This window comes from Labrys sp. HAY1-8F, from assembly GCF_056754975.1.
The window spans coordinates 2,944,624-2,999,823 of sequence record NZ_JBPGWZ010000002.1 but is presented as its reverse complement, the minus strand read 5'-3'; the positions used below and the strand labels follow the sequence as shown (position 1 = coordinate 2,999,823).

General features: G+C 64.6%; 55 protein-coding genes (1 of these 55 only partly in view). 27 read left to right on the top strand and 28 right to left on the bottom strand.

Annotated features, from left to right (window positions below; all coding sequences use genetic code 11):
- Window positions 1-342: the start of an aldo/keto reductase gene (locus ACR9ZN_RS22970; protein ID WP_441770879.1), read on the bottom strand. 678 nt of this gene lie to the left of the window's left edge; the window shows 342 of its 1,020 coding nt (coding positions 1-342); its start codon is at window positions 340-342; its stop codon lies off the left edge, out of view.
- A gap of 352 nt (window positions 343-694) precedes the next feature.
- Here ACR9ZN_RS22970 and ACR9ZN_RS22965 point away from each other — a divergent pair, with 352 nt between their 5' ends.
- The 3 genes from ACR9ZN_RS22965 (at window position 695) to rhaM (ending at window position 2,916) form a co-directional block, all read left to right on the top strand.
- A complete protein-coding gene (locus ACR9ZN_RS22965; RefSeq protein WP_481273257.1) occupies window positions 695-1,564 on the top strand; it encodes an amidohydrolase family protein in 870 nt (289 codons plus the stop codon).
- A gap of 124 nt (window positions 1,565-1,688) precedes the next feature.
- On the top strand, window positions 1,689-2,513 hold the full coding sequence (locus tag ACR9ZN_RS22960; RefSeq protein WP_441770881.1) for a FadR/GntR family transcriptional regulator: 825 nt from the start codon (window positions 1,689-1,691) through the stop codon (window positions 2,511-2,513).
- An 85-nt stretch (window positions 2,514-2,598) separates the two neighbouring features.
- Window positions 2,599-2,916, top strand: coding sequence for an L-rhamnose mutarotase (gene rhaM, locus ACR9ZN_RS22955; RefSeq protein WP_434958737.1), 318 nt, complete (start codon window positions 2,599-2,601; stop codon window positions 2,914-2,916).
- Window positions 2,917-2,939: 23 nt separating this feature from the next.
- On the opposite strand, the gene ACR9ZN_RS22950 is transcribed toward rhaM, so the two are convergent.
- Together ACR9ZN_RS22950 and ACR9ZN_RS22945 are read right to left on the bottom strand one after the other, a co-directional pair.
- Complete coding sequence (locus ACR9ZN_RS22950; RefSeq protein WP_481273256.1) at window positions 2,940-3,437, bottom strand: hypothetical protein; 498 nt, start codon at window positions 3,435-3,437, stop codon at window positions 2,940-2,942.
- Between the two features lie 6 nt (window positions 3,438-3,443).
- The gene (locus ACR9ZN_RS22945; RefSeq protein ID WP_441770883.1) at window positions 3,444-4,178 is read right to left on the bottom strand and encodes a M48 family metallopeptidase; all 735 of its coding nucleotides are present in this window, start codon (window positions 4,176-4,178) and stop codon (window positions 3,444-3,446) included.
- A 93-nt stretch (window positions 4,179-4,271) separates the two neighbouring features.
- Here ACR9ZN_RS22945 and epmA point away from each other — a divergent pair, with 93 nt between their 5' ends.
- Complete coding sequence (gene epmA, locus ACR9ZN_RS22940; protein ID WP_454811355.1) at window positions 4,272-5,315, top strand: EF-P lysine aminoacylase EpmA; 1,044 nt, start codon at window positions 4,272-4,274, stop codon at window positions 5,313-5,315.
- A gap of 253 nt (window positions 5,316-5,568) precedes the next feature.
- Here epmA and typA read toward each other — a convergent pair whose 3' ends face one another.
- From typA to ACR9ZN_RS22925, 3 genes are all read right to left on the bottom strand, one after another.
- Window positions 5,569-7,395 (bottom strand): translational GTPase TypA, encoded by a 1,827-nt coding sequence (gene typA, locus ACR9ZN_RS22935; RefSeq protein ID WP_434958733.1) that lies wholly within the window; start codon window positions 7,393-7,395, stop codon window positions 5,569-5,571.
- A 255-nt stretch (window positions 7,396-7,650) separates the two neighbouring features.
- The gene (locus ACR9ZN_RS22930) at window positions 7,651-8,061 is read right to left on the bottom strand and encodes a GFA family protein (RefSeq protein ID WP_481273255.1); all 411 of its coding nucleotides are present in this window, start codon (window positions 8,059-8,061) and stop codon (window positions 7,651-7,653) included.
- 178 nt (window positions 8,062-8,239) lie between these two features.
- Window positions 8,240-9,007 carry a class I SAM-dependent methyltransferase gene (locus ACR9ZN_RS22925; RefSeq protein WP_481273254.1) on the bottom strand — a complete coding sequence of 256 codons (768 nt, stop codon included), beginning with the start codon at window positions 9,005-9,007 and terminating at the stop codon, window positions 8,240-8,242.
- Window positions 9,008-9,184: 177 nt separating this feature from the next.
- On the opposite strand from ACR9ZN_RS22925, the gene ACR9ZN_RS22920 reads away from it, so the two are divergent.
- The 5 genes from ACR9ZN_RS22920 (at window position 9,185) to lhpI (ending at window position 13,077) form a co-directional block, all read left to right on the top strand.
- Window positions 9,185-9,967 (top strand): helix-turn-helix transcriptional regulator, encoded by a 783-nt coding sequence (locus ACR9ZN_RS22920; RefSeq protein WP_454811349.1) that lies wholly within the window; start codon window positions 9,185-9,187, stop codon window positions 9,965-9,967.
- Window positions 9,968-10,119: 152 nt separating this feature from the next.
- Window positions 10,120-11,076 carry a signal peptide peptidase SppA gene (gene sppA / locus ACR9ZN_RS22915; RefSeq protein ID WP_454811347.1) on the top strand — a complete coding sequence of 319 codons (957 nt, stop codon included), beginning with the start codon at window positions 10,120-10,122 and terminating at the stop codon, window positions 11,074-11,076.
- Window positions 11,077-11,261: 185 nt separating this feature from the next.
- Window positions 11,262-11,549, top strand: a complete 288-nt coding sequence (ihfB, locus tag ACR9ZN_RS22910) for an integration host factor subunit beta (RefSeq protein WP_434958728.1) — start codon at window positions 11,262-11,264, stop codon at window positions 11,547-11,549.
- A gap of 30 nt (window positions 11,550-11,579) precedes the next feature.
- Window positions 11,580-11,948, top strand: a complete 369-nt coding sequence (locus tag ACR9ZN_RS22905) for a LapA family protein (RefSeq protein WP_434958727.1) — start codon at window positions 11,580-11,582, stop codon at window positions 11,946-11,948.
- A 172-nt stretch (window positions 11,949-12,120) separates the two neighbouring features.
- Window positions 12,121-13,077: a bifunctional Delta(1)-pyrroline-2-carboxylate/Delta(1)-piperideine-2-carboxylate reductase gene (lhpI, locus tag ACR9ZN_RS22900; RefSeq protein ID WP_481273253.1), complete on the top strand. Its 957-nt coding sequence runs from the start codon at window positions 12,121-12,123 to the stop codon at window positions 13,075-13,077.
- A 148-nt stretch (window positions 13,078-13,225) separates the two neighbouring features.
- Here lhpI and ACR9ZN_RS22895 read toward each other — a convergent pair whose 3' ends face one another.
- A complete protein-coding gene (locus ACR9ZN_RS22895) occupies window positions 13,226-13,699 on the bottom strand; it encodes a MarR family winged helix-turn-helix transcriptional regulator (protein ID WP_434958724.1) in 474 nt (157 codons plus the stop codon).
- A gap of 224 nt (window positions 13,700-13,923) precedes the next feature.
- On the opposite strand from ACR9ZN_RS22895, the gene ACR9ZN_RS22890 reads away from it, so the two are divergent.
- Window positions 13,924-14,352, top strand: a complete 429-nt coding sequence (locus ACR9ZN_RS22890; RefSeq protein WP_454811342.1) for an organic hydroperoxide resistance protein — start codon at window positions 13,924-13,926, stop codon at window positions 14,350-14,352.
- A 127-nt stretch (window positions 14,353-14,479) separates the two neighbouring features.
- Window positions 14,480-15,181 carry a hypothetical protein gene (locus ACR9ZN_RS22885; protein ID WP_481273252.1) on the top strand — a complete coding sequence of 234 codons (702 nt, stop codon included), beginning with the start codon at window positions 14,480-14,482 and terminating at the stop codon, window positions 15,179-15,181.
- A gap of 24 nt (window positions 15,182-15,205) precedes the next feature.
- On the opposite strand, the gene ACR9ZN_RS22880 is transcribed toward ACR9ZN_RS22885, so the two are convergent.
- Both ACR9ZN_RS22880 and ACR9ZN_RS22875 read right to left on the bottom strand, forming a co-directional pair.
- Window positions 15,206-15,433 (bottom strand): alpha/beta fold hydrolase, encoded by a 228-nt coding sequence (locus tag ACR9ZN_RS22880; protein WP_481273251.1) that lies wholly within the window; start codon window positions 15,431-15,433, stop codon window positions 15,206-15,208.
- 32 nt (window positions 15,434-15,465) lie between these two features.
- Window positions 15,466-15,972 (bottom strand): alpha/beta fold hydrolase, encoded by a 507-nt coding sequence (locus ACR9ZN_RS22875; protein WP_481273250.1) that lies wholly within the window; start codon window positions 15,970-15,972, stop codon window positions 15,466-15,468.
- A gap of 141 nt (window positions 15,973-16,113) precedes the next feature.
- Here ACR9ZN_RS22875 and ACR9ZN_RS22870 point away from each other — a divergent pair, with 141 nt between their 5' ends.
- On the top strand, window positions 16,114-16,422 hold the full coding sequence (locus tag ACR9ZN_RS22870) for a putative quinol monooxygenase (protein WP_481273249.1): 309 nt from the start codon (window positions 16,114-16,116) through the stop codon (window positions 16,420-16,422).
- Window positions 16,423-16,434: 12 nt separating this feature from the next.
- Here ACR9ZN_RS22870 and ACR9ZN_RS22865 read toward each other — a convergent pair whose 3' ends face one another.
- Window positions 16,435-16,803, bottom strand: a complete 369-nt coding sequence (locus ACR9ZN_RS22865) for a GFA family protein (RefSeq protein WP_481273248.1) — start codon at window positions 16,801-16,803, stop codon at window positions 16,435-16,437.
- A 93-nt stretch (window positions 16,804-16,896) separates the two neighbouring features.
- Between ACR9ZN_RS22865 and ACR9ZN_RS22860 the strand changes: the two genes are divergently transcribed.
- Window positions 16,897-17,304 (top strand): hypothetical protein, encoded by a 408-nt coding sequence (locus ACR9ZN_RS22860; RefSeq protein ID WP_454811334.1) that lies wholly within the window; start codon window positions 16,897-16,899, stop codon window positions 17,302-17,304.
- A gap of 4 nt (window positions 17,305-17,308) precedes the next feature.
- A complete protein-coding gene (locus ACR9ZN_RS22855) occupies window positions 17,309-18,082 on the top strand; it encodes an AcvB/VirJ family lysyl-phosphatidylglycerol hydrolase (RefSeq protein ID WP_454811332.1) in 774 nt (257 codons plus the stop codon).
- On the opposite strand, the gene hemW is transcribed toward ACR9ZN_RS22855, so the two are convergent.
- The 6 genes from hemW to nadE all read right to left on the bottom strand — a co-directional run bounded on the left by hemW (window position 18,027) and on the right by nadE (window position 23,254).
- Window positions 18,027-19,187 carry a radical SAM family heme chaperone HemW gene (gene hemW, locus ACR9ZN_RS22850; RefSeq protein WP_481273247.1) on the bottom strand — a complete coding sequence of 387 codons (1,161 nt, stop codon included), beginning with the start codon at window positions 19,185-19,187 and terminating at the stop codon, window positions 18,027-18,029. The two genes, ACR9ZN_RS22855 and hemW, sit on opposite strands and share 56 nt — an antisense overlap.
- 136 nt (window positions 19,188-19,323) lie before the next feature.
- Window positions 19,324-20,484 carry an enolase C-terminal domain-like protein gene (locus tag ACR9ZN_RS22845; RefSeq protein ID WP_481273246.1) on the bottom strand — a complete coding sequence of 387 codons (1,161 nt, stop codon included), beginning with the start codon at window positions 20,482-20,484 and terminating at the stop codon, window positions 19,324-19,326.
- Between the two features lie 50 nt (window positions 20,485-20,534).
- Window positions 20,535-20,960, bottom strand: coding sequence for a DUF1284 domain-containing protein (locus ACR9ZN_RS22840; RefSeq protein ID WP_434958714.1), 426 nt, complete (start codon window positions 20,958-20,960; stop codon window positions 20,535-20,537).
- Complete coding sequence (locus tag ACR9ZN_RS22835) at window positions 20,957-21,547, bottom strand: biotin transporter BioY (protein WP_481273245.1); 591 nt, start codon at window positions 21,545-21,547, stop codon at window positions 20,957-20,959. Before ACR9ZN_RS22835 ends, ACR9ZN_RS22840 begins: the two co-directional genes overlap by 4 nt.
- Window positions 21,548-21,713: 166 nt before the next feature.
- Window positions 21,714-22,382 (bottom strand): GntR family transcriptional regulator, encoded by a 669-nt coding sequence (locus ACR9ZN_RS22830; protein ID WP_481273244.1) that lies wholly within the window; start codon window positions 22,380-22,382, stop codon window positions 21,714-21,716.
- A gap of 62 nt (window positions 22,383-22,444) precedes the next feature.
- Entirely contained in the window at window positions 22,445-23,254 is an 810-nt protein-coding gene (nadE, locus tag ACR9ZN_RS22825) for an ammonia-dependent NAD(+) synthetase (protein WP_481273243.1), read from the bottom strand.
- Window positions 23,255-23,453: 199 nt separating this feature from the next.
- Here nadE and mutS point away from each other — a divergent pair, with 199 nt between their 5' ends.
- Window positions 23,454-26,183, top strand: coding sequence for a DNA mismatch repair protein MutS (gene mutS, locus ACR9ZN_RS22820; RefSeq protein WP_481273242.1), 2,730 nt, complete (start codon window positions 23,454-23,456; stop codon window positions 26,181-26,183).
- Between the two features lie 100 nt (window positions 26,184-26,283).
- Window positions 26,284-29,055: a [protein-PII] uridylyltransferase gene (locus tag ACR9ZN_RS22815; RefSeq protein WP_434959729.1), complete on the top strand. Its 2,772-nt coding sequence runs from the start codon at window positions 26,284-26,286 to the stop codon at window positions 29,053-29,055.
- A 30-nt stretch (window positions 29,056-29,085) separates the two neighbouring features.
- On the opposite strand, the gene ACR9ZN_RS22810 is transcribed toward ACR9ZN_RS22815, so the two are convergent.
- From ACR9ZN_RS22810 to ACR9ZN_RS22780, 7 genes are all read right to left on the bottom strand, one after another.
- Window positions 29,086-30,441, bottom strand: a complete 1,356-nt coding sequence (locus ACR9ZN_RS22810) for a PspA/IM30 family protein (RefSeq protein WP_454811318.1) — start codon at window positions 30,439-30,441, stop codon at window positions 29,086-29,088.
- Window positions 30,438-31,781 (bottom strand): hypothetical protein, encoded by a 1,344-nt coding sequence (locus tag ACR9ZN_RS22805; protein ID WP_454811316.1) that lies wholly within the window; start codon window positions 31,779-31,781, stop codon window positions 30,438-30,440. The genes ACR9ZN_RS22810 and ACR9ZN_RS22805 overlap by 4 nt, the downstream gene beginning before the upstream one ends.
- Before the next feature lie 16 nt (window positions 31,782-31,797).
- A complete protein-coding gene (locus ACR9ZN_RS22800; protein WP_481273241.1) occupies window positions 31,798-32,916 on the bottom strand; it encodes a trypsin-like peptidase domain-containing protein in 1,119 nt (372 codons plus the stop codon).
- A 415-nt stretch (window positions 32,917-33,331) separates the two neighbouring features.
- On the bottom strand, window positions 33,332-34,357 hold the full coding sequence (locus ACR9ZN_RS22795) for an ABC transporter permease subunit (protein WP_434958706.1): 1,026 nt from the start codon (window positions 34,355-34,357) through the stop codon (window positions 33,332-33,334).
- Between the two features lie 79 nt (window positions 34,358-34,436).
- The gene (locus ACR9ZN_RS22790; protein ID WP_481273240.1) at window positions 34,437-35,972 is read right to left on the bottom strand and encodes a sugar ABC transporter ATP-binding protein; all 1,536 of its coding nucleotides are present in this window, start codon (window positions 35,970-35,972) and stop codon (window positions 34,437-34,439) included.
- Window positions 35,973-36,166: 194 nt separating this feature from the next.
- Complete coding sequence (locus ACR9ZN_RS22785) at window positions 36,167-37,261, bottom strand: LacI family DNA-binding transcriptional regulator (protein ID WP_454811310.1); 1,095 nt, start codon at window positions 37,259-37,261, stop codon at window positions 36,167-36,169.
- Entirely contained in the window at window positions 37,258-37,413 is a 156-nt protein-coding gene (locus ACR9ZN_RS22780) for a hypothetical protein (protein WP_454811308.1), read from the bottom strand. The genes ACR9ZN_RS22785 and ACR9ZN_RS22780 overlap by 4 nt, the downstream gene beginning before the upstream one ends.
- 205 nt (window positions 37,414-37,618) lie before the next feature.
- On the opposite strand from ACR9ZN_RS22780, the gene ACR9ZN_RS22775 reads away from it, so the two are divergent.
- The 3 genes from ACR9ZN_RS22775 to ACR9ZN_RS22765 all read left to right on the top strand — a co-directional run bounded on the left by ACR9ZN_RS22775 (window position 37,619) and on the right by ACR9ZN_RS22765 (window position 40,887).
- The gene (locus tag ACR9ZN_RS22775) at window positions 37,619-39,079 is read left to right on the top strand and encodes a DUF1800 domain-containing protein (protein ID WP_481273239.1); all 1,461 of its coding nucleotides are present in this window, start codon (window positions 37,619-37,621) and stop codon (window positions 39,077-39,079) included.
- A gap of 3 nt (window positions 39,080-39,082) precedes the next feature.
- Window positions 39,083-40,327 (top strand): DUF1501 domain-containing protein, encoded by a 1,245-nt coding sequence (locus ACR9ZN_RS22770; protein ID WP_454811304.1) that lies wholly within the window; start codon window positions 39,083-39,085, stop codon window positions 40,325-40,327.
- 191 nt (window positions 40,328-40,518) lie between these two features.
- On the top strand, window positions 40,519-40,887 hold the full coding sequence (locus ACR9ZN_RS22765; protein WP_481273238.1) for a hypothetical protein: 369 nt from the start codon (window positions 40,519-40,521) through the stop codon (window positions 40,885-40,887).
- A gap of 72 nt (window positions 40,888-40,959) precedes the next feature.
- Here the strand turns inward: ACR9ZN_RS22765 and ACR9ZN_RS22760 are convergent, their stop codons facing one another.
- From ACR9ZN_RS22760 to ACR9ZN_RS22750, 3 genes are all read right to left on the bottom strand, one after another.
- A complete protein-coding gene (locus ACR9ZN_RS22760; RefSeq protein ID WP_481273237.1) occupies window positions 40,960-41,529 on the bottom strand; it encodes a hypothetical protein in 570 nt (189 codons plus the stop codon).
- Between the two features lie 103 nt (window positions 41,530-41,632).
- A complete protein-coding gene (locus ACR9ZN_RS22755) occupies window positions 41,633-42,193 on the bottom strand; it encodes a NifU family protein (protein WP_434958699.1) in 561 nt (186 codons plus the stop codon).
- Window positions 42,194-42,354: 161 nt separating this feature from the next.
- Window positions 42,355-43,140, bottom strand: coding sequence for an alpha/beta hydrolase (locus ACR9ZN_RS22750; RefSeq protein WP_454811298.1), 786 nt, complete (start codon window positions 43,138-43,140; stop codon window positions 42,355-42,357).
- Window positions 43,141-43,432: 292 nt separating this feature from the next.
- Here ACR9ZN_RS22750 and ACR9ZN_RS22745 point away from each other — a divergent pair, with 292 nt between their 5' ends.
- The 8 genes from ACR9ZN_RS22745 (at window position 43,433) to ACR9ZN_RS22710 (ending at window position 51,065) form a co-directional block, all read left to right on the top strand.
- Entirely contained in the window at window positions 43,433-44,674 is a 1,242-nt protein-coding gene (locus ACR9ZN_RS22745; protein WP_434958697.1) for a glycosyltransferase family 4 protein, read from the top strand.
- 223 nt (window positions 44,675-44,897) lie between these two features.
- Complete coding sequence (gene infC / locus ACR9ZN_RS22740; protein ID WP_434959728.1) at window positions 44,898-45,437, top strand: translation initiation factor IF-3; 540 nt, start codon at window positions 44,898-44,900, stop codon at window positions 45,435-45,437.
- 242 nt (window positions 45,438-45,679) lie between these two features.
- A complete protein-coding gene (locus ACR9ZN_RS22735) occupies window positions 45,680-46,531 on the top strand; it encodes an AcvB/VirJ family lysyl-phosphatidylglycerol hydrolase (RefSeq protein ID WP_481273236.1) in 852 nt (283 codons plus the stop codon).
- Between the two features lie 108 nt (window positions 46,532-46,639).
- Entirely contained in the window at window positions 46,640-47,908 is a 1,269-nt protein-coding gene (gene coaBC / locus ACR9ZN_RS22730; RefSeq protein WP_481273235.1) for a bifunctional phosphopantothenoylcysteine decarboxylase/phosphopantothenate--cysteine ligase CoaBC, read from the top strand.
- A gap of 272 nt (window positions 47,909-48,180) precedes the next feature.
- Window positions 48,181-48,639 (top strand): dUTP diphosphatase, encoded by a 459-nt coding sequence (dut, locus tag ACR9ZN_RS22725; RefSeq protein WP_187829545.1) that lies wholly within the window; start codon window positions 48,181-48,183, stop codon window positions 48,637-48,639.
- Window positions 48,640-48,765: 126 nt separating this feature from the next.
- On the top strand, window positions 48,766-49,215 hold the full coding sequence (locus ACR9ZN_RS22720; RefSeq protein WP_311939813.1) for an RrF2 family transcriptional regulator: 450 nt from the start codon (window positions 48,766-48,768) through the stop codon (window positions 49,213-49,215).
- Window positions 49,216-49,335: 120 nt separating this feature from the next.
- Complete coding sequence (gene cysK, locus ACR9ZN_RS22715; protein ID WP_434958694.1) at window positions 49,336-50,298, top strand: cysteine synthase A; 963 nt, start codon at window positions 49,336-49,338, stop codon at window positions 50,296-50,298.
- A 155-nt stretch (window positions 50,299-50,453) separates the two neighbouring features.
- On the top strand, window positions 50,454-51,065 hold the full coding sequence (locus ACR9ZN_RS22710) for a hypothetical protein (protein WP_454811289.1): 612 nt from the start codon (window positions 50,454-50,456) through the stop codon (window positions 51,063-51,065).
- Between the two features lie 294 nt (window positions 51,066-51,359).
- Here the strand turns inward: ACR9ZN_RS22710 and ACR9ZN_RS22705 are convergent, their stop codons facing one another.
- Both ACR9ZN_RS22705 and polA read right to left on the bottom strand, forming a co-directional pair.
- Window positions 51,360-52,016 (bottom strand): DUF2076 domain-containing protein, encoded by a 657-nt coding sequence (locus ACR9ZN_RS22705; protein ID WP_454811287.1) that lies wholly within the window; start codon window positions 52,014-52,016, stop codon window positions 51,360-51,362.
- 131 nt (window positions 52,017-52,147) lie between these two features.
- Entirely contained in the window at window positions 52,148-55,132 is a 2,985-nt protein-coding gene (gene polA, locus ACR9ZN_RS22700; RefSeq protein WP_481273234.1) for a DNA polymerase I, read from the bottom strand.
- Between the last annotated feature and the right edge of the window lie 68 nt (window positions 55,133-55,200).

Genomic DNA, 55,200 nt, shown 5'->3' with positions numbered 1-55,200 from the left:
GCGGTGCTGGAAGGGCAGGCCGCCGAGCCACATCTCCGATTTGAAGGTGGTGGGATCGAAGGGACGTTCGAGGATGCGCCCGACCTTGGTGATCAGTTGGTATTCCTGGCGCGGCCGATGCCTGAGGCCGTAGCCGAGGCGATGTTCGGAGAGGCCGAGGCCATACCAGGGCGCGGTATCGAACAGGCGCACGCCCGCATCCCAGGCGGCGTCGATGGTGGCGATGGCATCGGCTTCGGTCACCAGGCTGTAGAGCTCGCCGAGATGTGCCGCGCCATAGCCGAAGGTTGGAACGGTCATCGCCGTCTGGCCGACGCGGCGGCGCTCGAACTCCTTGGGCATGCAGGCTCTCCCGGGCATTTCTGGTTTTGCGGTTTCGGCCGGTTCGGCCGCGTTTGCGAATAAGTTGTCAGACAAAAATTAGTTTGACAAGTTTTTACTGACTGACGGAGAATGGCTGTAAGACCCAATGCGGTTTACTTAAGCGCCTTCGAGTTTCCACGACCTTTGTCATTGCCGGGCTTGACCCGGCAATCCAGCTCCAAGCCCGTTACGGGAGCGGGCTTCTGGATGGCCGGGTCAAGCCCGGCAATGACAAATCGGGGTGTTTCTTCCTTAAGTAAGCTGTGTTTGGCCAAGGCCGGCATCGATGCAGAAATGCCGGATGCGACTTCGCGCTCACGGTGAGGATGCCATGCCCGATTTTCCCATCATCGACACGCATCTTCACGTCTGGGATCATACGAAGCTGAAATATTCGGCTTTCGAAGGCAGCCCGCTGTTTTCCAGGAACTACCATGTCGAGGACTACAGGCGCGATCTCGGCTCGGTCGAAGTCGAGGCCATGGTCTTCCTTGAATGCTATGCCGATTTCTGGGAAGGCGGCGGCCAATATCTCGACGAGATCCGCTTCGTCGAGGAGGAGGCCCGGCGCGATCCCGGCCTCAGGGCGATCGTGCCGATGGCGCCGCTGGAATGGGGCCGGCGGGCAGAGCCGATCCTGGCTGAGATGAAGGACAAGCACCCCATGGTGCGAGGCATCCGCCGCATCGTCGAGTTCGACGCCGATCCGCGTGCCCTGACCCTGTCGGACAACTTCGTCGAAGGCGTCAATCTCCTCGAAGAATTCGGTTACCATTTCGAGATCAACGTCCATCACCACCAGATGGACATCGTGCGGGACTTCGTGAAGCGCATCCCGCATGTGCCGATGATCCTGGATCATTGCGGCAAACCCGGCATCAAGGAAGGCGCCATCGCGCAGTTTCGCGACGACGTGAAGGAATTGGCGCGCTGCCCCAACCTTTTCATCAAGCTCTCCGACCTGCCGGTGGAGGCTGACCTCACGACCTGGACCGATACGGACCTCAGGCCTTACATCGACGCCACCTTCGAGAGCTTCGGCATCGACCGCACCCTCTTTGCCATGGACTGGCCGATCTGCCTGCAGGCCACCAGCATGACGCGCTGGGTCGAGACGCTCGATCGTGCCATGGCGGGTTTTTCTGAAGTCGATCTGCGCAAGTTCTACCGGGATAACGCGAATTCCTTCTACCGCCTGTAGCGTTTTGCGATTTGACGGACTCACCAAGAATCGCAAAGACGCGTGGAAACGAAGGGCCGGGGCAAAAGTGCGTTTTCGTCAAAACGCGCTTTGCTCAGGGCCTGTGAGGCAGTAAGGCAGTCCTGTGAGCAAGCTGATCAAAGACCCCGATTTCAGCGATCTGGCGGCCCTGGATGCCGGCGAGGCCGTCTCCGAACCATTCGGCGGCGGCGCGCTGGAGCGGCGTCCGATCGCCGAGCAGGTCGCCACCCGCATCATGGGCATGATCAAGTCGGGCAATCTTCGATCCGGCGACCGCCTGCCGACCGAGCAGCAGATGGGCATTGCCTTCGGCATTTCGCGCCCGCCCTTGCGAGAAGCGCTCAAGGCGCTGACCCTGATGGGCGTGCTCGAAAGCCGCCAGGGCGGACGCTATAGCGTCACCGACCTGTCGCCGAGCCGCTTGGTGGCGCCGTTCTCGACCATGCTCTCCTTCGCCGACTACGACGTGCGCGAGCATTTCGAGGCGCGGGTGGTGGTCGAACTCGAACTGGTGCGGCTCTGCGCCGAACGGGCTGATGAGGAGACGCGGGCACGCATCCTCGAATTGGCCGTCGACGGCCGCGCCTTCCACGAGGATCCGGTTGCCTTCCGCCTGCTCGACATCGAGTTGCACCGGGCCCTCTATGGCGGCGGCCACAGCCGCCTGCTCGCTGCGATGGCGGAAGGGCTCTACGATGTCGGGCTCGACGTGCGCCGCGTCGCCAGCGCCCTGCCCGGTGTGATCGAGATCAGTGTAGCCCAGCATGTCGAGATCGCCGAGGCCGTGATGGCCCGCGATGCCGCGGCGGCGGTGGCTGCCTATCGCCGGCATCTCGAACATGTACGTGACACCTCCAGCCAGGCGCAGGAGGTGATCGGCGGCGAGATGGCCGCTCGGGACGCCGCTAACCGGCCCGACAAGCGCTGATCGCGGATCTCTGGCATAACCGGAATTGCCTTCGAGAGAACACCCCAAGGAAACGTCGCAAGCAAACGTCGCAAGGAAACGCTCCATGCCGGACCGCATCGCTTTTCGCATGAACCTGAACCCCGGCCAGGCCGCCGAATATGAAAAGCGCCATGACGAGATCTTTCCCGAACTGGTGATGCTGCTGAGGCAGGTCGGCATCTCCGACTACACGATCTGGCTTGACCCGGAGGACCACCATCTCTTCGCCATCCTCACCCGCAGCGACGACCACAAGCTCGACCGCTTGCCCGACGAGGCGGTGATGAAGCGCTGGTGGGCGTTCATGGGCGACATCATGGCCACCAATCCGGACAGTTCCCCGGTGCAGGTGCCGCTGAAGCGGGTGTTCTATTTGCCATAGAGCCGGTGAGAGACAGGCGGCACCTAAACGTCTTCCTCGCTGTCCCTTTCATAGAACAGCGCATGGACCTCATATCCGGGCCTGGTCCGAATGGCCTCTGCGCGAATGATTTGCGCTCGGACGAAAGGCTCATCCACTCCGCCGGCCCTGAGGATCGCATCGGGTTGGATGCCCTCCAACCAGGTTGTCACGGTGGAACGCGGCTGAGACGTTGCAATGAAAATATAGCCGAGAGTCGGCCAGTCTTCTTCTTCGCCAAATCCCCAGATCTGGATGGCAACGTCTGCCACGTCATCACGACCGCGGACATCCATGAGGCGGTCGCGAAAGGCCTCTATGCCGAAGGTGAGAATGGCCCGACTGGGGACGGCGTGACGTGTGATTCCTGCTGTAAAGAAATCTTCGATGGCGACAATTGGCAGTCTGTTGGCCCCATCTCGCTTGAAGACATGATCCTGCTCATGCACGAGCCGACGCAAGTTCGAGCGGTTTCTTTGGGCGTCCTCCGCTTTCTCCGGCATCTCCGCTCACCCGTAGCGGTGCAGCCCGGCACCATGCGACTTCAGCCAGGCCCGGGCTTCCTCGGTACGGGGACAGAGCTGGTGGCACAGGCGCCAGAAGCGGGGCGAGTGGTTCATTTCCTTCAGATGCGAAACCTCGTGCGCAGCGAGATAGTCGAGCACGAAGGGAGGCGCCAGGATCAGGCGCCAGGAGAAGGCCAGCGCCCCGGTCGAGGAGCAGGAACCCCAACGGCTGGTGGTGTCCTTGACGCTGATCGGGCCGTGCTTGACGCCGAGCGCCGCGGTATGGCGCGCGACGGCCGCCTGCACCTCGCGCAGAGCCTGTTTCTTCAGCCAGTCGGTAAGGCGGCGCGGCAAATGCTTGATATCGCCATGCACGACGAGGAGGGGCGGCGTGCCTGCCTCGATCTTTGCGGTACCACGGCCCTCGCGATGCTCGATGCGGTGCGGCACGTCGCGGATGGGCACCATGGCGCCGTCGGCGAAGCTGACATCCTGGGCGAGCTTGGCCAGCTTCAGGGCGATCCAGCCGGCATGCTTGTCGGCGAAGGCCTTGGCGGTGATCAGGCTGCCACGCGCCGGCATGGAGAGCACGATGTCGCGCTGCGCCGTACGCACCCGGAGCGTGTAGCGGCGCGCCGAAACCAGCCGCCTGACGGCAACCGGATAGGTTGTCGCCCCGATCCTGACGGTGATCTGCTCGGGTTGGGGCGTCGGATTGCGTCGAAACAGCGATATCATGCTCGAATCAGGTTTGAGCCGCCATCATAACCCGGATTGCGGTTTTGCCGCGGCTGGCGTAGGGGCGAGGCAATTCATCTCAAAGGATCCGCCATGTATTCCGATCCTACCCCCTGGTGGCAGCCATCGGCCCATCAGGATCGCCGGCCCTTCCTGATCGGGCGCAACCGGCTGATGACGGCGCTGCGTGGTTTCTTCACGGCGGAGGACTTCACCGAGGTCGACACTTCAATCCTGCAGGTCTCCCCCGGCAACGAGGCGCATCTGCATGCCTTCGCCACCGATCTGATCGATGCCGATCTTTCGGTACGCAGGCTCTATCTGCACACCTCGCCGGAATTCGCCTGCAAGAAGCTGCTGGCGGCGGGGGAGGAGCGCCTGTTCACCTTCGCCAAGGTCTTCCGCAACCGTGAGCGGACCGGCACCCATTCGCCCGAATTCACCATGCTGGAATGGTATCGCAGCGGCGAACCCTATCGGAAGCTGATGGACGATTGCGCCAGGCTGCTGGCCCTTGCCGCCGAAACGGGCGGCCTCAAGCGCTTCAGCTATCGCGGCGTGGAGACGGACCCCTTCGCCGAACCCGAGAAGCTCAGCGTCGCCGAGGCCTTCGAGCGCTTTGCCGGCATCGATCTCCTGGCGACGCTCGACAAGGACGGCAGCAGCGACCGTGACGCTTTGGCCGACGCCACTGTTCGGGCCGGCCTGCGGGTTGCCGCCGATGATACCTGGTCCGACATCTATTCCGGCGTGCTGGTGCAGAAGATCGAGCCCTATCTCGGCCTGGGACGCGCCACCATCCTCCACGAATATCCAAGCGTGGAGGCGGCGCTGGCCCGCCGCACCGCCGATGATCCGCGCGTGGCCGAGCGCTTCGAGCTCTATGCCTGCGGCGTCGAGCTCGCCAATGCCTTCGGCGAGCTGACCGATGCCGAGGAGCAGCGCCGCCGCTTCCAGGCGGAGATGGACGAGAAAGAGCGTATCTATGGCGAGCGCTATCCGATCGACGAGGATTTCCTCGCTGCGCTTGCCATCATGCCTGAGGCCAGCGGCATTGCCCTTGGCTTCGACCGGCTTGCCATGCTGGCGACGGGCGCAAGCCGCATCGACCAGGTAATCTGGACCCCGGTGGCGTGAGGCTGTGAATAGCGGGGATATGTTGCGTGAGAGGCCACAATCTCGACAAAAGGACCTGTGAGCTTTCACCCCATGCCGTTGACGCGGCACGAACTTGATCCGCGAGAGACCTCATTGCACCGCCGGCCCTAGGGTCGGCGGTTTTTTCTGCAGGAAGCGTCCGCGGTCCCAGCCGGCTGCCACGCCGCACCGTCTTCAAAAACAAGAGGGCCGGTGCTGAGACCGGCCCTCTTCAGAGATCGTTTGGCGGCTCTTACGCTGCCGCGTCGCGGGCGCGATCGGCTTTCTTGCGCTCGTTGGGATCGAGGATGGCCTTGCGCAGGCGGATCGACTTCGGCGTGACCTCCAGGAGTTCGTCGTCCTGGATCCAGGCGATCGACTTTTCCAGCGTCATCCGGATCGGTGGCGTCAGGCGCACGGCTTCGTCCTTGCCGGAGGCCCGGACGTTGGTGAGCTTCTTGCCCTTGAGCACGTTCACTTCCAGATCGTTCTCGCGATTATGCTCGCCCACGATCATGCCCTGATAGACCTTCCAGCCGGGCTCGATCATCATCGGGCCGCGGTCTTCCAGGTTCCACAGCGCATAGGCCACGGCCTCGCCGGCGTCGGTGGAGATCAGCACGCCGTTGCGGCGGCCGGCCACCTCGCCCTTGAAGGGGGCATAGGCATGGAACAGGCGGTTCAGCACGGCGGTGCCGCGGGTGTCGGTGAGCAACTCGTTCTGATAGCCGATCAGGCCCCGGGTCGGGGCGTGGAAGACCAGGCGCTGGCGGTTGCCGCCGGAGGGGCGCATTTCGATCATGTCGGCCTTGCGCTCCGACATCTTCTGCACCACGGCGCCGGAGAATTCCTCGTCGACGTCGATCACCACTTCTTCGATCGGCTCCAGGACTTCGCCGGTGGTCTCGTCCTTCTGGAAGACCACGCGCGGGCGGGAGACGCCGAGTTCGAAGCCCTCGCGGCGCATCACCTCGATCAGGATGGCGAGCTGGAGTTCGCCGCGGCCGGAGACGATGAACGAGTCCTTGTCGACCGATTCCTCGATTTTCAGCGCGACATTGCCCTCGGCTTCCTTGAGCAGGCGGTCGCGGATGACGCGGCTGGTCACCTTGTCGCCCTCGGTGCCGGCGAGCGGGGAATCGTTGACGGTGAAGGTCATCGACACGGTCGGCGGGTCGATCGGCTGGGCGATGATCGGGTCGGTGACTTCGAGCGCGCAGAAGGTGTCGGCGACGGTGCCCTGGGTCAGGCCGGCGATGGCGACGATGTCGCCCGCCTCGGCTTCCTCGACCGGCTGGCGTTCGATGCCGCGGAAGGCAAGCACCTTGGAGACGCGGCCCTGCTCGATCACCTTGCCGTCATGCGAAAGCGCCTTGATCGCCATGTTCGGCTTCAGCGTGCCGGAGGAGATGCGGCCAGTGAGGACGCGGCCGAGATAGGGGTTGGCTTCCAGGATGGTGGCGAGCATGCGGAAGGGACCGGGCTCGACGGTGGGCTGCGCGACATGCTTGAGCACGAGGTCGAACAGCGGTGCCATGCCGTCGTCATGCGAAGCCTCGGGGGAGGTCCCCATCCAGCCCTGCTTGCCCGAACCGTAGAGGATCGGGAAGTCGAGCTGCTCATCGGTGGCGTCGAGGGCGGCGAAGAGGTCGAACACCTCGTTGATCACCTCGGTGGTGCGGGCGTCGGGCTTGTCGACCTTGTTGATGGCGACGATCGGCTTGAGACCGATCTTGAGGGCCTTGGCCACCACGAACTTGGTCTGCGGCATCGGCCCTTCGGCGGCGTCCACCAGCACGATGGCGCCATCGACCATGTTGAGGATGCGCTCGACCTCGCCGCCGAAATCGGCGTGGCCGGGGGTGTCGACGATGTTGACGCGGGTATCCTTCCACACCACCGAGGTAGCCTTGGCCAGGATGGTGATGCCGCGCTCCTTCTCGAGATCGTTCGAGTCCATCACGCGCTCGGCCACGCGCTGATTGTCGCGGAAGGCGCCAGACTGCCGCAGCAGTTGGTCAACCAGCGTGGTCTTGCCATGGTCGACGTGGGCGATGATGGCGATATTGCGAAGTTGCATAGGTTAAACCGGGTTCCTGGCTAAGGCGAAGTGCGTTCAGACGGAAACGCTCTTCTGCCCCAACTCGTTGTTTCCAAGCCAATCCGATGGATTGGCGAGAGCGATTGTGCGATTCCCGACGTTCCACCAAATCGCAAAAATGCTTGAGCCGATGGCATCGGGCCGCGCCAAAAAGGGGATCGTCTGTCGGATTTTGCGCCGCAATATCACAGGAGAGGGGGGCGCGGCAATGGCGCAGCAGCCAACTAACGGCTCCTAGCCGTCCTTTTCCGGCTCATATTCCAAGAATGTCGGCAGGTCATCGGCCGTCGCGAACCAGGAAACCTGGCTGCGGGTCCAGATATGCTTGCGGGGCGGCACCAGCGAGGGGTCGTCGAGCGTGCCGATATTGATGCTGATCTCGGACGCAGACTCGCGCAGCCGGAATTCGATCGAGGCGCCGCAGTCGCCGCAGAAGCGGCGCTCCCCGAAACTGGAAGAGTGATAGATGCGCGGCTCGCCCTTCACATAGCCAAAGGTCTCGACGGCAAAGAGCGCCCAGGGCTGGGCGGGCGCTCCCGAAATGCGCTGGCAGATGCGGCAATGGCACCAACCGGCATCGAAGGGTACTTCCTGCGCTTCGTAGCGGATCGCCCCGCATGCGCAGCCGCCGGTCAGCAAGGCCATGGCATCCCCTCCGTCAGGCCGCAGATGTGTTCGGCCTTCCAGCTTCCCAGCTTACAGATTCGCATGGGAAAGGGGGAGGTGGGTTTTGATACGACGGTGTTTCAATAAAGACCTGCGGTATCGGCGATGAGGCCGATACCGCAGGAACGGGCGAGCGCCGGCTGACAGGGCGGAAAACCTAGCGCTGCGCCACGAAGACCGCGTTGTCGAGGACGAAGGACCCGTCGGCCTCGACGGCGAAGTGCTGGCGCACCTCCTCCGACATCGCAGCCTGCAGGGCACGGATGGCCTCGACGAAGACCGGCGGCGTACGCATGCGCGTGATCCAGGAGGTAAATTCGAGCGGCTGTCGCCCCGGCGTCGTCGTACCCAAGGTGAAGCCGGCGGCGGCGAGCATGGCCTGCCATTCGCGGATCGAATAATCGCGGACATGCGAGGGGTCGCGCAGCATCTCGAAGGCCTGCAGGAAGGTGTCACAGACGGCCCGCGCCGGGGCGATGGCATCGGCGATCACCAGCGTGCCGCCTGGGCGCAGGACACGGAAGGCTTCCTGCAAGGCTGCGGGCACGTCGCCCCAGTGATGGGCCGAATAACGGCTGAGCACCATGTCGAAGCTGGCGTCGGCAAAGGGCAACTGCTCGACCGAGCCCTGGCGGGTGGCGATATTGGCAAGGCCGCGCCTGGCGGCTTCCTCGGCGACGGCCGCCAGCATTTCCGACGAGAGATCGTAGGCGACCACCTGAGCCGCGACCGGCGCGGCCGCGAAGCTGACATGGCCGCCGCCGCAGCCCAGATCCAGCACATGGGAGGGATGCCGGGCCGCGATCGCTTCGGCCACCAGAGCGAGATCCTCGCCCTTGGCATGGACGGTGCTGGCGACGTAGGCGGCTGCCTGGGAGCCGAATTGGCTGGTGACCAGGTTTTCCAGGGTGGCCGATCGGGCCATGGTTCTTACTCCATAAGGCTGAACACGCGGCTGAAGCGTTTGTGAATCGATCGCCTGATACAGGGCGGGCGGTGCCTGTATTGAGGCTCGCCCACTCCCCGAGAGCAGACTGGAACGTCTCTAGGTTCTGATTTACACTGGTACCAGATCCTTTTTTATCCTGGTATGAAAGTTGCCATGACAGCGGAGTCGGATCAGGCGCGCCGCCAGCAGCTCGGCGAATTCCTGCGGTCTCAGCGGGCGCGGCTCACGCCCGATCTTTTCGGCCTGCAGGGCGGGGCGCGGCGGCGAACGCCGGGCCTGCGCCGCGAGGAAGTGGCCCAGCTCGCCGGCCTTTCGACCACCTGGTACACCTGGCTGGAGCAGGGGCGGGACATATCCCTGTCCGCCCATGCGCTGGGGCGGCTTGCCAATGTCCTGAACTTTTCGCAGGCCGAGCGCGCCTATCTGTTCGATCTCGCCGGCAAGCGCGATCCGCAGGCCAGCACCGAATCCGAGCCGGCAGCACCGTCGGCCCTGCTCACCGCCCTCGATACCATCGCCGGCCCGGCCTATCTGCTCGACCACCTCTGGAACGCACTGGGCTGGAATGCCCAGGCGGCGGAACTCTTCAGCGGCTGGCTCGACGGCGACAATGACCGCAACCTCCTCGCCTATATTTTCCTCAGCCCGGCCGCGCGGGAGCTGATCGAGGACTGGGAGGGACGGGCTCGTCGGGTGATCGCCGAGTTCCGCATCGATTACGGCCATCACATCGAGGAGGAGGTGATGCAGGCGCTCGTCGGCGGGCTTGTGACGCGGAGCCCCTTCTTCGCGCAGGCCTGGCCGATCCATAGCGTGATCGGCCGCGAAGGCGGCCTGCGGCGTTTCAATCATCCCGCGCGCGGGGCGCTCGAATTCCAGCAGATCACCCTCAATCCGACGACGCGGCCGGATCTCAAATTCGTCATGCTGGTGTGACTGGTTTTGGGGGCGGGTCTTCGGACCCGCCTGCCTCTCCAACGAGCGCTGCGGTTCCAGGCGGGTCCGAAGACCGCCCCCATATCGCCCGCCTTGCCGCGGCCTCGTCGCTCGGCTAGGTTTCGCGCCAATTTCCCCAAGGGTATTCCCCCATGTCCCTAGAGACCGATCTCCTGGTCGACAGGCGCGTTCTGCGCCGCAAGCTTTCCGTCTGGCGCGTGCTGGCCTTCCTGTTTCTGGCTGTCGCCTTGGTGGTGGCCTATCTCGCCATTGTCGGCACCGGCGCCCTGCAGCATCGCAGCCCGCATATCGCCCGCATCAAGCTCGACGGATTCGTGGGGGACCAGACCGCCAATCTGAAGCTGTTCGATCAGATTGCGACGTCCCAGGCCGAGGCGGTGATCGTGCGGATCAACTCCCCCGGCGGTACGACCTCCGGCGGCGAGGCGCTCTATGACGGCCTGCGCAAGCTCTCGGCCAGCAAGCCGACGGTCGCCTTCATCGACGGGCTCGGGGCGTCCGCCGCCTATATGGCCGCCGTCGGCACCGATCACATCGTGGCCCGGCGGTCCTCTCTGGTCGGCTCGATCGGCGTGCTGGTGCAATATCCCAATGTCTCCAAGCTGCTCGATACCCTCGGTGTCAGCGTCGAAGCGGTGAAATCCTCCCCGCTGAAGGCGTCGCCGGACGGGTTCACGCCGACCAGCCCGGAGGCGCGGGCAGCACTCGCCTCCATCGTCAACGACACCTATGGCTGGTTCAAGGACCTGGTGAAGGATCGGCGCAAATTTGATGATGCCGGCCTTGCCGCTGTCGCCGACGGGCGCGTCTTCACCGGCAAGCAGGCACTCGATCTCAAGCTCATCGACGAGATGGGCGACGAGACCACCGCGATCGCCTGGCTGAGCAAGGACAAGCCGCGCATGAAGGCGCTGCCGGTCGAAGACTGGGACAAGCCTTCCACCACCTCCTCCTTCCCCTTTGCGCGCACGGGACTGGCCTGGCTTGCCGACAGCCTCGGCATCACCAGCCTGGGCGATGCCATCCGGACGGCACCAGATACGCCGCCGGCTGCGCTTGACGGGCTTGTTTCGGTTTGGCACCCTTGAGGCATTCGTGTCTCACGGTCTGTCGGGACCATAGTAACGTGTCAAACAAGGCATTGTAGAGCATCAACAAGACCTGGAGCGGGCGTACGCTTGGGCTCGATCCGTATCATGCTGTAAGGGAGCTTGGACGCGATTCGCGTCGAGCGAACGAAATTTCACAAGACCGGCGACTCACGGGAACGAAAATGATCAAATCCGAATTGGTTCTGAAGATTGCGGAAGCCAATCCGCACCTCTATCAGCGCGACATCGAAAACATCGTCAATGCCATCCTCGACGAGATCGTCAATGCGATGGCCAAGGGCGACCGGGTCGAGCTGCGCGGCTTCGGGGCTTTTTCGGTGAAGGCCCGTCCCGCTCGCATCGGCCGCAATCCGCGTACCGGCGCGCATGTGCCCGTGGACGAGAAATTCGTGCCTTTCTTCAAGACCGGCAAGGACATGCGGCTGCGACTGAACAAGTCGACGGCCTGACACAGTTATCGTGCCGGAGCGGGGCAGGTCATGAAGCGCATATTCTATTATTTCATCCTGATTCTGGCCCTGATCGTGATGGCGGCCTTTGCCATCGCGAACAAGCAATGGATCGCCGAAGGCGTAGCTTTGTCCTACGATCCCACAGCGCCGGGCGCCGAAGCGACCACATTGCATCTGCCGATGTTCCTGATCCTGTTCGGGGTCCTGCTTGTCGGCATGTTGATCGGCGGGATCACCGTCTGGCTGAAGCAGAGCCGTTTCCGCCGCGCCGCGCGGGTCGCCCAGGTCGAGGTGGAGCGCAATCGCAATGAGCTTGACCGCCTGCGTAGCCAGGCTGGCCCCGTACCCGAAGCACGCGACAGCCATGCCGTCCTGCCTTCGAGCGTGCCGTTCTGACGCTCCCGGTGTGATCGTTTCGCCCTGATCGGAACATCGTGCCGAAAAGTGGACACCGGTTTTCGGCAAAAACGATGCTGTAGGCCGATCTGTTTCCTGCAACCGGATCGGTTATACTTCCCGCTCCGGGCCATACGGCCAAAACCTTCTTGTTGCCTCGGACGAAACAGCCATGCGCGTCATCACCGCCGATGAGATCGATGGCCTTCTGACCTTTCCCGATCTGATCGAGGCATTGCGCACGGCCTTTGCGGCCGACTTCGTCACGCCGCCACGCCAGCATCTTGAAATCGGCCACGGCGCCGCTGCGGCCACTGCCCTGATCATGCCGTCCTGGACCGGCGATGCACCGGGGCCGGGCGCCTTCCTCGGTACCAAACTGGTGAATGTGTTCCCGTCCAATGGCGCTCGCGGCCTGCCGGCCGTGCTCGGCACCTATGTCTTGATGTCGGGCGAAACCGGGGCGCCCCTGGCGGCGATCGATGGCACCCGGTTGACCCATTGGCGCACGGCCGCCGCTTCGGGGCTCGCCGCCTCCTATCTGGCCCGGCCTGATGCGAACCGCCTTGCCATGGTGGGCGCCGGCGCGCTGGCACCCTTCCTCATCCGCGCCCATGCCAGCCAGCGACCGATCAGCGATGTGGCGATCTGGAACCATCGGGCGGAACGCGCCGAAAAGCTGGTGGAGGAACTGGGCCAGCAGGGGATTACGGCTCGATACGAGCCGGATCTCGAGCGCGCGGTGCGCACAGCCGATGTGATTTCCTGCGCCACGCTGTCCAACCTGCCCTTGGTCAAGGGAGCCTGGCTGCGGCCCGGCATGCATCTGGACTTGGTCGGCGCTTTCAATCTGCAGATGCGCGAGGCCGATGACGAGGCCGTACGTGCCAGCGATCTGTTCATCGACACGCCGGGTGCCCTGATCGAGGGCGGCGACATCGCTCTGGCCCTCAAGGCCGGCACGATCAGTCAGGATGATATCCGGGCCGATCTGGCCGACCTCACCCGGGGGAGGCATCCCGGCCGTGATTCGAGCGAGGCGGTGACGCTGTTCAAGTCGATCGGCAGTGCGTTGGAGGACCTCGCCGCGGCGATCCTCGTGTGGCGCAAGGCCGGCGGCGAAGGCTGACGACCTGTCCCGAAGAGATCGGTTCATGTCACGTCATTGCGAGCGCAGCGAAGCAATCCATACTCTCGCATGCCGGTCGGACTGGATTGCTTCGCTACGGTCACAATGATGAATTTGGTATCGCTTGCGTATAAGGGCCAAGCTGCCGCTATGCCGCATCGCTTGCCTGTTTCTGATGCAAGTCCAGGGCTTCCCGCAGCCATTCCAGCCAGTCCTTGAGGGCGCCCGCCTGGCCGGCTTCGAGACCGGTGTTCGTGGTGATCTGGGACGGCACGACGCGGGCCTTCTCGCGCAGGGCCTTGCCTTCGGCGGTGAGGGAGATGCGGACCTGGCGCTCGTCATGGCTGTCGCGCCGGCGTTTCAGCAGCCCCGCTGCCTCCAGGCGCTTGAGCAAGGGGGTCAACGTATTGGTTTCCAGGAAGAGCCGGGCGCCGATCTCGCCGACCTTGAGTCCGTCCCGCTCCCACAGGCAGAGCATGACCAGATATTGCGGATAGGTCAGGCCGAGCGGATCAAGCAGAGGCTTGTAGGAACGGCCAAAGGCATTGTTGGCGGCGTAGAGCGCGAAGCAGAGCTGGTTCTGCAAGAGCAGCGGCGTGAACTCGTTGGAAGACGATTCCATCGGTGCCTCCTTTGGCGGAACGTTCGGTGCCGGCTGCACAAGCCTGGCCGGCAAGCTTCAGCCGCGAATCATATCGCACACGACAGGGATGCAGAATCATTTTCGCAGACTTTCCCGCCAAAAATCGCCTTTCCGAAAAAATGCTCCTCCTATCAAAATAAATATCGCGCGCGATATAAATGTATGCGATATAGAGCGTGTATTCAACCCGAAGGGAGTTCGTCATGAAGGTTCTCTACACCACCGCAGCCCGTTCCGATCACAATGGCCGCGACGGTGGTCGCTCCGGTACCGTGGATGGCCATTTTTCGGTCAAGCTGGATCTGCCCAAGGAACTCGGCGGCGCCGGCGGCGCCGGCACCAATCCGGAACAGTTGTTCGCCACCGGCTACGCCGCCTGCTTCATGGGCGCGCTGCGTTTCGTGGCCGGCAAGGAAAAGGTTACCCTTCCCGAGGATGCCAGCGTCACCGCCACGGTCGGTATCGGACCGCGTGACGATGGTGCCGGCTTCGGCCTCGATGTCGCTCTTGCCGTCGCGCTGCCGGGTATCGACCATGCCCGTGCCGAGGATCTCGTCGCCAAGGCCCACATCGTTTGCCCCTATTCTGAGGCGACCCGCAAGAATCTCGACGTCCGCCTCAGCGTGGTCTGAGGCCGTTCGCGCCCGGTATTCGGTACCGGGCGTGCGGATCCTGTGGGGAGACGTGCGCCTGGCCGTGCCGGGCATGGCTGGCATGGTGATTCGGCGCTAAGCAGGGAACTCTGCCCGGAGTTCCCCTATGTCACTGCCTCGCCCCTGGCGTGAAGTCCTGCCGCAGCTTTTGTCGACGGCGCTGATCCCGCTCACCGTGGCCGGGATCGGCTGGTACTACACGCGGTGGCAGCAGAATCTCGCCGATCTGCGCACCATGATCGACCTGATGACCGATGCCGCGCCGGAGAAGCGCAAATATGGCGTCGCCATGTTCGAATATCTCCTCAAGAACGACAAGGTGCCGGTGGAGTTCATCACCGCGCAGCTCGATTATGCCAATTCGTCTTCGGACCGCGATTTGCTGCCCCTGCTGGAGAACGCGGTGCAGAAGGCCTCGCTCGTCAACACTTCGGTGAAGTCGGCCTATGAGGAGGCGACGGCAAGGTTGCCGAGCCGCATCTTCGTGCACGCGCTCAACGACACGCAGCGCCCCTGCGCCAATATCCTGCTCGACGAGATGAAGGACGGCGACAAGGCGGCCATCACATTCCCGTCGGTGCTATCAGCCAAATGGTCGGGCGAAGCGCATGAACTGCGCTACTTCAAGGCATCCGACCGCAAGCGCGCCGAAAGCCTCGCCGAACTCTTCGCTTCCGTCGGCCTGCAGCTCACCACCAAGGATCTGTCGACGAGCTGGAGTGGGGCGCGGGATTCGCGTCCCAACACCTTCGAGATCTGGTTCGGCAATCCGGCCCTGCCGGCGAATTGCCTGCAGCCCAGGAAATAGGCCTGGAAACAAACCCGACCGAGGTCAGGCTGCCGCGGCCGCCTGCCGGATGGCTATCCGGGCAATGTCCCTCGCCAGCTTGGCGGCATGGGTCACCATCACGCCGTGGGCTATGTCTTCATAGACCAGCAGCTCGGCTTCCGGGATCAGGGCGGCGAAGCGCTTGCCGGTGCTTTCCAGCGGTGCCGAGACGTCGCGGTCGCCATGGATCAGCGTGACAGGCACCCTGAGGGCGGTGGCTTCGGGGCGCAAATCGGTCTCCACGATCGCGCGCTGCAGATCGATCAGGCCCCGGGTGCGAAGGGTTCGATATTGGCCTCGAGCCAGGCCGGCAAGTTGTCGGCAAGCTGTTCCATCAGGGCCTCGATGGCTTCCCTCGGCCGCCCCTGATCGTTGCCCGGTCCCGCGACGAGGCAGGGGCCCTGGGCCCCGACCAGGACGATGCGCCCGATCCGCTCTGCCCCGTGGCGGCTGATATAGCGCAGCACTTCGCCGACGGCGCAGGAATGGGCGACCACGGTGAGGTCGCTGAGGCCGAGCTGAGTGATCACGGCGTCGAGGTCGTCCGCTAGCGCGTCGAAATCGACGGTGCCCGGATCGCTCGAGTGACCATGGCCGCGCCGATCATAGGCGATGGTGCGCAGGCCTCTCGCATTGAGCCCGAGCATGGTTTGCGCCCAGATGCCGGAATCCATTGCCCAGCCGGCAAGCAGCAGCACGGGAGCGCCCTGGCCCCAGTCGCGAACGAAAAGACGATGGCCGTCGGCGATCTCGACGAAAGGTGCGGTCATGGCGGTTCCTCCGGGTTGAGAGGCCGCCATTGTGCCGGGAGCCGAGGTGGCGCGCGATTACGCCCGAGGTAATCGCCTTCCCTGACCCGCTCGCTATCCTCGCTGGCGTTGGCGGCGGGAATGCCGCAGGAGGACAGTCAAATGAGCGTGACCTATCTGATCGGCTTTGTCGTCAACCCCGGGCAGCGCGAGCGCTTCCTCGGCATGCTGAACACATTGTTGGACACGATGCGTCATGAAGCGACCTTTGTGAACGCCACGCTCCATGGCGATCTCGCCGATCCCTGCCGCTTCCTGCTTCACGAAACCTGGGTCGATCATCAGGAGGTGCTCGACGTGCAGCTCAACCGGCCCTATCGGCAGGCCTGGCACAAGGCTCTGCCCGAATTGCTGGCGGAACCGCGCTCCGTATCGATGTGGCAGCCGCTTCGTGCCGACCGGAAGGATTGACCGCCGGCGTGGCTACCACAGGTTCCGGCCGTCGATGACGGTGACGGGTACGGCCTCCAGGTCGAAATCGTCGAAGAGCCTGGCATTGATGCTGATCTTGGGATTGTCGAAATCGGGCTCGCCGGTCGACCAGTCCGGAGTCTGCGTATAGGTGCCGCAGCCGCAGGTCGCGCAAAAGTGATGCTGGATGGTCTTCGACCCCCAACGATAGGTCGCGACCTGTTCGGGCGGCGAGGTCAGCCGGAACTGCTCGGGCTTGTAATAGGCCCAGAGCGAGCCGCGCTTGGAACAGAAGCTGCAGGTGCAGCGTGTCACCTCCTGCGGCGCCTTGCTCAATTCGAATGTCGTGCCGCCGCAATGGCAGCTGCCTTTGAGAGCCATGGCTTGTTCCTTTCCGATCTTCGCGGTAGCTCTTGATAACGCCTGCCTGCTGACATCTTCCTGTCAGCAGTGATCCGCTAAAATGAGAGCCTGATGAGCGCTGCCCGCAAGATCCATACCTTGACCTTCCATCTCCTCGGCATCAGCGGCGAGGATGCCATGGATGATATCATCGATGAGATCGAGGAGTTCGCCGATGGCGTGGAGTGGCCGATCGAGGCGCCTGATGCCTTCAAGCACAAGGTCAGCGAGACCGATCCGGACACGGGCTGCGCGGTGGAGCTGCCGGTGCGCGCCAGCCTTGCCGGAGAGACCATCGCCGGCGAGAAAGCCGATTTTGCCGGCGCCATCGCGCTGATCGAGCATTTGCGCCAGCTCTCGGCCCGCCATCGCTTCGATGTCGAAATCACCTTCGACAAGGAGATTGTCGGCACCATCGACAAGGGGGCCTATAGCGAGGCCCTGCGCCAGGGACTGGTCGAACCCTGGCAGGTTGGGTAGCCGTTTGCGCGGGCGATCGGGCTGGCGTGCCGTTGCCGCGGGGCTGGCAACCGCCATGATGCTGTTCGGCTCTGCACAAATCGCTGCCGCCCAAGCCTCCGCAACCGATAGCCGACTCGCGGACCTGCCGCTCGAGATCTCGGCGCCGCCGGCCGGACACGGCGCGGTCGTACTCTTCCTGTCGGGTGATACCGGTTGGGGAGGGCTGGAACGAAGCCTGACTCGCCGCCTCGTCCGCGCCGGCGTTGGTGTCGTCGGGCTCGATGCGCGCCGCTATTTCTTCACCAAACGCTCGCCCGCCGAGCTGGCACGGGATATCGAGCGTGTCCTCACCGTCTATCGCCGGCGTTGGCATGCCGGCCGCATCGTCCTGGCCGGCTATTCCTTCGGTGCCGACGCGCTGCCTTTCGCCTGGCCCTTGCTTTCGACGAAAACGCAACGGGAAACCAGGCTGATTGCCTTGATAAGCCTTTTGCCCGAGGCCAATTTCCGCATCTCGCTCCTGGAAATGCTGAACTTGCCGGCGGCGGACGATACGCCGGTCGCGCCAATGCTGCGCGGCCTTCCCGTTCGCAAGGTGGTCTGTCTCTATGGCCGGGAAGAACGCAGCGCCTGCACCCTGCCACAACTTGCGGGAGCCGAGCGCATCGCGCGGCCCGGCGGGCACGACCGCGACGGCGATGCCGGCGCCGCGGTGCAGGCGATCCTGCGATATCTGGCGGTCAGGCCGCCAACTCCGCCACCACCGCATCGAGCAGCGGAAAGCCCGCGCGGGTAACGCGAACCCGGTCTTCCCGGCGCTCGATCATGCCGTTTTGCTGCAGGCCGGCCAATGTAGCCTCCGCCATGGGCCGGCCGCGCAACCGGGCGAGGCGGGCAAGATCGATGCCCTCGGCGAGGCGCAGGCCCATCAGCAGCATTTCGTCGCCCTGCTGGTCCGCCGTCAGGGCCTGATCGTCGACGAGGCCATGGCCGTTCGTGCGGACCGCCGCGAGCCATTTTTCGGGGCTGCGTTCGGTCGAAAGGGCGCGGCGCATGCCATTGGCATCGATGAGGCGTCCATGGGCACCCGGGCCGATGCCGGCATATTCGCCATAGCGCCAATAGACCAGATTATGCCGGCATTCGGCGCCGGGGCGGGCGTGGTTGGAGATTTCGTAGGCCGGAAGACCGCGTCGCTCGCAGGTTTCGCGGGTGATGTCGAACAGCACGCGCGCATCCTCGTCCGGCATCGGAATGAGCTTGCCGGCGGCGACCAGGCGTTCATACATAGTGTCCGGCTCGATGGTGAGCTGGTAGAGCGAGAGGTGCTCGGCGGCCCGGTCGATGGCCTCGTCGAGCTCGGCCTGCCAATCCCCAGGCCGCTGGTCCGGGCGGGCATAGATCAGATCGAAGGAATAGCGCTCGAAGGATTTGGCGGCGATCTCGACGGCGGCCATGGCCTCGGCCACCGAATGCATGCGGCCCAGGCGCTTGAGATCGGCATCGTTCATGGCCTGCACGCCGAGCGAGACGCGGTTGACTCCGGCGGCGCGGTAGCCGGCGAAGCGCGTTGCGTCGACGCTGGTCGGATTGGCTTCCAGCGAGACCTCGGCATCGGGCGCGATGGTCCAGGCGCCGCCGATGGCATCGAGAATGGCCCCGACCGTCTTCGGCTCCATCAGCGAGGGCGTGCCGCCGCCGAAGAAGATCGATTGGACCTGACGCCCCGGCGCGATGTCGGCCATATGGGCGATCTCGCGGAGATAGGCCTCGACATAGCCGGTCTGGTCGACGCCGCCCTGGCGGACATGGCTGTTGAAGTCGCAATACGGGCATTTGGCCAGGCAGAACGGCCAATGCACGTAAACGCCGAAGCCGGGTTCAGGGGATTTGGGGATCATGCCGGCTCAAGTGGCAGTTGCTCGGGCCTACGTCAATCCCTGGGGGCACGACTTGGAGCGCGGACTTCCAGCCCGCTCTTGGAACCACTACGCTTCAAGAAAGAGGCGGACAAGATGTCAGTGCTCCAGGCGCGCCCTATCCTGCAAGCTCCCTGAACAGCATCTTCAGCGCCGTATTCGTCTCGAAACCGATGCCCTCGGCCTGCGGCAGTGTTACATAGCCATCGGCAATCACACTGTCGTCGGCAAGGCCGCAGAAGGGCTGGAAGGCGAAGGGGGTGACCTCGGCGCCGCCGAGCCCCAGGGCCGCAGCGAGATGAAGGCCGAACAGGTGCCCACCATGCGGCCAGAAGGCCTGTCTCGCCCAGCCTTCCAAGGTCGCGGCCTCGACGATCTGGAGATAGCCGGGCAGGCCGTAGCAATGCACGGGGTCGAACAGCAGCACGTCCCGATCCGGCCGCAGGCCGCCATGGCGGGCGAGGAGCCTGGCCTCCGCCGCCGAAAACAGGGCCTCGCCCGCGCCGATCGGCGGCGTATAGGCCGATGCCAAAGCGGATTGGGTTTCGAAGTCGAGCGGGTCGCAGATGTCCTCGAACCACCACAGGCCAAGGGGCGAAAGCTTCGTGGCTGCCTCCAGGCCGGCCGAACGGTCATAGGCGTTCATGGCATCGACGGCGAGGCGGCCGGGTGCTCCCAGCGCGGCGACGGCCACCTCGATGCGGCGGAGATCCTGGTCGAGGCCGGCGCTGCCGATCTTCATCTTGGCATTGAAAAAGCCGAGATCGGCGAAGCGGCGCATCTCGTCGGCCAGCAAAGAGAGGTCGTCCCGGGGATGGCGATAACCACCGCTCGCATAGACGCGGACTTTGTTCGTTTCGGTGGAAACGGCGCCGAGACGGCCGGTGAGATGGGCATGAAGCGGCAGTTCAGCCGCCTTGGCGGCGATATCCCACAGCGCCGTGTCGAGGGCACCGATCGCGACGCAGCGCTCGCCATGCCCGCCGGGTTTCTCGCCCGTCATCATCGCCTGCCAGGCCTTGAAAGGATCGAGATTGCCGTCATCGCCGATCAGGGTTTCCGCCGGAGCCTGCAGTAGCCGCGGGGCGAAGCGTTCGCGGATCAACCCGCTCTGGGCATAGCGGCCGACCGAGGCATAGCCATAGCCGACGATCGGCCGGCCGGCTTTCACCACATCCGTGATGATGGCGACAACGCTGGTCGTCAGCGCGCCCTGCCGGGCCGGGCCGGCGTAGCGGGAGATCGGAAGGCTGCGTTCGCGGATATCGAGAATGCGCATGGCGGACAGAGCTGCGGTGTGAGGTGGCCGGCTGGCGCTTCCCTCTTACCTCAATCCCGCCTCACGCGGGACTCCTGGTAGCGGTCGCGAGCCACGGCGCTGCACAGGCCCGACCATTCGCAGCCCACACAGGCCGAACGCGTCAGATTGGCGGCGAAGGCACCACGGAAGCGTGCCAGCAAGGTCGGAGTTAGGGCGATGCGGGTGCCGGTGCGGATAGGCAGGCGCATCAGGGCGCCGACGTCGCGGATGGCGAGTTCGTCGCGCTGGTCGATCCGCGGCTCGTGGCAATGCGAATCGGCCTGTTGCAGCAGCGGGGCGCAGATATCATCAGGCCCCGCCACGATCACGATGTCTTCACCCTGGCTCAATCGCACTGCGATGGCGTCGTAATTGGCGACGAAGCCGGGGCTATAGCCTTTGCCGACATAGGTCAGCATGCAGAGGAGATGGTGGGCACGAAGCCGCACCGTCACCGGGCAGCGCCGGCCTTGCCGCGAACCAGGGCCATCAGGGTGACGGCGCCGATGACCGACTTCAGGAGGCCGCCGAGCAGGAAGGGCACCACGCCGAGCAGGAAGGCCTTTTCCACGCCGATCTGGGCGCCAAGCCAGGCACCGCCGATCGCCAGGCAGAGGGCATTGCCCAAGGTCATGTTGACGAAGGCGAGAACCGGGCGGTTGCCATTCCAGCCGCGCTCGGCCAGCAAGCCACAGAGAGCAGCGACGAGTGGGAAGGAGATCAGATAGCCAGCCGTCGGACCGACGAACAGCAAGGCGCCGATGCTTCCCGTCGCGGTGACCGGCATGCCCATCCAGGCCTCAGCCAGCCAGGCCAGAACCGTGATGGCGCCGAGCCGCCAGCCATAGAGCGCGCCGATCAGGGTGACGGCCAGCGTCTGCATGGTCATCGGCACCGGGAACATGGGCACCTGGATATGAGATGCCAGGGCCAGCACGGCCGTGCCTGCGACCACGGCTGCCGCCTGCCAACCGAGGGAGCGCCTGGAGATGTCGAGAGGGCTGAAAGCCGGGATAAGGGAGGGGGTGGCGCTGTGCGACATGGGGGCTCCGCTGGAAATTATAGATAATCTTGAATTCGATGATCTATAGAGGTCACAAAATGGGACGATTGGCAATATCCGGGTGCGCGGGCATCTTGCCCGCCCTTGGAACCGCTGTACCTGCCGGATGAGTAGGGCGGGCGAGATGCCCGCGCACCCGGGGGGCTCAGCCGATGATGGCGAAGGCTTCCCGCGTGGCACCGGAGGCCGACCGGACCGGCTTCAGGCCGACCCGCTGCACATGCCGGGTCAGGGTGCCGGCGGCATCGTCGACCTTGCCCGCCCGCAGCGCCGAGAGGATGGCGCGGTGATCCTGGTCGGTCGGGGTTTCCCACTCCGAGCGCCAGGCCGCGAACAGGAAACGGGCGCTGGCGGCATGGAGGTCGTCGATCGCCGCCAGCAGGCGCGGCATGCGGCAGGGCGCGAGGATGAGCCAGTGGAAGCGGCGATTGGCCTCCTCCCAGGACCGCACGTCGGGCGACCGGTCGCCAGCCTTGGTTGCTTCCTCGGCCTCGTCGAGGATGGTGGCGGTGAGGTGCGGTGCGGCCTGGCGCAGGGCCAGCACTTCCAGAGCCGCACGCATTTGCGCGACCTCCTTCACTTCTTCCAGGTTGAAGGCGGCGACACGCACGCCGCGCCGTGGCTCGCTCACCGCCAGGCCCTGTGCCTCCAGGCGCCTGAAAGCCTCGCGCACCGGCACGTGGCTGGTGGCGAACTCTTCGGCGACATGGTCCTGGCGCAGCCGGGCGTCCGGCTCGATCACCCCGGAGATGATGCGATCCGCCAGCACCTTGGCGATGCGGATGGCAATGGTGTCGTCCTTGGGGTTGCTCATGATTTATAGATAATTTTTCTGATCGGTATTGTCGACATCAATCCCGGCCCAGTGCCGGAAGGTTATCCGGCAGCCACCGGCAAAGCGCGCTTATGGGCGCTGGTGCGATAGGTCGACAGGATGCGCTGATGCGAGGCTTCGCTGATCGCCTTGCCCTCCAGGAAGTCGTCGATCTCGTCATAGGTCACGCCATAGGCGTCCTCGTCTGGCTTCAGCGGCACATTGGTCTCCAGATCGGCGGTGGGCACCTTGAACACCAGCTCACGCGGTGCACCCAGATGGGCGGCGAGGGCCCGCACCCGTCTCTTGTTCAGGCCGGCGAGCGGCAGGATGTCGGCGGCGCCGTCGCCGAATTTGGTGTAGAAACCCATCACTGCCTCGGCCGCATGGTCCGTGCCGATGACGAGGCCGCGCACGGCCCCGGCGAGGCCGAACTGGGCGATCATGCGCTGGCGTGCCTTGATGTTGCCGTGGTGGAAATCGGCGCGCGCGCCCTCGATCAGGTCGCCGGCTTCGCGTGTAAGCTCGGCCATCATCGCGTCGGCCGCCGGCTTGATGTTCACGGTGACGACGCGATCGGCCTTGATGGTCGCCAGGGAGTGCTGCGCATCCTTCTCGTCTGCCTGCACGCCATAGGGCAGGCGCATGGCCAGGAACCGGGCGTCATACCCCTCGGCTCGCAACCGTTCGACGGCGGCCTGGGCCAGCAGGCCCGCAGTGAGCGAATCGACGCCACCCGAAATGCCGAGTACATAAGCGCGCCCTCCCGAAGCCTTGAGATAATCGGCCAGGAAGGCGACGCGCCGTTCGGCCTCGGCCGCGGGTTCGAAGGCTTCGGGCACGATGATGTCGGGCGTGAGCGGTTGCGGCATGGTCGGGCTTTCGCGAGGTTGAATCGGGCGACAACAGGCCATGTTCGTTCCGGAGCGTCAATGACATTGGGGACCGGGCATCTTCCTACCGGAGAACGCGACGGTTACAGGCTGGTCTGAGGACCGGCCCCCCAACCTATCCACAACGTGCCGGCCCCCAGCTCGTGCTCCCTCCGCCCGCATCTGCTAGCGTGCCGCCATGACCTCCACGCCCCGTAAACTCGACACCGCCGACGCGTCTGCTCCCGTCACGCCGATGATGGCGCAATATCTCGAGATCAAGGCCGGCCATCCCGGCGCCCTGCTGTTCTATCGCATGGGCGATTTCTACGAGCTGTTCTTCGAGGATGCCGAGATCGCTTCCAAGACGCTCGGTATCGTTCTGACCAAGCGCGGCAAGCACCAGGGCGAGGACATCGCCATGTGCGGCGTGCCGGTGGTCAGGGCGGACGAATATCTGCAGCGCCTGATCGCCCATGGCCACCGTGTCGCGGTCTGCGAGCAGATGGAGGATCCGGCCGAGGCCAAGAAGCGCGGCTCCAAATCGGTGGTCAAGCGCGGCGTGGTCCGCCTGGTCACGCCCGGTACCATCACCGAGGAGACGCTGCTGGAGCCGACGCGCGCCAATCTGCTGCTGGCTTTGGCGCGACTGCGTATTTCCGACGACGAGGCCCGCTATGGCCTTGCCTTTGCCGATATCTCCACCGGGGAGTTCGGCCTGTCGGAATGCGACGAGGCGGGGCTGCCGGCGGAACTCGCCCGTCTCGACCCCTCCGAAGTCGTCATGGCCGAGACGGTGCATGAGGAGGCTTCGCTGGCCTCCCTCTGGCGCGAATGCCGCGCTGCCGTCACGCCGGTCGGGCGCGACGTCTTCGACGGCACCCAGGCCGAGCGCCGTCTCGCCGCCTTCTATGATGTGGGCACCATCGATGGCTTCGGCACCTTCTCGCGGGCCGAACTGGTCGCCGCTTCCGGCCTCGTCACCTACATCCTGCGCACCCAGGTCGGCCAGAAGCCGGCGCTCGCTCCGCCCCGCCGGGACGGCGCCAATGCGCATATGGCCGTCGATGCCGCCACAAGAGCCAATCTGGAACTGACGCGCACGCTCGGCGGCGAGCGTGCCGGATCCTTGTTCGATGCAATCGACCGCTCGGTGACGGCCGCCGGCGGTCGTCTGCTGGCGCAATGGCTGGCGAGCCCGCTGCTGCAGCCCGAGGCCATTGCCCTGCGCCAGGACGCGGTGGCCTTCTTCGCCGAACAGGCCCTGCTGCGCGGCCAGATCCGGGCTCGGCTGAAATCGGCGCCTGATATCGCCCGCTCCATGGCGCGCCTCGCCCTCGACCGGGCCGGCCCGCGCGATCTGGCGGCGCTCAGAGAAGGGCTCGTTGGCATTGCCGGTATCGAAACCCTGCTGCGGCAGCGCGAAACCGAGTTGCCGCCGGTGCTCGCCGGTGTCCTGTCGGCCCTCGCAAGGCCCGACCAGGGCCTGGCGGCGCGCCTTGCCGCGGCCCTGCAGGACGATCTGCCGCTGCTCAAGCGCGATGGCGGCTTTGTCCGCGCTGGCTATGACCAGGCCCTCGACGAGACGCGGGCTCTGCGCGACGAGAGCCGGCGCGTCATCGCCGGCCTGCAGGCGCGCTATGCCGAGGAGAGCCAGGTCCGCCAGCTCAAGATCAAGCACAACAACATGATCGGCTATTTCGTCGAGGTGCCGCAGCAGGCTGGCGAGGCCTTTCTGCAGCCGGGCCTGCGCGAGACCTATGTGCATCGCCAGACCATGGCCGGTGCCATGCGCTTCTCCACCGCCGAGCTTTCGACACTGGAATCGCGCATCGCCTCGGCGGCCGAGCGCTCGCTGGCGAGCGAACTTCAGATCTTCTCCGATCTCGCTGCCGCCCTGCTCGGCGACAACGCTGCCATCCGGGCCGCTACCGAAGCGCTGGCTCTGCTCGACGTCATCGTGGCGCTCGCCGTCCTGGCCGACGAGGAAAACTATGTCCGCCCGCTCGTCGACACTTCGCTCGCCTTCGCCATCGAGGGCGGCCGCCATCCCGTGGTGGAGCGGGCGCTGAAGCGCGAGGGCAAGCCCTTCGTCGCCAATGACTGCGAGCTCAGCGGTGAGGCGGAAGGACAGCAGGCCGCCGGCAAGATCTGGCTGCTCACTGGCCCGAACATGGCTGGTAAGTCGACTTTCCTGCGCCAGAACGCCCTGATCGCGGTCTTGGCGCAGATCGGTTCCTTCGTGCCGGCGAGATCGGCCCATATCGGGGCCGTCGATGCGTTGTTCTCGCGTGTCGGCGCCGCCGACGACCTGGCGCGTGGACGCTCCACCTTCATGGTGGAGATGGTGGAGACGGCGGCGATCCTCAATCAGGCTGGGCCGCGCGCGCTCGTCATCCTCGACGAGATCGGCCGCGGTACCGCCACCTTCGACGGGCTTTCCATCGCCTGGGCGGCGATCGAGAACCTCAGCGCCGTCAATCATTGTCGGGCCTTGTTCGCCACGCATTATCACGAGCTCACCCAGCTGACGAAGAAGCTGCCGCGGCTGGCCAATGCCACCATGCGGGTGACCGAATGGCATGGCGACGTCGTCTTCCTGCATGAGGTGGTGCCCGGCGCGGCCGACCGCTCCTATGGCATCCAGGTCGCCAAGCTCGCCGGCATGCCGGCCGCCGTGGTGGAACGGGCGCGGGCCGTGCTGGCGCAGCTCGAGGCGACCGATCGCCAGGCTCCGGCGGCCCGCCTGGTCGACGATCTGCCCTTGTTCGCGGCAGCCCCGCGGGCAACGGCCCAGCCCGCCGTCAAGGCGCGGGACGAACTGACGGAAGCCCTCGATGCGCTCGACCCCAACGACATGACGCCTCGCCAGGCGCTCGACGCCTTGTTTTCCTTGAAAGCCAAGCGCGATAGCGCCAAGAAGGGATAACTGGAGCGCGGACATGTTGTCCGCAGCGATGCCGTATCCGCAGGATGGGAAGAGCGGACAGGATGTCCGCGCTCCGACACCCTTCTTCCCAAGGCCTGCAATGCTCGACAAGCCCGATCGTGAGCTCCACCTCGTCCTCGACCGCATGGCGCTCGAAGCCGAGATCGATGCCTTGGCACTGGAGCATGAGGGCCATGCCGATGCCTTGCGCCTGGCGGTGGTCACCCTGCTCAAGGCCACCTTGCGCGACGGCCGCGAGACCATCCATACCTGGTTCAGCGAGGACCGTCTCGGCACGGCCTGCGCCCAGCGCCTGTCCTGGCTCGAGGACGAGATCATCCGGGCCAGCTACGCCTATGTGACGCGTTACGTCTATACCACCCACAATCCGACGGCGAGCGAGCGCATGGCGGTCATCGCCGTGGGCGGCTATGGTCGCGGCACCCTTGCGCCCGGCTCGGACATCGACCTGCTCTTCCTGCTGCCGTCCAAGCAGACGGCCTGGGGAGAGAGCGTCACCGAGGCCATCCTCTACGTATTGTGGGATCTCGGCCAGAAGGTCGGCCACGCCACGCGCTCGATCGACGAATGCCTGCGTCTCGCCCGCAGCGACATGACCATCCGCACCGCCTTGCTCGAAGCGCGCCCGATCCTCGGCGATATGGGGCTGGCGAGCGAGCTTGCCAGCCGTTTCGATCGCGAGCTCGTACAACTGACGGCGACGGAATTCGTGGCGGCCAAGCTCGCCGAGCGCGACGAGCGGCTGATCAAGGCTGGCAATTCGCGCTACCGGGTCGAGCCGAACGTCAAGGAAGGCAAGGGCGGCCTGCGCGATCTCAACACGCTCTACTGGATCGCCAAATATGTCTATCGCGTCAGGGATGCCGCCGATCTCGTCGAGGCCGGCTTGTTCACCCGGCGCGAATATCGTCAGTTCACCCTGGCCGAGGATTTTTTATGGGCGACGCGCTGCGCCATCCATTTCCTCACCCACCGCGCCGAGGAGCGCCTGACCTTCGATCTCCAGCGCGAGATCGCGGCCTTTCTGGGCTATTCGGATCGCGGTGCCTTGCGCGGCGTCGAGCGCTTCATGAAGCATTATTTCCTGGTGGCCAAGGATGTCGGTGATCTCACTGCCATCGTCTGCGCTGCGCTGGAAGCGCGCCAGGAAAAGCCCAAGGCGATGCTGGATCGCTTCATCGCTCCCTTCCGCCGCAGCCAGCGCCAGGCCCTGATCGGCACCAAGGATTTCGTGATCGAGACGGGGCGGCTCAACATCGTCAACGATCAGGTGTTCGCGCGCGACCCCGTCAACCTGATCCGGCTGTTCCATCTCGCCGATCTGCATTCACTCGCTCTGCATCCCGATGCGATGCGCCTCGTCACCCGCTCGCTCAAGCTGGTGAACGCGGCGCTGCGCGAGAATGTCGAGGCCAACCGGCTGTTCCTGGAAATCCTGACATCGCGCAACGCGCCCGAGACCGTGCTCAGGCGCATGAACGAGGCCGGCGTTCTCGGCCGCTTCATTCCCGATTTCGGCAAGGTCGTGGCGATGATGCAGTTCAACATGTATCACCGCTACACGGTGGACGAGCATCTCCTGCGTTCGGTCGGCGAACTCGCCGACATCGACCGAGGCGAGGGGGGTGACGAGCATCCCCTCGTCAACGAGATCATGCCGACCATCCAGAACCGCACCGCGCTCTATGTCGCCACCTTCCTGCACGACATCGCCAAGGGCCGGCCGGAAGACCATTCGCTCGCCGGTGCCAAGATCGCCAAGCGATTGGGGCCTCGCCTCGGCCTGACGCCGGGCCAGACCGATACGGTGTCCTGGCTGATCGAGCAGCATCTGGTGATGTCGATGACGGCGCAGTCCCGCGACATCTCCGATCGCAAGACCATCGAAACCTTCGCCGGCACCGTGCAGACGCTGGAGCGGCTGAAGCTGCTGCTCATCCTCACCGTGGCGGATATCAGGGCGGTGGGGCCAGGCGTCTGGAACGGCTGGAAGGGCCAGCTCCTGCGCTCGCTGTTCTGGGAAACCGAGCTGGTGCTGGCCGGCGGCCACTCCAAATCCGACCGGCGCGCCAGCGTTCAACTGGCCCAGGACGAACTCAGGGCCGGCCTGTCCGACTGGAGCGCTGCGGAGGTCGATGCCTATGTGGCGCGCCATTACCCGCCTTATTGGCTCAAGGTCGAGCTGCCGCGTCGCCTGCGTCATGCTCGCTTCATCCGCGCCGCGCGCGAACGTGGCGAGACGCTCGCCACCGAAGTCGCCACCGATGCCTTCCGCGGTGTGACCGAGCTGACCATTCTCGCCCCCGACCATCCGCGCCTGTTGTCGATCATCACCGGCGCCTGCGCCGCCTCTGGCGCGAATATCGTCGACGCCCAGATCAACACCACCACGGACGGCCTGGCGCTCGACACCATCTTCGTCAGCCGCGAGTTTCCGCAGGATGAGGACGAGCTGCGCCGGGCAGGGCGCATCGCCCAGGCGATGGAACAGGCGCTCACCGGCACCATCCGCCTGCCGGATGCCGTGGCCAAGCGCAGCGCCATCAAGCCGCGGCAGAAGGCCTTCCAGGTCGCGCCCGAGGTGGTGGTCGACAATGAATGGTCGAACCGCCACACGGTAGTGGAGGTCTGGGGCCTTGACCGCCCCGGCTTGCTCTATGACCTGACCACGGCGATCTCGCAGCTCAACCTCAACATCGCCTCGGCCCATATCGCCACCTTCGGCGAGAAGGCTGTCGACGTGTTCTATGTCACCGATCTCACAGGCGCCAAGATCACTTCGGTGCAGCGCCAGGACAGCATTCGCAGCAATCTGCTGGCGGTGTTCAAGAGGGAAGGGAAAGCGGGCTGAAAGGGGCAATGCCGGCTCCACGCAACGGCCTCATTGCAGCTTTTGCACCAGTTGCTGGTAGAGCTTCTGCGAATCCGCTCCCATCGGGAGGTCGTTCTGCGCGTTGGGGCCGACCAGATCGGCGGTGACGATGCGCGCCCGGTCGCGCAGGGCCGACCAGTCCGGCAAGGCCCATTGGGCTGGCGTGATGGTCGAGAGGATGTAGAGCACGTTGTAGCGTCCCGTCAGGGTCAGGCTCTGGACCGCCGGCCGTCCCAGCATGTTGACCAGGGCGCCGACGAGCATGCGCTGGTCGTCGGGCGAGACGGTGCCGTCCCTCAGCGCCCGCACAAGATTGTCCGTGGTCGTCCGCCGCACATCGCCATTGGGGCCATCGATTAGGTTGACGTTGGCGAGCAGTTGTTCTCCGTCCGTCAGCTTGGGTGGAGGCGGGAGCTTGTAGGCGCGAGACTGGTCGATAGCCTGCGTCAGCACGGCATTCGAATCGCGCAGATACATGTGTTGGGAGGGGTTCATCGTCGGCGATGGCGTCGGAGCCAGGGCGTCCTTGAGTTTGGATTGGGCTTCCTCGAGCGAGCGTTTCATTGCCTGCAACTGATCATCGAGGTCCTTGAGTTCGGCCTCGTGCCGAAACCGCTCCGTCTGGAGTTGAACATCGGCCCTGAGGAAACGCTGGGCCCGTTTGTCATTGTCCGCCGACAGCTCCTCCGCCTGCCCGCGCAGACGATCGGCTTCCTTGCGTGCTTCGTTCTCTCGGAAGAAGGATATGAGAGCGAGAATGGCAAAGGCGATCGACAGGATGAGCGTGACGACGAACCCGGTGCGAATCTGGCGCGTCCGGCGTTCGGCCGCCTCGCTCGCACTGACGAAGGCCTCGATTTCCGGGTCCTTGTCGCGATAGCCGGCGGCTTCCGCCAGCGCGTTGCCGGTGAGCAGATAGCCGGGCGCCCGGTTCGACCGGCGCCATTGATAAGCAAGGGAGCCGATTCTGACTTGGGCGCGGCCATCCTGCGCCGTCGTCTCGCCCTTCGGGGCCCTGGCCGCGGTCTTGCCGGCCGGCAAGGTCGCTTCCGGCAGTTCATGATAGGGCGCCAGTGGCAGATCGAGCTCCGGTTTTGCTCCGCTCGTCGACCAGGTCAGCAATTGCAGGCTCCAATAGTCGAGGATGCCTTGGGCTGTCTCGCGGTCCCCCTCCTTTCCAAGCTGCGCGCCGGCTGTCACGACACGGTCTAGGAAAGCGACGATACGATCGCGAAAGGCTGCGAGCGCCTCTGGACTGTCGTCATTGCGCTGGCTGCTGGATCTGAGCAGGTCGAGATGTTCGTTGCTGATGTCCGTGATGCTTGCGAAGGAGATCGGCGGGTGGTGCGACGTTGTCCCGCTCATTGCACGGCCCCCAGAATGTTCTTCAGGCGGTCGCTGATCTGGAAGACACTGTCGAAATCCGCTTTTAGCCGGCTGTCGAGCGCGAAGAACTGGGCGCTGGCATTCTTCTGAAAAGCCGAGAAGGCCCGCTGCAGGGCCCGGATCGCCGGGGCGCTCTTGAGGTTGAACGCGGTGTCACGCTGTGCGATCTCGACATCCTGGAGGCAGGCGTCGATCTTGTCGCAATCCGCTGCGTCCACCGTCATGTCAGCCCGTTCGAGGCCGAGCACAGCCAGATTCAGCAGCATTACTCTGGTCTCCGGCCACAAGGCGGCGATCTCGTCCACGATCAGGGCACCGGGATCGTCCAGGCAACTGGCGAGGATCGAGAGATTCTGCTCCACTTTCTGCAAGCGGTTATGTGTCGCGATCCGGCTCATCAAGCTGCGCTGCAGGGCTCCGAGGGCGACGATCGCCTCGTCGAGCGCAGCCAGAAGCCCGGCGTCGGCTGCGCCGATCTCGATCAGGGCACCGGCCAGTTCCGGCAGGGGCAGTTTCGTCGCAGCATCGAAGATACCCTTGTTCAATTGCACCGACTGGCCATCGCTGATCGCGGCGATCTGCCGGATGGCGATGAGCACCGGCCCCGGCTTGTCGGCGTCGAGTCCTTCCTGGCAGCGCTGCGAGCTGCTTGCCAGGTCCTCGACCCAGGAAAGATCGAGACCGACGAGGATTTCATCTGCACCAGGCCTCGCGATCTCGGTGCGGATCGCGATGACGGCGGCGCGGACCTGCGAGATATAGACCTGGACCGTCTCGAAGCTGATCGGGTTGTCCATGGTCGCCACGGCCTGCAGCAGGATGCGGGTGTGGTTGATCTGAATGTGATGAAGGCTGTCATGCAGTCCCTTATAGGCCGCCAGCAGGTTGATGCGTTGGCCGATTTCGGTAAGCCGCTGCTTCGAGATGCCCGCCTTCTTGCGCACCTCGTCCTTGGCCAGGTAGGCTGCGAGGCTGTCAAGCCCGGTGACCACGGTGCCGACCTGCGACGCCACGCTCGGCGGCGCAGTCAGCGCATCGGGGATCAACTGCGTGACCAGCTCCTTGAAAGCGGTGTTGTCGTTCTTGGCATGCAGAACGATAGCGACGAAGTTGGTCAGGATCCCGCATTTTTGTGCCCAGTCGACGCAATCACGGGCGACCTTGCGCCGGGGTTGCTCGGCAAAGCTCACGCCGGTGATCGCAACCGAGGTGCCGTAGCAAATCTGCATGAGGTCGCCGAGTTCGCGAAAGGTGCACAGGTCTCCGATGGCGTTGGAGATCGAGATCACGCTCTGAGGGGGGAGTGTGACAAGGCCCATGCCGTTCTCCCTTTCCTCAAGCCGCCGGAATGGCCGCGCCGAAGCCGGCCGCTTCGATATCAGCCCGGATCAATCCCGCCGGGACGCCCTGGTTGAATTTCGGCTCGCCCCAGGCCGGATCGCCGAAATGATGGAGGGCGAGAAGCTGCCACTCCAGGCTCAGGCAGGGGGAGCCCGAAGAGCCCGCGTCGGTGTTGGTGGCATAGCGCAGCCTTGGCCGCTCCGGCGGGGCGGGCGTCGGCAGGATCGCCTCGGTGTCGATCGCCAGCTTGACGGGCCCGCCATGGGGATGTTGGACGATGATCAGGGGCGAGCCTTGGCTCAGGACGCCGTCCCGCTCCGGCAGGGCGAACCAGCCACGTCCGGTGCCGGCGGTCTCGGCGAGCTGCAGCAATGCGAAGTCGAGCTCGGTTGCCGAGGGGGGCGGCTCGTCCGGTGCCTCGGTCATCTCGGCCGGCGCGTAGGGGCGATGGTGCAGCAGCGCGGTGCCGGACAGCGCCACCACCTCGCCCTCGTCGAAGGAGCCGTCGGCCTTGCGGGCATAGTCGAAGCGGCAGGAAATGGCCGGCAAATCGTTCTGCACGGCCGCAGCCTCGACGACATGCCAATTCGTCAGCACGGCTTGCGGCCCGACCAGGAAGCCGGTGCCTGCCGCGCTGCCGGCGATCTCGATGCGGCAAACCCGGCGCAGCGTCTGCGTCATTCCGGCGATCCACAGGGCAGGATCGAGCATGCGCAGATGGGGCTTGATGTTACGCTGCAGGCCGGGCCCCAAGGTCGCATCGCTGGGCTGTGTGCGGCGATTATCCTTGTCCAGCATCACCAGATCATAGGGGTTGCTCAGGATTTCGGCGGCCGCTTCCGGCGCCAGGTGGGCGATGAGCTGGCGGATATCGTCGCGACGCGGACGGTTGACGTAGACTGCCTTGAGGAAATTGCCGGTCTGGCCCTCCTGTTCGAGGCGAATGACCAGCTCGCGCAGCACGGAGACCAGCGGTTGCCTCACGTCGGTCCAGTAGACCTCGAGCTGATCGCCGGTTGCCACATAGACGAAATTGCTGAGATCATCGAGATTGACGGTCGTCGACAGGGCCTTGGCCAGTTCGGAGACTTGCGTGCCTGTGAGCTTGTCCACCGTCGCCCCCTCTTGCCGCCTGGAGCCCGCCGCCTCGCCCGACGATCTCGGTGCCGGTTCATGGCTGAGCGCTTATTTGCTCAAGCTATTTGCTTCGACGCGTCTTCGCGGCTCCGGGTGACTCCGTCCAATCGCAAAACGCTTTAGCATAGTTGCGTGAGAGCGCCGTGAATCCCGGCCGGCAGAGGTTTGTTGAACTTCAATATGCTGCAGATGATGTTGGGAGCGGCGCCCTGGTCTCAGATCAGGATCTCGGTTTTCGATGAAACCGGGATGATAGTCGACACGGAGACTTGCGCCGCCAGATCCTATTTCAAACGTGGGGTCGGCTCTGCCATGTCAAAACGAAAACCGCCTCCGTTACACGTGCAACGAAGGCGGGGAAAGCGTGGGCCGTGGGGCTCGCCGGCTCGGTTCAGGTCCGGGCGCTACCCGAGGATCGCAGGCGGTCGAGAGCGACGGCACCGATGATGACCAGGCCCTTGATGATGAACTGCCAGATGTCGGAGACGCCGATCAGGATCAGGCCGTTGGAGAGCACGGCGATGATCAGGGCGCCGATGAGTGTGCCCCAGATCGAGCCGATGCCACCCACGAAGCTGGTGCCGCCGAGGATCACGGCGGCGATAGCGTCGAGTTCGTAGGATTGGCCGAGCTGCAGGCCGTTGGCGGCATAGAGCTTGGCGGCGGACATCGCCCCGCCCAGGCCCGCCAGCAGGCCGGATATGCCATAGACGATGAGCAGGATCGACCAGACCTTGATGCCCGACAGCCGCGAGGCCTCGGCATTGCCGCCGATGGCGTAGATGCGCAGCCCCAGCACGGTGCGGCGCAGGATCAGCCAGGACACCACCACCGTGGCGAGTGCGATCACCATCAGCCAGGGCACGCCCAGGAGCGTGCCATTGCCGATGAAGGCGAAGGGCAGGCTGGGATTGAAGATCGTCTTGTCCTCGCCGAACAGGCGGGCAAGGCCGCGCACCGCCGTCATCGAGCCGAGCGTGACGATGAAGGGCGGCAGGCGCATGAAGGCGATCAGTGCCCCGTTGACCAGGCCGAGCAGGCCGCCGGTCACCAGGGCCGCCACCAGCCCCATCATGCCCCAGCCCGGGATCAGCGAGACGATCAGGGCGATCATCGCCGAGGCAGCGAGCACCGAGCCGACCGACAGGTCGATGCCCCCGGTAAGGATGACGAAGGTCATGCCGGCGGCGAGCACGGTGTTGATCGAGGCCTGCTGGGCCACGATCGACAGATTGTTCCAGCTCATGAAGCGGCCGCTGGCCCAGGACAGGCCGCCCGATTCGACATAGCCCGACAAGAGTTGGAACAGGATGGCGATCAGCACGAGGGCGGGCAGCATGCCAAGGCCGCGCAGCGTGCCGGACAAAGCGAATTTGCGGCGGGCGGTATCTGCCGTGGAAGGGTTGGTGGATGTCATCGCACAGTCCTGCCTGTCTTGAGGGCCGTCTTGTCTTGCCGGTACGTTGTGGTGCCGCGTCGGGCAAAAGCCGGGTGCGTCATGCCGCATCCTTTGCGGCTGAGGTCGCGATGGCCATGATGTTCTCCTGGCTGACCGCTTCGGTCTCGGCGCCGCCGAGTTCGCCGGCGATATGACCTTCGCGCATCACGATGACGCGGTCGCAGATGCCGACGATCTCCGGCAGTTCGGACGAGATCACCGCCACGCCGACGCCCTCGCGGGCCAGCCGGTCGATCAGGCGGTAGATCTCCGATTTGGCGCCGATGTCGACGCCGCGGGTCGGCTCGTCCAGGATCAGCACGCGCGGCTTGGTCTCCAGCAGGCGCGAGAGCAGCACCTTCTGCTGGTTGCCGCCGGACAGGCCGCCCACCGGCGCGTCGGGCGAGGCGGTGCGGATGCCGGTGGCCTGGATCGCCTCGCCCGTGCGCTTGCGGCCCTTGGCGAGGTTGAGGAAGCCGCCGGCCAGGGCATCGCGGGCGATCACCCCCAGATTGATGTTCTCGGCCACCGACATGTCCAGCATCAGCCCGAGCAGCTTGCGGTCCTCGGTGAGATAGGCGATGCCGGCCTCGATGGCGTCCTGCGGCGAGCGGATGCCTACCTCCTTGCCATCGACCGCCACGGTGCCCGATGTCTTCGCATCGGCACCGTAGATCAGGCGGGCAAGCTCGGTGCGCCCCGCGCCGACCAGGCCGGCAATGCCGAGCACCTCTCCCTCGTGAATGTCGAAGGAGCAGGGCTGGATGCGCCTGCCATCGGCGATGTCGCGCACCGAAAAGATGATCCGGCCCCGGCTTTGATGAGCGTCGTGCTCCTTCTTGTAGAAGGAGGTGAGATCGCGCCCCACCATCATGCGCACCACCGCGGCGGGGTTGATCGCCTCGCGCTCCAGGGTGCCGACATAGGTGCCGTCGCGCAGCACCGAGACACGGTCGGAGAGTTCGTAGACCTCCTTCATGCGGTGGCTGATATAGACGATGGCCAGCCCCTCCTGCTTGAGCTGGCGCACCAGGGCGAACAGCCGCTCGGTCTCGCGCTCGGACAGGGTGGTGGTGGGTTCGTCCATGATCAGCACGCGCGAACGGGCATGGACGGCACGGGCGATCTCCACCAGCTGGCGTTCGGCGATGGAGAGCTCGGCCACCTTGTCGCGCGCAGTGAAGGTGGCGCCCAGGCGCTGCAGCACGCTTTCGACGCCGGCAATCATTGCGCCACGGTCGATCAGGCCGGCCCGGCTTGGTTCGCGGCCGAGATAGATGTTCTCGGCCACCGTGAGATTGGGAGCGAGGGCGAGCTCCTGGTAGATGATGGCAATCCCCAATTGCTTGGCCGCCATCGGGCCCGAGATCGCCACCTTCTGGCCGTCGATCAGGATTTCCGAGCCCTCATCCGGCACATAGGCGCCCGAAAGGATCTTCATCAGGGTCGATTTGCCGGCCCCGTTCTCGCCCATCAAGGCGTGGATCTCGCCCAGCTTGACGTCGAGCGAGACCCCCTTCAGCGCCTGGACCCGGCCGAATGTCTTGGAAACATTCCGCATTTCAAGGAAGGGATGCGTCTGGCCTGCGTTCATCCTGCCCCCGTTTTCATGCCGTTATTTCAGCAGTTGCACCAATGTTGCAGCTGTTCCCTGGCTTGCCAATGATTTTGACTGGATTTGGTAAGCGGCGACGAAGGCCGAGCTCTGGCGAAGGCTGTAAAAGCCTATGTCGAGCATGGCTCGAAGATCTCGAACGGCATGCCTTGATCGTCCACGCCGCCCCATGATCAAGGCGTGAGATCAAAGACCGATTCCCGGTCGATCAGGATGGTCGGCATCTCGACATCCCTTCCGGCTTCGCCGCCTTGGATCTGTCGAACCAGCAAATTGACGGCCGCGCGCCCCATTTCGTGGATCGGGCGCTGTACCACCGAGATCGCCGGCGTCAGTGCGCCCGACCAGGGCGATTCATCGAAGCTGATGAGGGCGACATCTTTCCCGACCACCAAGTTCAGGGCCCGGCAGGCGGCCAGCACGCCAATGGCGATTTCCTCGCATGTTGCCAAAATCGCGGTGGGTCGCGGATCGGAGCGCAGAATCGTCGACGCCGAGTCGATGATCATCTGGGGATCGTTCGGCGTATAGCGCAGCCAGGCCTTCGGCAGGTCGAGGCCGGCCGCCTCCAGGGCATCGCGCGCGCCGAGAACGCGGTCGCGTGCGCTCGACACGGCCCCTCGCGGCTCGCTCTGCCGCTGCGAGGAGGCTGCCGCGGTCAGGACCACCAGGCCGATGCGCCTGTGTCCGCGGGCGATGAACAATTCCACGGCTTCTCGGGCCCCACCACGATCATCCGTTGTCACGGCACTCACCGAAAAATCCGCGATGCGGCGGTCGAGGAGCACCATCCGTCCCTCGCCCGCGCCGGCTTTTTGCAGATGCTCGTTGTGGTCGGGCGAGGACGGCACGACGATCATGCCGGCAACGCGCTTTTCCATCAGGGTCTGGACCGCCTCGATCTCGGTCTTGAGATCGTCGTCCGTATTCACGATCAGGGTCTGATAGCCCAGGGAGGCGCAGGTATCGATGATCGCCCGGGCGGCGCTGGCAAAGAATGAATTGCTGATGTCGGCAATGACGACGCCGATCACCTGGGTGCGGCCGGCCCGCATGGCCCGGGCCGCCTCGTTGAGCCGATAATTCAGCGTCCTGGCAGCCGCCGCGACGCGCTCCCGCGTCTCCTCGGTAACGAGGCCATAGCCGCCAAGAGCGCGAGCCGCAGTCGCTCGGGAAACCTTGGCAAGGCGTGCAACGTCCAGAAGGCGCGCGGGACGAGTAGCGCCGGACCGCGGGCTTTGCTCGTCGATTTTCTTGTTTTGGGTCATGCCTCTACTTGGTGCAGGAGGCTTTCTTTGGCCAAATTGAAAAAGTATTTTTCTGTCGCGGAGGCTTGCGTACTACCTTTACGGCAGAAAGGCAAACCGTCTGCCTCCTGAAACGACTGATCCCGGCCGAGAAAGTTCAATCCGTCACCCATGCAGAGTTTCCCGGCCGGGTCTACGGATAGGCCGCGTCGGGAAACTCCGCAAATGTTTGATATCTTGCAGGTTTCTCTTGATCGTGCCTGTGCGCGACCAAGAGAAACCTGCTTGGCAGCAAAGTTCGGAAATAGTCGGCCTTTTTTAAGTCATCGGATCGCCGTGATGGCATCGGATACGCCGCCGATACTGTTGCTGCCCTGAATGGCGGAGGCGACGGTGGCGAACCAGGACCTCGACCCTGCACGGGTCGTTTTCAATCGTTTTGGCTTGGGGGCCCGTCCCGGCGATCTGGCGAGGCTGGGCAGCGATCCGCATGCCGCCTTGCGGGCAGAACTGGTCAAACCCGATATTGCCCTGATCCCGATGGCAACGGATGCCGATCCCCTGCCGGGTAGCACCGCCGCCATTCAGGCAAGCATGGCCGCAACCATGCAGCGCAAGGCCGAGCGGATGACAGCGCCTGCGGGCGCGATGCAGATGGGCCCGGAAGGGAAGTCCTCCGCACTCGCCGCCCCCGCCCCGCGGGGGCCGATAAAGCCGGAGCCGCCCATCGAGGCCCGGTTGCTGAAGGCGGAGGCACAGGCCCGTTTTGCCAAGGCGCTTAATGCGGAGATCGGGTTCGTCGAGCGGCTGGTCGCCTTCTGGTCCAACCATTTTTGCGTCTCGGTCGCCAAGGACAACATCGTGCGGGCGTCGGCAGGAGCCTTCGAGCGGGAGGCGATCCGCCCCTTCGTGCTGGGGCGCTTTGCCGACATGCTGGTCGCGGTCGAGCATCACCCGGCCATGCTCTATTATCTCGACAATCAGCAATCCGTCGGCCCTGACTCGCGGGCGGGACGCAACCGCAATCGCGGCCTGAACGAGAACCTCGCCCGCGAGATCCTCGAATTGCACACGCTTGGTGTCGGCAGCGGCTACAGCCAGGCCGACGTGACCGCCTTCGCGCGTATCCTCACCGGCTGGATGATTGCGGGGCGGGAGGGCCGCCTCGGCGAACCCGGCAGTTTCGTCTTCAACGCCAATGCGCATGAGCCCGGTGACCAGGTTTTCCTCGGCAAGACCTATCCGGCCGGCGGCATGGGCCAGGCGGAGGCCGTGCTCAACGATCTTGCACGCCATCCTGCCACGGCCCGGCACATTGCCATGAAGATCGCGCGCCATTTCATCGCGGACGACCCGCCGGCCCCGATGGTCGCGCGGCTGGCGGAGGTTTTCACCAAGACGGATGGCGATCTTCGCGCGCTCGCCATGGCGCTGGTCAACGCGCCGGAAGCCTGGTCGCAGCCGCTGGCGAAGATGCGCTCGCCATTCGATTTCGTTCTCGCCTTGCGCCGTGGCATCGGGCCCGGCCCGGAGGCGGATCCCGGCCAGACGCTGAACTGGCTGGCGCTGCTGGGAACACCCCTGTGGCAGCCGCCCGGCCCGAACGGCTTTCCCGACCTCGCCGACACGCAGGCCTCCCCGGCCGGCATGGCGATGCGCCTCGATATCGCCTGGCAGGCGGCGCGCCAGGCCAAGGGCATCGGCGAACCGGACGACCTGCTGGCCACGCTCATCGGCCCGTCGGTGTCGGCGGAAACGCGCCAGGCCGTCGGCCGTGCCGAGTCGCGCCAGCAGGCGGTGGCACTGCTTTTGATGGCTCCCGAGTTCCAGAGGAGATAGATCATGGAGACCGCGTCGGACACCCTGTGCGAGCGTCCGCATCCGTCCCGTCGCGCCGTCCTGCTCGGCAGTGGCGCCCTGTTTGCCTGGGCCTATCTGCCACGGTTCGCCCGGGCCGCCGAGGCGAGGGATCCGCGCCTGGTCGTGCTCGTGCTGCGCGGGGCGCTGGACGGGCTCTCGACCGTGGCTCCCGTCGGCGACCCCGATTATCATGGGTTGCACGGCGATATCGCCCTGGCCCTGGATGGGCCGCATCCGGCTCTGCCCCTGGATGGATTCTTCGCCCTCAATCCGGCCATGCCGACCTTTGCCCGCCTGTTCCAGGCCCGGCAGGCGCTGGTCGTGCATGCCGCCGCCACGGGCTATCGCGAGCGTTCCCATTTCGATGGGCAGGACGTGCTCGAGAGTGGCTTTCCGGGGCCGGGCCATACGGCGACGGGCTGGCTCAATCGCGCCTTGGCCGATCTGCCCGCCGGCGAACGCATAGCGCCGCATGGCGGCCTCGCCGTCGGGCCGTCGACGCCTCTGGTGATGCGTGGCGCCGCGCCTGTGCTCGGCTGGGCGCCCCAGGTCCTGCCGGATGCGGGCGATGATCTGGCGGCGCGCCTGCTCGATCTCTACGACCATCGCGACCCGGCGCTGGCGATTGCTCTGCGCAGGGGGCTCGAGGCCGAGCGTCTGGCCGCCGGTGACGGCATGGGCATGACCAAGCGCAAGGGTGGGCTCGACAGCGCCGCCGGCATGCGGCAGGCCGCCGAAGGAGCGGCCCGGCTGATCGCGGCCGAGGACGGGCCGCGCCTCGCCGCGCTCGCTTTCGATGGCTGGGACACCCATGTCAACGAGGGTGGAGCGACAGGCCGGCTCGCCATGCTGCTCGGCGGCCTCGACGGCGCCTTCGCCGCGTTCGAGAGCGGCCTGGGGCAATACTGGAAGGATACGGTCGTGGTCGCCGTCACCGAATTCGGCCGCACAGCACGCATCAATGGCACCGAGGGGACCGATCATGGCACCGGCACGGTCATGCTGCTGGCGGGCGGTGCGGTAAAGGGAGGCCGTGTCGTCGCCGATTGGCCGGGCTTGAAACTGGCGCAGCTTCATGAAGGCCGTGACCTCCGGCCGACGACGGATGTTCGCAGCGTGCTGAAAGGGCTGCTGGCCGATCAGTTCGGCCTTTCACCCATGGCGCTGGGTTCGACCATTTTCCCGGATTCGCTTTCGGTTCGACCGATGGCCGGACTCGTCGCCTGAACAGACGAGGGCATGAATCCGCTAGCCCTTTTCTTCGGAATTGTGGCTAAATCTGACAGAGCTGCCACAGGAATTACTGATATGTTCAGAAGATATATTCAAAATAAACCATTGTTGTTCATGTGCCTTTAAGGTGGTGTGGGCTAGTTTGTTGCCAATGCTGGGGTAGCCAAATCGGAGTTTCTATTGCAATGACGATGAAGATCTGCCTTTCAGCCGCGGTGCTTTGTGTCATGACGGCCTTGGCGACGACACCGGCCTCCGCAGGCGACGGCCGTACAGGTGCTTTCGTCGGCGGCGCAGCCCTCGGCGCGGTCGGTGGTGTCCTGCTCGGCCAGGCGCTGGCCGACCGTCCCGCTCCGCCGCCACGGCCGGCGCCGGTGTATGAGCCGGCCCCGGTTGCCTATGATCCCTATGTCGACCGCCTTGATCGTCTGCATGCAGGCTGTGACAGGGGCGATCGTCGGGCCTGCGTCCAGTTCGGCGAAATGATCGGCGCCCATCGCGAGCGCGTGGTGGAATGGCGCCGCACGCATCCGGACTTCTTCGAGTGGGAATAATCCATAAAGAGGGAACAGGCAGGCCTTTCGGAAACGCCCGTTTCCCAATTGGCCCACGAAGCGAGGTGATGTTCAGCCTGCATGCTTCAAGGTGATCATGCAGGCGATGCCGGCGCTTACGGCAAGCGGTTGGTTGAGGCAGCGGATGGTGGCAAAGTTTTCGGTGACCACCCGCGCCCTGCCGATGTCTCCGTCGGAGTCACCGCGCATCACGCCAAGATCGAGCGTGTCCTGCTCGATGTCGTAGTCGCTCTTCTGCGGCCCGATCGTGTGCAGCAGGCTTTCGAGATGGGCGGTAAAGTTGATGAGGTCCGCCGGGCTCGCGCGGTCGCCGATCAGGCCGATTGCATCGATCGCGTTACCGGCGAGGATGACTGTCATCGAGGTGGGCGAGCGGGACACGCCGATCGAGCCGGTGATGTCGCTTCTCGGCGAGATCGTCGTCAGATATTCGGTGTCATCGAAGGTGCAGGCATAGGACTCGTCGTCCTTCCCACGACAGGCACGGATCGGATCCAGCCCGTCCCGGGCGAGGCGCGTATCGAAGAGGTCGATCAGGCGCCGTTCCGTCAGCGATGCGGATTGGGCGTGAGCGCTGCCAAACAGGGCGCTTACGAAAAGGATGGATAACAGCAGGCGCATGGCCGTAGCGAACTCCGGCCCCCCGAAGGGGATTAAGCACCTGCCCCCTTAAACATTGATGAAAGCGGCCGAACGATGCCGCTTGTCAAAGGGCCCGGCCGCCTCAGGCGGCGCGGACTTCCTGCACCTCGGGCACGAAGTGGCGCAGCAGGTTCTGGATGCCGTTGCGCAGCGTCGCCGTGGAGGAGGGGCAGCCCGAGCAGGCCCCCTTCATGGCGAGATAGACCACGCCCTCGCGATAGCCGCGGAAGGTGATGTCGCCGCCATCGGCCGCCACTGCCGGTCGCACGCGGGTTTCGAGCAGGTCCTTGATGGTCTCGACGGTGTCTTCGTCGGCCTCGTCGAAGAACTCTTCGCCCTCATCCAGCGGCGCGACATCCGCGTTGAGGATGGGCACGCCGGACAGATAGTGCTCCATGATGGCGCCAAGCACGGCCGGCTTGAGGTGCTGCCATTCCGCGCCCGAGCGGGTGATGGTGATGAAGTCCGAGCCGAAGAACACGCCGGCGACGCCCTCGATCGAAAAGAGCTTCTGGGCCAGCGGCGATTGCGCGCCTTCGGCGGCATTCGTCATGTGCAGCGTGGTGCCCTCGGGCAGCACTTCGCGGCCGGGGAGGAATTTGAGGGTCGAGGGATTCGGCGTCGCCTCGGTCTGAATGAACATCTGTCTCTCCGCTCCAAATACCGGGTCCTGACGGAGCTCTCAAACCCGCGCCTTCGGGCGGGTTTGAGAGCTCCGCAGCATTTAAGTTCCAGCAAGGTTTCCTCGGTCGGAAGGGCGTTCCGACCGAGGAAACCTTGCTATGGCCGGTCAGGACGTTACGACTATAGGAGGAGCTGTGATTTGGGCGCAATGCCCTCCACCGCCTCCACCAGCCTGTCGAGGTCCTGGGCGCGCGACAGCCGGTGGTCGCCATCCTTGATCAGCGTCACCGTCACATCGTCCTCGGCCAGGCTCTCCACCAGCGTCATGGCATGCTGCCAGGGCACGTCCGGATCCTCCATCCCCTGTAAGATATGTACGGGGCAGCCGGTTTTCACCATGTCGCCGAGAAGAAGATGGCTGCGGCCTTCCTCGATCAGCGTCCGGGTGATCGGATAGGGCTCGGGCGAATATTCGGACGGGCGCAGCCAGGCGCCCTTGTCGAGGATCTCGCGCTTCACCGTGTCGGGGAACTGGTCCCACATCAATTTCTCAGTGAAGTCGGCGGCGGGGGCGATCAGCACCATGCCTGACGGCGCCAGCGGCGTACCGGCCAGAGCCCGTGCCACCAGCAGGGCGATCCAGCCGCCCATCGAGGAGCCGACCAGGATCGGCGGCGTCTTCACGCACTCACGGATCACTGCCAGGGCGTCCTCGAGCCAGGAGCCGATAGTGCCGTCCTCGAAGCGCCCACCCGATTCGCCGTGGCCGGAGTAATCGAATCGCGTCACGGCGCGATGGTGCCGCGCGCCCCAATCGGCAAGGAAACTTGCCTTGGTCGCCAGCATGTCGGAGCGGAAGCCGCCGAGCCACACCACATCCGGGCCGCGGCCGGGCTGATGGCGCCAGGCAATGCTGCGGCTGGACGGGCCTTCGCCGACGGTGATCATGGCGGGGTTGCTCGTCATCCGGTCACTTCCTTTTGCCCAAGCGTTTTGTGTTTTGTCGATTGCGGTCTGGCAGATTCGCCGAGAATCGCAAAGTCACCTCGACGTGGGGAGTTAGAGCAAGAAATTCCGTCACAAAGACGCTGCTTTGCCTCTGTGTAAGGTAGCTGTTTGCGAAAAATATACCGGGCAGGCCGGAAATTCCCGCACAGCATCACCTTTCATTTAGAACATGGGGCGCTCTATAGAGTCTGTGATGGACCATGGTCCACAGTCGTTATCGTGAAGAAGCCAGCCGGAACAGCCAGCGCCCATGTCTGATATCTCGTCCAAAGCTCGCCCAATCGGCCGTCGGCCGAAGGAGGAACGCTTTGCCGGCATCACGGTGCTGCAGATCATTCCGGCCCTGGATGCGGGCGGGGCCGAGCGTACCACCATCGACATCGCCGATGCGCTGACGCGGGCGGGTGCCCGTGCCTTGGTCGCTACCGAGGGTGGCCGGCTGGTCGGCGAGCTGCAGGCGCGCGGCGGCCTTTGGATCCCGTTCAATGCCTCGACCAAGAATCCGCTGCGCATCTGGGGCAATGCCCGGCGGCTCGAACGCCTGGTGCGCGAGGAGAAGGTCGACCTCATCCATGCCCGGTCGCGGGCGCCGGCCTGGTCGGCGCGCCTCGCCACCAAGAAACTCAGCCTGCCATTCGTCACCACCTATCATGGTGCCTATTCGGCGACTTCCGAGCTGAAGAAGCGCTATAATGGCGTGATGGCGCAGGCGGACGTGGTCATCGCGAATTCCAACTTCACTGCCGCCACCATCAAGGCGAACTGGCCGGAGGCCGCCGAACGACTGCGCGTGATTCACCGCGGCACCGACCTGACGGCCTTCACCCCTTCCGCCGTGTCGTTCGAGCGTGTCGAGGCGCTACGCCGGGCCTGGAACGTGGCGCCGCATCAGCGCATCGTGCTGCTGCCCGGCCGGCTCACCGGCTGGAAGGGCCAGCGCGTGCTGATCGATGCCGCGGCCATTCTCAAGCAGAAGGGCATCGAGGACACGGTTTTCGTGCTGGCGGGCGATGCCCAGGGCCGGGATGGCTATGTGGCCGAGCTCGAGGCGCGCATCGCCGAGCGTGGCCTCAAGGGGCTGGTGCTGCGCGTCGGCCATTGCAGCGATATGCCGGCCGCCTATCTCTCCGCCGCGGCGGTCGCCATCCCTTCCACCAGTCCCGAGGCTTTCGGACGCACGGCGGTCGAGGCGCAGGCCATGGGCTGTCCGGTGGTGGTGGCCGATCATGGCGCCACCTCCGAAACGGTGTTGGCCCCGCCCGAGATCGTCGGCAATCTGCGCACGGGTTGGCGCACGCCGGTGGGGGACGCCGAGGCCCTGGCGGAAGCCCTGCACGAGGCCCTGACCCTGGGCGCCTCCGCCCGGGACGGTCTGGCGGCGCGCGCGCGCGCGCATGTCGAGGCGCATTTCTCGCTGGATGTGATGTGCAACGCCACGCTCGACGCCTATGCCGAACTTCTGGTTCGGAGTCGCAGACTCAAAGACGAGTAGGCGAGAAGCCTGGACGAGCAGGCGATAAGCCTGGAAATATCTGCCTCATTGCCGATCCGTGACAGTCTATCGAGCTGATTTGTGATCTAAAAATCATGCCGTCGGCCATGAAAGCGTTGACTTCCGGTCGCTTCGGCAACATCTTCCCGCAATCCGGGCGCGGGCTTCGACGCGAAGCCGACAGTTTGCCCAAATCAATTCAATGGTAGAGGAGTTTACCGCCATTCGTCGCCCTATGAGGACAAACGCACCGGTCGTGAAGGACGGTCCGCGCATCAATGAGGAGATTCGGAACCGCGAAGTCATGCTGATCGATCAGGACGGGCAGAACCGCGGTGCCACCGACACCAGGGCGGCGATCGCCATGGCCTTTGAAATCGGGCTGGACCTTGTCGAAGTGGCCGCCAATGCCGAGCCGCCGGTCTGCAAGATCATGGACTACGGCAAGTTCAAGTTCAACGAACAGAAGAAGGCCGCCGAGGCCCGCAAGAATCAGAAGACGGTCGAGATCAAGGAGATCAAGCTCCGCCCGGCCATCGACGATCATGACTATGACGTCAAGATGAAGGCGATGAGGCGCTTCTTCGAGGAAGGCGACAAGGTCAAGGTCACCCTGCGCTTCCGCGGTCGCGAAATGGCGCATCAGGAGATCGGTTACCGCCTGCTCAATCGCGTCAAGGACGATACGGGCCTGATCGCCAAGGTGGAATCCGATGCCTCGCTCGAAGGCCGTCAGATGGTGATGGTTCTGGCTCCACGCTGATCGGGCTAGGGCAAAGCGCGTTCCACGGCGGAACGCTTGTTTTGCCCTGGCTTCCTGTTTCCAAGCCAATCCAGAGGATTGGCTGAAGCATCGCTGCGATGCTGGCTGAACTCGTCCAATCGCAAAACGCTTTGGTTCGTTCGGCTTTTTGATGTGCAGGCCCGGAAGGCGGTTCCGGGCCGCCATTGTCATGCCATCTTCCAGGCACAGGAACGGATCAGTCATCTGTTTCCTGTCGTCCAATGGCGCGTTTCATTACCCTACGGCGTCTCGCTGTCCTGATCTTGCTGGCAGCAACCGGCGTCTTCCTCGACGCCAAGGTCCTGCCGCGCTGGTTTCCGCAGGCTTTCGGTGGAGTCTGGGGTGGATTGGCCGCGCCCGATAATGTCAATGTGCCCGCATCCCTGCGCGATCTCCCGGTTGTCCTGACCAAGGGCAGGCGAGAGGACGGCCCTGTCGCGATCCTGCTGTCGGGCAATGGCGGCTGGTGGGGTATCGATGATGGCATAGCCGAAGGGCTTGCCCGCGCCGGCGTGACCACGATCGGCCTGAACAGCCTGGCCTATTTCATCCATCGGCGTTCTCCCGAGGAAGTTGCGGCCACGATCGACAGGATGGCGGCGTCGCTTGGGGCCGACAGGCCGATCATCCTGGTGGGCTATTCCTTCGGTGCCGATATCGCGGCTACGGTCTATTCACACCTTTCCGACGATCTGCATGCGCGCATTCGCCAGGTCTCGCTGCTCGGCCTCTCGCGGGAGGCCGACTATGCCGTCGGCTTCATGAAGGTCGCCGGCGGGCGCAGGGCGACGATCCCGGCTGTCGCGGCGATCGACGGCCCTCATATCCAGTGCTTCCATGGTGTTGACGAAGGCTTGCGTTCGGGCTGCAACGATGTCGATGCCGGGACGGTGCAGGTGATCGAGTTGCCGGGCGGGCATCATTTCGACGGCGATTATGACGCGATCGCCAAGCGCATCCTCGAAGGCATGCCCTTGCCTCATCCCAGCGATCCGATTCGCTACGCTGGCATGGACAGATTCGCCTGGTTGGCCCATCCGGTTGGAACGCAGGAGCGGACGGAGCCGCGCTGAAACGATTGAATCCCCCGATGGCGCTATTTATGTGTGGGGTGGTCGCGGTGCTTTTCGGTAAGCCCGGCAGAATCGCAAACGCCCTATTGGCCTCACGCGGATCGATCCATGTCCACCACCCTCGTCGGCAAGCGCATCCTTCTGATCATCGGCGGCGGCATCGCCGCCTATAAGGGCCTCGAGCTGATCCGGCGCCTGCGCGAACGTGGCGCCGATGTGCGGGCCATCCTCACCAAGGCCGGCGAAGCCTTCGTCACGCCGCTCTCCGTCTCCGCGCTCACCGGCGACAAGGTCTATACCGACCTGTTCTCGCTGACGGACGAAGCCGAGATGGGGCATATCGAAATGTCGCGCGATGCCGATCTTCTAGTGGTGGCGCCGGCGACAGCCGACCTCCTCGCCAAGATGGCGCAGGGCCAGGCCAATGATCTCGCATCCACCACGCTGCTGGCCACCGACAAGCGCGTGCTGGTCGCCCCTGCCATGAATGTGCGCATGTGGCTGCATCCGGCGACCCAGCGCAACATTGCCCAGTTGCGCGAGGACGGCGTGCTCTTCGTCGGTCCCAATGATGGCGAGATGGCCTGCGGGGAATACGGGCCGGGACGCCTGGCCGAACCGCTGGAAATCGTCGCGGCGATCGAGAAGGCCCTGGCGGGGCCGACCTTTATTCCGCTGCCAGGCTCGGTGCGCGCCGATACACGGCTGCTCCCGGCCCTGCCGCTCGCCGGCAAGCATGTGCTGGTGACGGCCGGGCCGACGCATGAGCCGATCGATCCCGTGCGCTACATCGCCAATCGCTCCTCCGGCAAGCAGGGTTATGCCATTGCGGCGGCTGCCCTGGCTGCCGGGGCTCGCGTCACCCTGGTTTCGGGACCGGTTTCGCTTCTGCCGCCGCCGGGGGTGAATCTGGTGCCCGTGGAAACGGCGCGCGAGATGCTGGAGGCTGTCAGGACTGCCATGCCGGCCGATATCGGCATCTTTGCGGCGGCGGTGGCCGATTGGCGCGTGGCCGATGCCGGCGCGCAGAAGATCAAGAAGGGCGCAGAGGGCACGCCGAGCTTCTCGCTGGTGGAAAATCCCGACATCCTGGCCACCATCGCCCAGAACAAGGCGCGCCGACCGTCCCTGGTCGTCGGCTTTGCGGCGGAGACCGAACATGTCGTCGAGCATGCCAAGGCCAAGCTCGCCCGCAAGGGCTGCGATCTCATCGTCGCCAACGACGTCTCGCCCGAAAGCGGCGTGATGGGCGGAGACCGTAACCGCGTTCATCTGGTTTCGGCCTCGGGCGTCGAGACCTGGCCCGACATGGACAAGGATGCGGTTGCCCGGGCCCTGGTGGCTCGCTTTGGCGAATTGGCCAGTGCCACGGCGTGACCGGGGCCGAGTCTTCGGGGCCTGACCGAGAAATCGGGGGAACCTCGACTTTTTGTCATCACCGTGCTTGTCCCGGTGATCCAGGGGCCCCAGTCTCGATGGGTTTGCGGTATCTGGATGCCCGCGACGAGCCCCGGCATGACAAAGGTGGAGCTATTCCGGGCCGTGTTGCGAGTTTTGAGACAGTCTCTTCAGACCCGCCTACGCCATCACCTGTCCCCACGATTTTGAAACAGGCGGGTCTGGAGACCCGCCCTCTATGCAGGATTGCCATGACCCTGACCATTCCCGTCAAGAAACTCCCCCATGCCGGCGACCTGCCGCTGCCTGCCTATCAGAGCGAGGGAGCGGCGGGTCTCGACCTGCCGGCCGCGCTGGGCCCGGGGGAAACCTTGGTTCTTGCACCGATGATGCGTGCTCTGGTGCCGACCGGGCTGGTTTTCCAAATTCCACAGGGCTATGAAGGACAAGTGCGCCCACGTTCCGGATTGGCTGTGAAAAGCGGAATTACCGTTTTGAACGCACCTGGTACGATAGACGCCGATTATCGCGGTGAGATTAAAGTCGCCCTGATCAATCTGAGTGTAGAATCCTTCGCCATCACCCATGGCATGCGAATCGCCCAGTTGGTCATTGCACCGGTGACGTTGTCTGTCCTGGTCGAAACGGCGGAAGTCGATTCGACCGTTCGCGGCAGCGGCGGCTTCGGTTCGACGGGCACCGCAACGTGATCTAGAGCAAAGTGCGATTCTGCGAATCGCATTTCGCCCTAACTCTTTGTTTTGACGCATTTTCTTGATCGAAGAGTCTATCGCCTCTTCTGGAAAATGCGTCAGGGACCGTATCAGGGGGTCGACATGCAATTGCTTTCGCGCCGTTCCTTGCTTGGCCTCGCCGCCGTGGTCGATATCGCCCACCATTCGAGGCCGACGCCGGTCGCCGCCAAGGCTCTTGCTTCCCGGCATGCCTTGCCGCCGCGTCATCTGGAAACCTTGCTGCAGACCCTGGTGCGCCACAATATTCTCAAGGGCGTGCGCGGTCCGCGCGGTGGTTATGAGCTGGCGCGCGAGCGGCGGCGCATCAGCGTCGGCGATATCGTGCGCGCGGCGATGACGGATGCCGCTGGAGAGGACGACCCGGCGCCGGTCTCGACCCTGGTCGATCAGGTCATCGCGCCGGCCGTCAACCAGGCCTCGCAATCTTTCCTGGCCGAACTCGACCAGATCACCGTCGAGGACCTCTGCCGGGATGCCGAGCGCAAGCATGTCTTCGGCGGCACGCCCGCCAATATCGACTTTGCGATTTGAGGGCTCGATTTGAAGATTTGGTCATCTAAAAAACATTATGGATCTGTAATTCAACATTAACCTCGACATTTTCGTGGATTAATGTTGAATTCCAGCCGCTTTCAATCAAGGACGTTCCTCATGGCGAATGCCAATCATGTGCCCGGCCGCGGCCGCATCTACCAGTCGATCACCGAGACCATCGGCGACACCCCGCTGGTGCAGCTCAACCGGCTGGCCAAGGCCAAGAACGTCAAGGCACGCATCCTCGCCAAGCTCGAATTCTTCAATCCGATCGCCAGCGTCAAGGATCGCATCGGCGTCAGCATGATCGATGCACTGGAGAAGGCCGGCCACCTCAAGCCGGATACCGTGCTGGTCGAGCCGACCTCCGGCAATACCGGCATCGCGCTCGCCTTCGTCGCCGCCGCCCGTGGCTATCGCCTGATCCTGGTCATGCCGGAATCGATGTCGATCGAGCGGCGCAAGATGCTCGCATTGCTCGGCGCCGAACTGGTCCTCACCCCGGCTGCCCAAGGCATGCGCGGTGCTGTCGCCAAGGCCGAGGAGATCGTCAAGGAACTGCCGAGCGCCATCATTCCCCAGCAGTTCCGCAATCCGGCCAATCCCGAGATCCACCGCCTTACCACGGCGGAAGAGATCTGGAACGACACCAAGGGCGATATCGACTATTTCGTCTCGGGCGTGGGCACTGGCGGCACCATCAGCGGCGTCGGCCAGGTGCTGAAGCCGCGCAAGCCCGACCTCAAGATCGTGGCGGTGGAGCCGGAAGATTCCCCGGTGCTGTCGGGCGGCCAGCCCGGTCCCCACAAGATCCAGGGCATCGGCGCCGGCTTCGTACCGGATGTGCTGGACCGTTCGGTGATCGATGACATCATCACCGTTGGCAACCAGACCTCTTTCGACACCGCCCGCCTGCTCGCCCGCATCGAGGGCATCCCCTGCGGTATCTCGTCCGGCGCGGCCGTCGCGGCGGCGCTGGAACTGGCTGCTCGCCCCGGCATGGACAACAAGTCCATCGTGGTGATCGTGCCCTCCTTCGCCGAGCGCTACATTTCGAGCGCTTTGTTCGAGGGGCTGTAATCCAAGTCTTCAGGATCGTAGGCAAGGATACCTGCGGTCCTGGGAATGCCGTCCTGAATGCGGGTTTGTATGATTGTCTCTCGGCTCCGTCTCGAATTGGGCGAGTGTGCTCGAAATTCGCTATTGGAGGGCGGCGCTGCGCGAGGCAGACATCCATGCCAGATTTGGTTCCTAACCTCCGCTTGGTGAGTGCCCGTATCAAGCTCAAACGCGCAAGCGACCTTGACGGCGAGGGGCGGGTCGGTGAGGCCCTTGCCCTTTACGACGAGATCCTGACGGAGCTTGCGGCGGATGTCGGCTCGGCGGTCCGCAAGCGCGTCGCCGAGGCATTGTTCTTCAAGTCTCAGGCCTTGTTCGATCTGGGCGAGCCCGGCGAGGCGCTGGCCGTGGTGGACGAATTGATCCACCGCTTCAGCACGGCCGAGTTGCCGGTACGCAGGCGGGTTCTGCATGCGTTGTGGGTGACCTGCTGGACCCTGCGCCGGGAGTATCCGGACCATGCCGAGACGGCGCTTGCCCTGTGCAACGAAGGCGTTCGCCGCTTCGGCCATGAGACCGATCCCTGTCTGCGCGAGCGACTCCTTGGCCTATTTGTGGATCAGAGCCTCATTCTGGAGCATTTGGGTCGGCTGGAAGAGGGGATCGACCTTCGTCACAAAGTTGCAGCGCGCTACGAGGCCGATCCAGATCCAAATCTGCGCGAACGGGCGCAACGTGTGGTCGACGCAATGGACCGTCGCTTCTCCACGAAGGGCGAATCGTTCTGAAAATCATCTTTGTTGCCGTTTGCCGAGCCACCCTGTCAAAAGCCCAGGCCCTGGCCGTCTCGGGCTAAAGCGTTTTGCGATTTGACCGAGCCACGTCGAAACGCAAAGACACCCGAGCCAATCCGTTGGATTGGCTCGGAAACAAGGAGTTAGAGCAAAGTGCGGTTTGGAGAAATCGCACTTTGCTCTAGGATCTCGCATCTTTCCAGGTGCACGGGCATCTTGCCCGTCCCCGGAAACATGGCGTTTGTCAGCGAGGCGGAACGGGCAATGTGCCCGCGCCCCCGGTGACGGTCAGATCCAGCTATCGTCGCTGCCGCCGGAATCATCCGAGCCGTAATCGCCATCGTCGTCATCATCCGAATCGTAGCTGGCGTCACGCACATTGTCGTCGCTGTCGCGGCCCTTGTCGGCGTTTTCGTTGATGACGGTCTCGTTGATGGTGGTGTTGCCGCCGCCGCCAAACGGGCTCGATCCGCCGCCGAGCAGGCCGCCGCCACCGCCGAACATCGAGCGCACGCCCTCGAACAGCAGCGCGCCGCCGGCGACACCGGCCGCCGTCTGCAGGGCGCCCTGCAGGAAACCGCCGCCGCGCGCGGGTTCGGCCTGCTGCGGCGGAACCTGTTGCTGCTGAGCCTGGTTGCGCTGGCCACCGAAGCCCTGCAAGGCCGAGCCGGCGCGCTCGATGAAGGATTGTGGCTGCTCGGGCGGCTGCGGTGCTTGCTGCGGCTGCTGCGCGGCAGCTTCCGCAGCCTGGACCTTGGCATGAGCCTCGCGCAAGGCGTGGTCCTGCACCAGGACGGTCTGCACCAGGGCATAGGCGGCGCCCGGTGAGCGGGCCATTTCGGCCGCGATCGCGGTGTCGGCCTCGGCGTCGCGCCCCGTCGTCGGGGCGGAACTGCGCAGGCGATTGAACAGGTCCTCGATGAGGGCTTTTTCGTTGGGGGTCATCCTGACTCTCCTTCGCGACTGCATCCTGAGGGGAAGCCGCAACGCCTCCCATGTGGGTGCTGCACCTCAATCGGACAAGAACCGGCCGGAATTGGGGCGCGTTACAAGGGATTAATGCCGATTGGCCCTGCTTAATGCGCCTCTTCCCAATTGCTGGCGGCCCGTGAATCGACCTGCAACGGCACCTTGAGCTGCAGGGCCGGAAGCGCTGCGTGCTCCATCACCTGGGAGACCACCGGCAGCGTCGCCTCGACTTCCTCCTCCGGGGCTTCGAAGACGAGTTCGTCATGCACCTGCAGCAGCATCTTGGCCGAGAGCCCGGCCTTGATGAGGGCACCATCCATCCGGCTCATCGCCCGGCGGATGATGTCGGCGGCCGAGCCCTGGATCGGCGCGTTGATGGATTGCCGCTCGACGAAGGCCCGCTCGGAAGGGTTCTTCGATTCGATCGCCGGAAAATGCATCTTGCGACCAAAGACGGTCTCGACATAGCCGCGGGCGCGGCATTCGGCCTTCATCCGGTCCATATAGTCGCGGATGCCGGGGAAGCGCTCGAAATATTTCTTGATATAGGCGCTCGCCTCCTCGCGCGGAATCGAGAGCTGGTTGGCGAGGCCGAAGGCGGAGATGCCGTAGATGATGCCGAAATTGATGGCCTTGGCGCGCCGCCGCACCTGGGGATCCATGCCCTGCACCGGCACGCCGAACATCTCGGAGGCCGTCATGGCGTGAATGTCGACGCCGTCCTCGAAGGCCTTGGTCAGTTGCGGGATCTCGGCGACATGGGCGAGTACGCGCAGCTCGATCTGCGAATAGTCGGCCGAGATCAGCTTGGCGCCGGGCGCGGCGATGAAGGCCGAGCGGATCTTGCGCCCTTCCTCGGTGCGCACCGGAATGTTCTGCAGATTGGGCTCGGAGGAGGAGAGGCGCCCCGTGGTGGTCGCCGCCAGGGAGTAGGAGGTGTGGACCCGGCCCGACTTGGGGTTCACATAGGTGGGCAGGGCGTCGGTATAGGTCGATTTGAGCTTGGTGAGCTGGCGCCAGGCCACGATGCGCCGCGGCAGTTCCAGGCCCTGGTCGGCCAAGTCCTCCAGCACCTGGGCCGAGGTCGCCCATTGGCCAGTGGGCGTCTTCTTGCCGCCGGGCAGCCCCATCTTGCCGAACAGGATGTCGCCGAGCTGTTTGGGCGAGCCGACATTGAAGTTCTCGCCGGCGAGTTCGTGGATCTCCGCCTCGAGCCGGGCCGCGCTCTGGGCGAATTCGCCCGACAGACGCGCCAGGATCTGGCGGTCGATCATGATGCCGCGCGATTCCATCTTGGCGAGCACGGCGACGAGCGGGCGCTCCAGCGTCTCGTAGATGGTGACCAGCCCCTCGGAGACCAGGCGAGCCTTGAGCAGCAGCCATAGCCGCAGGGTGACGTCGGCATCCTCGGCGGCATAGGCGGTAGCGCGCTCGATAGTGACCTGGTCGAAGCCGATCAGCGACTTGCCGGAGCCGCAGACTTCGGAAAAGGCGATTGGCTTATGGCCGAAATGGCGTGACGAGAGTTCGTCCATGCCGTGATTGCCGCGCCCACCATCGACGACATAGGACATCAGCATGGTGTCGTCATAGGGCGCGATCTTGACGTTCTCCTCGCCCATCACCAGCGTGTCATATTTCAGGTTCTGGCCGATTTTCAGCACGCCGGGATCTTCGAGCAGGCCCTTCAACCGCTTTAGAGCCTCGCCGGCATCGACCTGCCCGGCCATCATGCCGCCGCCGAACAGGTCCGCCTTGTCGCGATGGCGCAGGGGCACATAGCAGGCCTTGCCCGGCTCGACCGACAGGGAGAATCCGACGAGATCGGCCTGAAGGGCGTCGAGCGAGGTGGTTTCCGTGTCGAAGGCGACATAGCCGCGTTCGCGGGCCCTGATAATCCAGCCGTCGAGCGCTTCCAGGCTGGCGACGGTTTCATAGGAAACGCTGTCGAAGGGAATGGCGGTGAGCCTGGCCTTGACGCTTTCCACCACGGCGGAGGGCGTGCCGGCCCCCGTGGCAACCGTCGGAGCGGTAGAGACGCCTTCCGCACTCGGCTTGGGTGCCGGCGTCCTCGCCGGGGCGGGCGAGAAATCGCTGTCGGGGATCTTCAGCGCCTCATCGGGCGCGATATCGGCGACGTCGAGGCCGGCATCTTCTGCGATGCGGCGGGTCAGTGTGGAGAATTCCATCGCCTTCAGGAAGGCGATGGCGCCCTTGGCGTCGAGCCCGGGGGCGATCAGGTCCTCGATCGGCGTTTCCAGGGTGACGTCGGTGACGAGCTTCACCAGTTCGCGCGAAATGCGGGCGAGCTTGACGTTCTCGGGGTCGGTCAGGCTCTCGCGGCGCTTGGGCTGCTTGATCTCGCCGGCGCGGGCGAGGAGCCCTTCGAGGTCGCCGTATTCATTGATCAACTGCGCCGCCGTCTTGACGCCGATGCCGGGCACGCCGGGGACATTGTCGGTGGAATCGCCGGCCAGGGCCTGCACATCCACCACCTTGTCCGGCGTCACGCCGAACTTTTCGAGCACTTCGGCCTCGGCGATCAGGCGTTCGGGTCGCGAACCCTTGGCCTTCTGGTCGCCGGAAGCAGGATCGAACATCACCACGCCGGGCTGGATGAGCTGCATCAGGTCCTTGTCGGCGGAGACGATGGTGACGTCGGCGCCGGCCTTGACGGCGATGTCGCAATACGTGGCGATCAGATCGTCCGCTTCGTAGCGGGACTGTTCCACCGGCTTCAGGCCGAAGGCGCGCACGGCAACCCGCATCAGCGGGAATTGCGGCACCAGTTCTTCCGGCGGCGGGGGACGGTGGCCCTTATAGGGCGGGTAGATCTCCTTGCGGAAGGAATCTTCCGACTTGTCGAAGATGATGCCGAGATGGGTGGGCTGCTTGCCCATCACCCCTTCCTTGATCATCTTGTGCAGCACATTGCAGAACAGGCGCACCGCACCCGTGGGCAGGCGGTCGGAGCGGTAATTGTAGCGGGCGTCCTGGTTGATCGACTGGAAATAGGCCCGGAAGATGAAGGACGAACCGTCGACCAGAAAGACGTGGTCGCCCTTTCCGGGTGCGCGCGGAGCAGAAGTCATCAGGGCCTCGTCTTCGGTCTGTTCAAGACTGATTCTTGGAGCGCGATCATACAGGCTCGCATCCAGAA

Coding starts and splice junctions, on each gene's coding strand:
- ACR9ZN_RS22805 (WP_454811316.1), bottom strand. CDS start 31,781: ATGGGCCTTGTCACACTCCCCCCTCAGAGCGTGATCTCGATCTCCAAC.
- hemW (WP_481273247.1), bottom strand. CDS start 19,187: ATGATCCCCAAATCCCCTGAACCCGGCTTCGGCGTTTACGTGCATTGG.
- ACR9ZN_RS22810 (WP_454811318.1), bottom strand. CDS start 30,441: ATGAGCGGGACAACGTCGCACCACCCGCCGATCTCCTTCGCAAGCATC.
- ACR9ZN_RS22780 (WP_454811308.1), bottom strand. CDS start 37,413: ATGGGTGACGGATTGAACTTTCTCGGCCGGGATCAGTCGTTTCAGGAG.
- ACR9ZN_RS22845 (WP_481273246.1), bottom strand. CDS start 20,484: ATGCGCATTCTCGATATCCGCGAACGCAGCCTTCCGATCTCCCGCTAC.
- epmA (WP_454811355.1), top strand. CDS start 4,272: ATGTATTCCGATCCTACCCCCTGGTGGCAGCCATCGGCCCATCAGGAT.
- ACR9ZN_RS22920 (WP_454811349.1), top strand. CDS start 9,185: ATGACAGCGGAGTCGGATCAGGCGCGCCGCCAGCAGCTCGGCGAATTC.
- ACR9ZN_RS22765 (WP_481273238.1), top strand. CDS start 40,519: ATGACGATGAAGATCTGCCTTTCAGCCGCGGTGCTTTGTGTCATGACG.
- ACR9ZN_RS22835 (WP_481273245.1), bottom strand. CDS start 21,547: ATGTCGCACAGCGCCACCCCCTCCCTTATCCCGGCTTTCAGCCCTCTC.
- ACR9ZN_RS22895 (WP_434958724.1), bottom strand. CDS start 13,699: ATGGAATCGTCTTCCAACGAGTTCACGCCGCTGCTCTTGCAGAACCAG.
- ACR9ZN_RS22710 (WP_454811289.1), top strand. CDS start 50,454: ATGCCAGATTTGGTTCCTAACCTCCGCTTGGTGAGTGCCCGTATCAAG.
- ACR9ZN_RS22750 (WP_454811298.1), bottom strand. CDS start 43,140: ATGACGAGCAACCCCGCCATGATCACCGTCGGCGAAGGCCCGTCCAGC.
- ACR9ZN_RS22865 (WP_481273248.1), bottom strand. CDS start 16,803: ATGGCTCTCAAAGGCAGCTGCCATTGCGGCGGCACGACATTCGAATTG.
- ACR9ZN_RS22735 (WP_481273236.1), top strand. CDS start 45,680: ATGGCGCGTTTCATTACCCTACGGCGTCTCGCTGTCCTGATCTTGCTG.
- nadE (WP_481273243.1), bottom strand. CDS start 23,254: ATGCCGCAACCGCTCACGCCCGACATCATCGTGCCCGAAGCCTTCGAA.
- typA (WP_434958733.1), bottom strand. CDS start 7,395: ATGCAACTTCGCAATATCGCCATCATCGCCCACGTCGACCATGGCAAG.
- ACR9ZN_RS22720 (WP_311939813.1), top strand. CDS start 48,766: ATGCAATTGCTTTCGCGCCGTTCCTTGCTTGGCCTCGCCGCCGTGGTC.
- ACR9ZN_RS22905 (WP_434958727.1), top strand. CDS start 11,580: ATGAAGCGCATATTCTATTATTTCATCCTGATTCTGGCCCTGATCGTG.
- ACR9ZN_RS22875 (WP_481273250.1), bottom strand. CDS start 15,972: ATGACCGCACCTTTCGTCGAGATCGCCGACGGCCATCGTCTTTTCGTT.
- ACR9ZN_RS22755 (WP_434958699.1), bottom strand. CDS start 42,193: ATGTTCATTCAGACCGAGGCGACGCCGAATCCCTCGACCCTCAAATTC.
- ACR9ZN_RS22860 (WP_454811334.1), top strand. CDS start 16,897: ATGAGCGCTGCCCGCAAGATCCATACCTTGACCTTCCATCTCCTCGGC.
- ACR9ZN_RS22790 (WP_481273240.1), bottom strand. CDS start 35,972: ATGAACGCAGGCCAGACGCATCCCTTCCTTGAAATGCGGAATGTTTCC.
- ACR9ZN_RS22760 (WP_481273237.1), bottom strand. CDS start 41,529: ATGCGCCTGCTGTTATCCATCCTTTTCGTAAGCGCCCTGTTTGGCAGC.
- polA (WP_481273234.1), bottom strand. CDS start 55,132: ATGACTTCTGCTCCGCGCGCACCCGGAAAGGGCGACCACGTCTTTCTG.
- ACR9ZN_RS22785 (WP_454811310.1), bottom strand. CDS start 37,261: ATGACCCAAAACAAGAAAATCGACGAGCAAAGCCCGCGGTCCGGCGCT.
- ACR9ZN_RS22770 (WP_454811304.1), top strand. CDS start 39,083: ATGGAGACCGCGTCGGACACCCTGTGCGAGCGTCCGCATCCGTCCCGT.
- ACR9ZN_RS22925 (WP_481273254.1), bottom strand. CDS start 9,007: ATGGCCCGATCGGCCACCCTGGAAAACCTGGTCACCAGCCAATTCGGC.
- lhpI (WP_481273253.1), top strand. CDS start 12,121: ATGCGCGTCATCACCGCCGATGAGATCGATGGCCTTCTGACCTTTCCC.
- ACR9ZN_RS22815 (WP_434959729.1), top strand. CDS start 26,284: ATGCTCGACAAGCCCGATCGTGAGCTCCACCTCGTCCTCGACCGCATG.
- sppA (WP_454811347.1), top strand. CDS start 10,120: ATGTCCCTAGAGACCGATCTCCTGGTCGACAGGCGCGTTCTGCGCCGC.
- ACR9ZN_RS22705 (WP_454811287.1), bottom strand. CDS start 52,016: ATGACCCCCAACGAAAAAGCCCTCATCGAGGACCTGTTCAATCGCCTG.
- ACR9ZN_RS22890 (WP_454811342.1), top strand. CDS start 13,924: ATGAAGGTTCTCTACACCACCGCAGCCCGTTCCGATCACAATGGCCGC.
- cysK (WP_434958694.1), top strand. CDS start 49,336: ATGGCGAATGCCAATCATGTGCCCGGCCGCGGCCGCATCTACCAGTCG.
- dut (WP_187829545.1), top strand. CDS start 48,181: ATGACCCTGACCATTCCCGTCAAGAAACTCCCCCATGCCGGCGACCTG.
- ACR9ZN_RS22965 (WP_481273257.1), top strand. CDS start 695: ATGCCCGATTTTCCCATCATCGACACGCATCTTCACGTCTGGGATCAT.
- ACR9ZN_RS22885 (WP_481273252.1), top strand. CDS start 14,480: ATGTCACTGCCTCGCCCCTGGCGTGAAGTCCTGCCGCAGCTTTTGTCG.
- ACR9ZN_RS22775 (WP_481273239.1), top strand. CDS start 37,619: ATGGCGGAGGCGACGGTGGCGAACCAGGACCTCGACCCTGCACGGGTC.
- ACR9ZN_RS22930 (WP_481273255.1), bottom strand. CDS start 8,061: ATGGCCTTGCTGACCGGCGGCTGCGCATGCGGGGCGATCCGCTACGAA.
- ACR9ZN_RS22950 (WP_481273256.1), bottom strand. CDS start 3,437: ATGCCGGAGAAAGCGGAGGACGCCCAAAGAAACCGCTCGAACTTGCGT.
- ACR9ZN_RS22745 (WP_434958697.1), top strand. CDS start 43,433: ATGTCTGATATCTCGTCCAAAGCTCGCCCAATCGGCCGTCGGCCGAAG.
- ACR9ZN_RS22830 (WP_481273244.1), bottom strand. CDS start 22,382: ATGAGCAACCCCAAGGACGACACCATTGCCATCCGCATCGCCAAGGTG.
- ACR9ZN_RS22945 (WP_441770883.1), bottom strand. CDS start 4,178: ATGATATCGCTGTTTCGACGCAATCCGACGCCCCAACCCGAGCAGATC.
- rhaM (WP_434958737.1), top strand. CDS start 2,599: ATGCCGGACCGCATCGCTTTTCGCATGAACCTGAACCCCGGCCAGGCC.
- coaBC (WP_481273235.1), top strand. CDS start 46,640: ATGTCCACCACCCTCGTCGGCAAGCGCATCCTTCTGATCATCGGCGGC.
- mutS (WP_481273242.1), top strand. CDS start 23,454: ATGACCTCCACGCCCCGTAAACTCGACACCGCCGACGCGTCTGCTCCC.
- ACR9ZN_RS22870 (WP_481273249.1), top strand. CDS start 16,114: ATGAGCGTGACCTATCTGATCGGCTTTGTCGTCAACCCCGGGCAGCGC.
- ihfB (WP_434958728.1), top strand. CDS start 11,262: ATGATCAAATCCGAATTGGTTCTGAAGATTGCGGAAGCCAATCCGCAC.
- ACR9ZN_RS22795 (WP_434958706.1), bottom strand. CDS start 34,357: ATGACATCCACCAACCCTTCCACGGCAGATACCGCCCGCCGCAAATTC.